The organism is Phytohabitans kaempferiae (assembly GCF_042433955.1).
Taxonomy (GTDB): Bacteria; Actinomycetota; Actinomycetes; order Mycobacteriales; family Micromonosporaceae; genus Phytohabitans; species Phytohabitans kaempferiae.
Map to the genome: position 1 here is coordinate 111692 of NZ_JBHLUH010000089.1, position 47897 is coordinate 159588.

The 47897-nt window shown below is 73.6% G+C and carries 43 protein-coding genes and 3 pseudogenes (1 of these 46 cut by a window edge); 19 read left to right on the top strand and 27 right to left on the bottom strand.

The genetic code is table 11. The features are described from left to right. Positions 1-393 carry the final stretch of an ArsR/SmtB family transcription factor gene (locus tag ACFFIA_RS39705; protein ID WP_377261753.1) on the top strand. Its footprint begins 393 nt before the window's first position, so the window shows 393 of its 786 coding nt (coding positions 394-786); its start codon lies beyond the left edge, outside the window; the stop codon is at positions 391-393. 270 nt (positions 394-663) lie between these two features. Here ACFFIA_RS39705 and ACFFIA_RS39710 read toward each other — a convergent pair whose 3' ends face one another. Beyond that, positions 664-1482, bottom strand: a complete 819-nt coding sequence (locus tag ACFFIA_RS39710; RefSeq protein WP_377261755.1) for a Rossmann-fold NAD(P)-binding domain-containing protein — start codon at positions 1480-1482, stop codon at positions 664-666. Positions 1483-1562: 80 nt separating this feature from the next. On the opposite strand from ACFFIA_RS39710, the gene ACFFIA_RS39715 reads away from it, so the two are divergent. Then, the gene (locus ACFFIA_RS39715) at positions 1563-2498 is read left to right on the top strand and encodes an AraC family transcriptional regulator (protein WP_377261757.1); all 936 of its coding nucleotides are present in this window, start codon (positions 1563-1565) and stop codon (positions 2496-2498) included. 241 nt (positions 2499-2739) lie between these two features. On the opposite strand, the gene ACFFIA_RS39720 is transcribed toward ACFFIA_RS39715, so the two are convergent. From ACFFIA_RS39720 to ACFFIA_RS39730, 3 genes are all read right to left on the bottom strand, one after another. After that, the gene (locus ACFFIA_RS39720) at positions 2740-3240 is read right to left on the bottom strand and encodes a DUF2231 domain-containing protein (RefSeq protein ID WP_377261759.1); all 501 of its coding nucleotides are present in this window, start codon (positions 3238-3240) and stop codon (positions 2740-2742) included. A gap of 429 nt (positions 3241-3669) precedes the next feature. Beyond that, positions 3670-4710, bottom strand: a complete 1041-nt coding sequence (locus ACFFIA_RS39725; RefSeq protein WP_377261761.1) for a hypothetical protein — start codon at positions 4708-4710, stop codon at positions 3670-3672. A 202-nt stretch (positions 4711-4912) separates the two neighbouring features. Beyond that, on the bottom strand, positions 4913-5830 hold the full coding sequence (locus ACFFIA_RS39730; protein ID WP_377261764.1) for an ArsR/SmtB family transcription factor: 918 nt from the start codon (positions 5828-5830) through the stop codon (positions 4913-4915). 97 nt (positions 5831-5927) lie between these two features. On the opposite strand from ACFFIA_RS39730, the gene ACFFIA_RS39735 reads away from it, so the two are divergent. Then, positions 5928-6830: an extracellular catalytic domain type 1 short-chain-length polyhydroxyalkanoate depolymerase gene (locus tag ACFFIA_RS39735; protein ID WP_377261767.1), complete on the top strand. Its 903-nt coding sequence runs from the start codon at positions 5928-5930 to the stop codon at positions 6828-6830. Between the two features lie 150 nt (positions 6831-6980). Here the strand turns inward: ACFFIA_RS39735 and ACFFIA_RS39740 are convergent, their stop codons facing one another. Further along, entirely contained in the window at positions 6981-8906 is a 1926-nt protein-coding gene (locus ACFFIA_RS39740; RefSeq protein WP_377261769.1) for an alkaline phosphatase family protein, read from the bottom strand. 161 nt (positions 8907-9067) lie between these two features. Here ACFFIA_RS39740 and ACFFIA_RS39745 point away from each other — a divergent pair, with 161 nt between their 5' ends. Next, positions 9068-9790 (top strand): TetR/AcrR family transcriptional regulator, encoded by a 723-nt coding sequence (locus tag ACFFIA_RS39745; protein ID WP_377261771.1) that lies wholly within the window; start codon positions 9068-9070, stop codon positions 9788-9790. A 179-nt stretch (positions 9791-9969) separates the two neighbouring features. Here the strand turns inward: ACFFIA_RS39745 and ACFFIA_RS39750 are convergent, their stop codons facing one another. The 3 genes from ACFFIA_RS39750 to ACFFIA_RS39760 all read right to left on the bottom strand — a co-directional run bounded on the left by ACFFIA_RS39750 (position 9970) and on the right by ACFFIA_RS39760 (position 11616). Further along, positions 9970-10431, bottom strand: coding sequence for a hypothetical protein (locus ACFFIA_RS39750; RefSeq protein ID WP_377261773.1), 462 nt, complete (start codon positions 10429-10431; stop codon positions 9970-9972). A gap of 95 nt (positions 10432-10526) precedes the next feature. After that, complete coding sequence (locus ACFFIA_RS39755; protein ID WP_377261775.1) at positions 10527-11015, bottom strand: pyridoxamine 5'-phosphate oxidase family protein; 489 nt, start codon at positions 11013-11015, stop codon at positions 10527-10529. Between the two features lie 10 nt (positions 11016-11025). Further along, positions 11026-11616: a helix-turn-helix domain-containing protein gene (locus ACFFIA_RS39760; protein ID WP_377261778.1), complete on the bottom strand. Its 591-nt coding sequence runs from the start codon at positions 11614-11616 to the stop codon at positions 11026-11028. A 65-nt stretch (positions 11617-11681) separates the two neighbouring features. Here ACFFIA_RS39760 and ACFFIA_RS39765 point away from each other — a divergent pair, with 65 nt between their 5' ends. From ACFFIA_RS39765 to ACFFIA_RS39775, 3 genes are all read left to right on the top strand, one after another. Next, positions 11682-12617, top strand: a complete 936-nt coding sequence (locus ACFFIA_RS39765) for an NAD(P)/FAD-dependent oxidoreductase (protein ID WP_377261780.1) — start codon at positions 11682-11684, stop codon at positions 12615-12617. Between the two features lie 214 nt (positions 12618-12831). Continuing rightward, positions 12832-15777: a glycosyl hydrolase gene (locus ACFFIA_RS39770; RefSeq protein WP_377261782.1), complete on the top strand. Its 2946-nt coding sequence runs from the start codon at positions 12832-12834 to the stop codon at positions 15775-15777. Positions 15778-15864: 87 nt separating this feature from the next. Further along, the gene (locus ACFFIA_RS39775) at positions 15865-16056 is read left to right on the top strand and encodes a hypothetical protein (protein WP_377261785.1); all 192 of its coding nucleotides are present in this window, start codon (positions 15865-15867) and stop codon (positions 16054-16056) included. 279 nt (positions 16057-16335) lie between these two features. On the opposite strand, the gene ACFFIA_RS39780 is transcribed toward ACFFIA_RS39775, so the two are convergent. Beyond that, on the bottom strand, positions 16336-17268 hold the full coding sequence (locus tag ACFFIA_RS39780) for a hypothetical protein (RefSeq protein ID WP_377261787.1): 933 nt from the start codon (positions 17266-17268) through the stop codon (positions 16336-16338). Positions 17269-17332: 64 nt separating this feature from the next. Between ACFFIA_RS39780 and ACFFIA_RS39785 the strand changes: the two genes are divergently transcribed. Continuing rightward, positions 17333-18028: a SanA/YdcF family protein gene (locus ACFFIA_RS39785; protein WP_377261789.1), complete on the top strand. Its 696-nt coding sequence runs from the start codon at positions 17333-17335 to the stop codon at positions 18026-18028. Positions 18029-18044: 16 nt separating this feature from the next. On the opposite strand, the gene ACFFIA_RS39790 is transcribed toward ACFFIA_RS39785, so the two are convergent. Next, positions 18045-20948: an NACHT domain-containing protein gene (locus ACFFIA_RS39790; RefSeq protein WP_377261792.1), complete on the bottom strand. Its 2904-nt coding sequence runs from the start codon at positions 20946-20948 to the stop codon at positions 18045-18047. On the opposite strand from ACFFIA_RS39790, the pseudogene ACFFIA_RS39795 reads away from it, so the two are divergent. Continuing rightward, a pseudogene (locus tag ACFFIA_RS39795) lies at positions 20947-21054 on the top strand (hypothetical protein); the annotation flags it as partial. The gene ACFFIA_RS39790 and the pseudogene ACFFIA_RS39795 sit on opposite strands and share 2 nt — an antisense overlap. Positions 21055-21192: 138 nt before the next feature. On the opposite strand, the gene ACFFIA_RS39800 reads toward ACFFIA_RS39795, so the two are convergent. The 6 genes from ACFFIA_RS39800 to uvrA form a co-directional block, all read right to left on the bottom strand. Further along, entirely contained in the window at positions 21193-21858 is a 666-nt protein-coding gene (locus tag ACFFIA_RS39800) for a response regulator (protein WP_377261794.1), read from the bottom strand. Beyond that, on the bottom strand, positions 21855-23087 hold the full coding sequence (locus ACFFIA_RS39805; protein ID WP_377261796.1) for a sensor histidine kinase: 1233 nt from the start codon (positions 23085-23087) through the stop codon (positions 21855-21857). Before ACFFIA_RS39805 ends, ACFFIA_RS39800 begins: the two co-directional genes overlap by 4 nt. A 24-nt stretch (positions 23088-23111) precedes the next feature. Next, positions 23112-23852, bottom strand: a complete 741-nt coding sequence (locus ACFFIA_RS39810) for an ABC transporter permease (RefSeq protein WP_377261798.1) — start codon at positions 23850-23852, stop codon at positions 23112-23114. Positions 23853-23875: 23 nt separating this feature from the next. After that, positions 23876-24796: an ABC transporter ATP-binding protein gene (locus tag ACFFIA_RS39815; RefSeq protein ID WP_377261800.1), complete on the bottom strand. Its 921-nt coding sequence runs from the start codon at positions 24794-24796 to the stop codon at positions 23876-23878. Positions 24797-25529: 733 nt separating this feature from the next. After that, a complete protein-coding gene (locus ACFFIA_RS39820; RefSeq protein WP_377261802.1) occupies positions 25530-26429 on the bottom strand; it encodes an SMP-30/gluconolactonase/LRE family protein in 900 nt (299 codons plus the stop codon). Positions 26430-26475: 46 nt separating this feature from the next. Beyond that, positions 26476-28989, bottom strand: coding sequence for an excinuclease ABC subunit UvrA (gene uvrA, locus ACFFIA_RS39825; RefSeq protein WP_377261804.1), 2514 nt, complete (start codon positions 28987-28989; stop codon positions 26476-26478). 100 nt (positions 28990-29089) lie between these two features. On the opposite strand from uvrA, the gene ACFFIA_RS39830 reads away from it, so the two are divergent. The 4 genes from ACFFIA_RS39830 (at position 29090) to ACFFIA_RS39845 (ending at position 33230) form a co-directional block, all read left to right on the top strand. Next, entirely contained in the window at positions 29090-30076 is a 987-nt protein-coding gene (locus ACFFIA_RS39830) for a MerR family transcriptional regulator (RefSeq protein WP_377261806.1), read from the top strand. A 357-nt stretch (positions 30077-30433) separates the two neighbouring features. Further along, a complete protein-coding gene (locus ACFFIA_RS39835) occupies positions 30434-30955 on the top strand; it encodes a hemerythrin domain-containing protein (protein WP_377261808.1) in 522 nt (173 codons plus the stop codon). Between the two features lie 708 nt (positions 30956-31663). Beyond that, positions 31664-32407, top strand: coding sequence for a RibD family protein (locus ACFFIA_RS39840; protein WP_377261810.1), 744 nt, complete (start codon positions 31664-31666; stop codon positions 32405-32407). Between the two features lie 121 nt (positions 32408-32528). After that, positions 32529-33230, top strand: a complete 702-nt coding sequence (locus tag ACFFIA_RS39845) for a sulfotransferase-like domain-containing protein (RefSeq protein ID WP_377261812.1) — start codon at positions 32529-32531, stop codon at positions 33228-33230. A gap of 49 nt (positions 33231-33279) precedes the next feature. Here ACFFIA_RS39845 and ACFFIA_RS39850 read toward each other — a convergent pair whose 3' ends face one another. Further along, a complete protein-coding gene (locus ACFFIA_RS39850; protein WP_377261814.1) occupies positions 33280-34179 on the bottom strand; it encodes an aminotransferase class IV in 900 nt (299 codons plus the stop codon). A 229-nt stretch (positions 34180-34408) separates the two neighbouring features. Between ACFFIA_RS39850 and ACFFIA_RS39855 the strand changes: the two genes are divergently transcribed. Then, a complete protein-coding gene (locus tag ACFFIA_RS39855; protein WP_377261816.1) occupies positions 34409-35071 on the top strand; it encodes a hypothetical protein in 663 nt (220 codons plus the stop codon). Positions 35072-35393: 322 nt separating this feature from the next. Here the strand turns inward: ACFFIA_RS39855 and ACFFIA_RS39860 are convergent. The 5 genes and pseudogenes from ACFFIA_RS39860 to ACFFIA_RS39880 all read right to left on the bottom strand — a co-directional run. Beyond that, positions 35394-36305 (bottom strand): annotated as a pseudogene (locus ACFFIA_RS39860) (lysylphosphatidylglycerol synthase transmembrane domain-containing protein); the annotation flags it as partial. 58 nt (positions 36306-36363) lie between these two features. Continuing rightward, positions 36364-37191: a class I SAM-dependent methyltransferase gene (locus ACFFIA_RS39865; RefSeq protein ID WP_377261818.1), complete on the bottom strand. Its 828-nt coding sequence runs from the start codon at positions 37189-37191 to the stop codon at positions 36364-36366. A gap of 174 nt (positions 37192-37365) precedes the next feature. Continuing rightward, positions 37366-38490, bottom strand: a complete 1125-nt coding sequence (locus tag ACFFIA_RS39870; RefSeq protein ID WP_377261820.1) for a glycosyltransferase family 4 protein — start codon at positions 38488-38490, stop codon at positions 37366-37368. Then, on the bottom strand, positions 38487-38885 hold the full coding sequence (locus ACFFIA_RS39875) for a 6-pyruvoyl trahydropterin synthase family protein (protein WP_377261822.1): 399 nt from the start codon (positions 38883-38885) through the stop codon (positions 38487-38489). Before ACFFIA_RS39875 ends, ACFFIA_RS39870 begins: the two co-directional genes overlap by 4 nt. Before the next feature lie 4 nt (positions 38886-38889). Then, complete coding sequence (locus ACFFIA_RS39880) at positions 38890-39876, bottom strand: zinc-dependent alcohol dehydrogenase (protein ID WP_377261824.1); 987 nt, start codon at positions 39874-39876, stop codon at positions 38890-38892. Positions 39877-39991: 115 nt separating this feature from the next. Here ACFFIA_RS39880 and ACFFIA_RS39885 point away from each other — a divergent pair, with 115 nt between their 5' ends. Next, positions 39992-40735: a CDP-alcohol phosphatidyltransferase family protein gene (locus ACFFIA_RS39885; protein ID WP_377261826.1), complete on the top strand. Its 744-nt coding sequence runs from the start codon at positions 39992-39994 to the stop codon at positions 40733-40735. A gap of 207 nt (positions 40736-40942) precedes the next feature. Here the strand turns inward: ACFFIA_RS39885 and ACFFIA_RS39890 are convergent, their stop codons facing one another. Beyond that, a complete protein-coding gene (locus ACFFIA_RS39890; protein ID WP_377261829.1) occupies positions 40943-42637 on the bottom strand; it encodes a glycoside hydrolase family 99 protein in 1695 nt (564 codons plus the stop codon). Between the two features lie 364 nt (positions 42638-43001). On the opposite strand from ACFFIA_RS39890, the gene ACFFIA_RS39895 reads away from it, so the two are divergent. The 3 genes from ACFFIA_RS39895 to ACFFIA_RS39905 all read left to right on the top strand — a co-directional run bounded on the left by ACFFIA_RS39895 (position 43002) and on the right by ACFFIA_RS39905 (position 44971). Next, positions 43002-43124, top strand: a complete 123-nt coding sequence (locus ACFFIA_RS39895) for a 50S ribosomal protein L36 (protein ID WP_377261831.1) — start codon at positions 43002-43004, stop codon at positions 43122-43124. Positions 43125-43151: 27 nt separating this feature from the next. Beyond that, positions 43152-44054 (top strand): ketopantoate reductase family protein, encoded by a 903-nt coding sequence (locus ACFFIA_RS39900; RefSeq protein WP_377261833.1) that lies wholly within the window; start codon positions 43152-43154, stop codon positions 44052-44054. 257 nt (positions 44055-44311) lie between these two features. Then, on the top strand, positions 44312-44971 hold the full coding sequence (locus ACFFIA_RS39905; protein ID WP_377261835.1) for a DUF998 domain-containing protein: 660 nt from the start codon (positions 44312-44314) through the stop codon (positions 44969-44971). Between the two features lie 136 nt (positions 44972-45107). Here the strand turns inward: ACFFIA_RS39905 and ACFFIA_RS39910 are convergent, their stop codons facing one another. Together ACFFIA_RS39910 and ACFFIA_RS39915 are read right to left on the bottom strand one after the other, a co-directional pair. Further along, the gene (locus tag ACFFIA_RS39910; protein ID WP_377261838.1) at positions 45108-45899 is read right to left on the bottom strand and encodes a class I SAM-dependent methyltransferase; all 792 of its coding nucleotides are present in this window, start codon (positions 45897-45899) and stop codon (positions 45108-45110) included. 9 nt (positions 45900-45908) lie between these two features. Beyond that, positions 45909-46412, bottom strand: a complete 504-nt coding sequence (locus ACFFIA_RS39915) for a GNAT family N-acetyltransferase (RefSeq protein ID WP_377261840.1) — start codon at positions 46410-46412, stop codon at positions 45909-45911. A 61-nt stretch (positions 46413-46473) separates the two neighbouring features. Here ACFFIA_RS39915 and ACFFIA_RS39920 point away from each other — a divergent pair, with 61 nt between their 5' ends. Then, positions 46474-46803, top strand: coding sequence for a cupin domain-containing protein (locus ACFFIA_RS39920; protein WP_377261842.1), 330 nt, complete (start codon positions 46474-46476; stop codon positions 46801-46803). An 8-nt stretch (positions 46804-46811) separates the two neighbouring features. Here the strand turns inward: ACFFIA_RS39920 and ACFFIA_RS39925 are convergent, their stop codons facing one another. Together ACFFIA_RS39925 and ACFFIA_RS39930 are read right to left on the bottom strand one after the other, a co-directional pair. After that, a complete protein-coding gene (locus ACFFIA_RS39925; RefSeq protein WP_377261845.1) occupies positions 46812-47354 on the bottom strand; it encodes an anthrone oxygenase family protein in 543 nt (180 codons plus the stop codon). A gap of 40 nt (positions 47355-47394) precedes the next feature. Next, positions 47395-47742, bottom strand: a pseudogene (locus ACFFIA_RS39930) (PadR family transcriptional regulator); the annotation flags it as partial. Between the last annotated feature and the right edge of the window lie 155 nt (positions 47743-47897).

The window sequence follows — 47897 nt, forward strand, 5'->3', positions numbered from 1 at the left end:
AAGCGTTACTGGGGTCTGGCGCTCAGGTCCGACTGGCAGGTGGGCAGCCCGGTCACCTGGGAGATGGAGGAGGTGACGGTGGCCGACGGCGGTTCCGTGGTGCTCGTCGCCGACCCGCCGCGCCGGCTCAGCTACACCTGGCACACGATCACGCCGGAGTTCGTGGCGGCGTTCGGCGACGACCACGACTTCCTCAGGAAGGCATCGGCGGAGCGGCGGTCGAAGGTGACGTTCGACATCGAGCCCGCCGGCGACCTGGTCAAGCTGACCGTCACGCACGACGACTTCGACCCCGGCAGCCTCATCCTCGGCGGCGTCTCCGAGGGCTGGCCGCCGATCCTCTCCAGCCTCAAGACGCTGCTGGAGACCGGCGAGCCGCTGGCGGTGGACTGACCCGGCTCACGGCCACCGATCGACCACGGCGGCGTGACCGCCGAGCGTGCTGAGGTGGCGCAACGGCAGCCCGGGCGGGCGGCTCCAGGTGCACGGCTGGTTGGGCGGGGCGTGGGGACGCGGAGGGTGAGGCCGCGGGAGCGGCGGTATCGACCACGGCGGACAGAGCGGTAGCTCGGATCCGTCTCTGGAATGGACCGGGGCGACGCGGGGCGTGGGAGGGCGTGGTCCACAGGGCCGCGCCCTCCCACCGCGAAGTTGAGGGGTGCCTCAACTGGGCGACCAGACGCCCGTCGCGGCCGCCTCCCGCACGAAGTCGCGGAAGTCGCGCGCCTCGTGCCCGGTGACCCGCTTCACGTCGTCGGTCACGTGCGCGTTGCGGCCGTCGAGGATGCGGGCGAACAGGTCGGTCAGCGCCTCGGCCTCCTCCCGCGACACGCCCTCGGCGACCATCCGCGCGGCGCACTCCTCGGGCGTCACCTTCCGGAAGCGCACCGGCCGCCCCGACGCCGCCTGGATCTCCGCCGCCGCCTCCGCGAACGTCACCAGCCGGGGGCCGGTCAACTCGTACGTCCGGCCGTTGTGCCCCTCGCCGGTCAGCGCCGCCACCACCACGTCCGCCACGTCCTCGACGTCGACGAAGGGCTCCGGCACGTCGGTGGGCAGCGCGATCTCACCGGCCAGCACCGGCGGCAGCAGGAAGTGTTCGTTGAAGTCCTGGGCGAACCAGGTCGCGCGCACCACCGTCCACTCCGGACCGGCCTCCCGTACCCCGCGCTCGCTGATCTCGGCCTCCTCCTCGCCGCGGCCGGACAGGAGCACGAGGCGGCGTACACCGGCGGCCGTCGCCCGTTCCGCGAATGCCCGGATCGACTCCGCGGCGCCGGGGAAGGCGAGGTCGGGGTGGTAGGTGATGTAGGCGGCGGTGACGCCGTCGAGGAGCGGGAGCCAGGTGTCGGGGTCGGCGTTCCAGTCGAACGAAGGCCGCCCCGAACGCGAGCCGACGCGGACCGGAAGGCCGCGGGCGGTGAGACGATCGTTGACCCGGCGGCCGGTCTTGCCGGTGCCGCCAATCAGCAGGTAAGTCATGTGTCCAGTTCAGCGTGACCGGTGGAGTGGGGCCATGGGCGACGAGCGCACCGGCATACGCGATCGTCTACGCTGGGCGCGTGGACGCACTCGCCGGCCTGCTCGGCGGCCCCCGCGCCCGGGGCGCCTTCCTGCTCCGCGTCGTGCTCGATCCGCCGTGGTCGGTGCGGGTGCAGGACCGCGCGGCGCTCGCGGTGGTCGCCGTCGCGCGCGGCGCCGCGTGGGCGATCCCGGAGGGCGCAGACCCCGTTGAGGTACGGGCTGGGGACGTCCTCGTGGTGCGCGGGCCGGAGGCGTACACGGTGGCCGACGCGCCGACCACGCCGCCGCAGGTGATCATCCATCCGGACGAGCGCTGCACCACGCTGTACGGCGAGGATCTGAGCGTCGCGATGGACCGCGGCGTGCGCACGTGGGGCAACACCGCCGAGGGCGAGTCGGTGATGCTCGTGGGCACCTACCAGAGCGCCGGTGAGATCAGCGAACGCCTGCTGCGCGCCCTGCCTCCGCTGCTCGTGCTCCGCCGCGACGAGTGGGACAGCCCGCTCGTGCCGCTGCTCGCCACCGAGATCAGCAAGGACGACCAGGGGCAGTCGGCAGTCCTCGACCGGCTGCTCGACCTGCTGCTCATCGCGTTGCTGCGGGCGTGGTTCGCGCGGGCCGAGTCGACGCCGGGGTGGTTTCGCGCGCAGGCCGATCCGGTCGTGGGACGGGCGCTGCGGATGCTGCACAACCATCCGGCCCATCCCTGGACGGTCGCCGCGCTCGCCGGGCGGGTGGGCGTTTCGCGGGCCGCGTTCGCCCGCCGCTTCACCGAACTGGTCGGCGAGCCCCCGATGGCCTACCTGACGTCGTGGCGCCTCGCGCTCGCCGCCGACCTGCTCCGCGAGCCGGAGGCCACGCTGGGCGCGGTGGCGCGGCAGGTGGGATACGGCAGCCCGTTCGCGCTGAGCGCCGCGTTTAAGCGGGTGCGCGGGGTGAGCCCGCAGGAGTACCGAGCGGCCGTCTCGGCCTGAGCCGCGGGGGATGGGGCTCAGGTGCCGCTCGGGGCTGAGCGACCGGTTGGTGGGGTGAGGATTCCACGGGTTTGGTGTCCGCGCTTTCGCGGCTGAGCCGCCGGTCAGAGATGGGGCTGAGCCGCCGGTCAGTGGTCGGGCTGAGCCGGCGGTCAGCGTGCGCGACCGAGCCGTGCGGTGGCTGAGCCGGCGGGCAGCGGGCGGGGCCGGTCCGCCCTGAGCCGCCGGTCAGCCGCGTGGCTCACTGCCCTTCCCAGACCGCCTTCGCGCCGGAGTCGCCGGTGCGGACGACGTAGTAGAGCGCGGCCGCGGCCGCGAGCACCGACAACACGGCCAGCGCCACCGACAGGACGCGCGTGCCGCCCGGCCCGCCGGCGGTGCGGGCCGCGGCGCCGCCCGGACCGACGAAGGACACCAGCGCGAGCGTCACCACGCCAAGCGCGATCGCCGCCCACATCGTCATCGTGCCGAGGTCCTGGTGCTGCTCGATCACCGGCACGAACTCCTCCGTCACGCGGTCCCGCTCCCGCATCCGCTCGAAGAACGCGTCGCCGGAGAGCTTCGCCAGCAGTGCGGAGATCGGCCCGACCACCGCGAGACCGGCCAGGACGAGCCGGATGTGCGGGCGGAGGAAGGGCAGTATCGCGTACGCCACCGCCGCCAGTGCGAGCAGCGGTACGAACACCACCGCCGCGTGGATCAGCAGGGGGTGGGCGGGAATCCCCATTAACTCCTCGAACACGGTCTCTCCTCGGTCGTGGGCTGCGCGTTGGCGTACGGATACCACGCGCCCAGGCGGTAGGTGGTTCAATCCTCAATCAAAAAGAAACAGGGAACGTGCGTCGCCGCCCGTGGCGGTCGCGTTCGTGCTGGCGGGCCGGCTCCCGGCTGTCATCGGTGGAGCGGGACCTGTGGACCGGCGTGGCACGGCTCTGCGGGGCGAGGCGCGGGGGCGGCGTTCTCGATCGAGACACCTGCCGACCGTACATCGAACGCCGCTGAAGTGGTTGGACGTCCGACCTGCTCGTGGGCGGCCGGGCCGGCCGGTGCACGTGGACGGTGCACAGTGGACCCGGCTCCGGACGCGTGTCCTTTCCCGGCCGCGGCGACCTCCTCGACGACGCGAAAGCCGGCGCGGCCGGGCGCCTGCCCCGACCGCACCGGTGCCCGCTCAGTCGACCACGCGCGGCGCGGTCCTGGCGGCGGCGTTCAGGGCGGCGGCCTCGCTGGCGTACGGGTTGTAGGTGTACGCGCGGGAAAGGCCGCCCGGGATCGTGAAGTACTCGGCGGAGAGCTTCGCCGGGTCGGTCGCGATCTGACCTCGGCCGGGCAGGTCGTCGCCGTCGTCCCAGCCCCACGGGGCGTTCGCCGAGTTGACGCCGCAGGCGAACGTCCCCACGCCGCATCCGCCGGACGCGTCGCCCGCGAACGTGCCCAGGTGGGCGAAGAGGTCCGGGTTGTTGCGCTGTGCCCACAGGCCGCCGGGAGCGAAGATGTCGACCAGCTGGTACCGCACGTCGCGGTCGTTGCCGCTGCTCGGCGTCTCCGCCACCGTCGACGGGTAGTAGACGATGCCGTCGCCGTTGATGGCGTACTGCGGGTGGGCCTTGAGCCCGTGGCCCTGCGCCTGCTGCGCCGTCACCGGATGCTGGAACGAGTCGTGCGGCGACGCGGCCAGGTTGAGCGTGCCGTCAACATTCTCCCGGCCGCTCGACCAACTGCTGCCCGCCGGCATGTACGAGTAGAAGTTGGTGTGCGCCACGGTCACGGCGGCGCGCAGCACGCCGTACTCGGAGCCGTCCCGCTCGACGGCGAGCATGAGCCCCTCACCGTCGTTCTCGTGCTCGGTCTCGAAGAACGGGTGGTCGGTCCAGTCGCGCGGATGGAAGAAGAGGTACGTGATGTACCAGTGCGTGCTCGTCTCGGCGACGGAGTAGTACGCGTGCGCGGCCAGCGAGGTACCGGACGCGCCGGCCCGGTCCCAGTTGTTGCGCCCGTTGAAGTCGCCGTCGAAGTCGACCCGGGTGATGTAGTCGGCGCGTCCACCGAGGGCGTGGCTGCCGGTGGCGTCCACGTCCTGGTGGTGGATGGGCGCCCAGCGCAGCGCGAGGTCGGCTCGGCTGGGCGCCGCGACGGCCGGCGCGGGCACCGCGAGCCCCACGGCGGTGAGCGCCGCCACGGCCACGGCCGCCACGACGGATCTGTTGCGCATGTGTCCTCCCCACAATCCGGATGGATCGATTGTGAGGAATCTTCGCGCTTCTCGATACCGGCTGTGTGACCGAGGGGCGAAGTCCGGATAGATGGTGGTCGACGGCGAGGCTCCCGGCTCCCGGTGGACGGCCGTCCTGCTGTGGATGCGCGCCGGGCCGTGGCGCGGCCGTGCGGCCGTGCGGCCTGGCCGCCGTGTGGCCTCAGTGGTCGCCGGGCGCGCCTCCGGTGTCACCGAGCAGGTCCACACCGAGCGGGGTGAGCCGGTGCACGACCGCGCCGCCCTCGCGTTCGCTGGTGAGGAGGCCGGCGGCGCGGAGGGCGGTGGCGTGTTCGGAGACCGACGGCAGGCTTACGCCGGCAGCGCGGGCGAGCGCCGTCGTCGTGTGCCGCCCGGGCTCACCGAGCCGGCGGAGCACCGCGGCACGGGTCCGGCCGAGGAGGCGGGGGAGCGGGTCGCCGGGCGGCGCCGTGGGCGGGGCGGGGACCGGATACACCAGCAGCACCGGTCGCCCCGGCTCGACCAGCAGGCGCGGACGCGGGCCGGCGTAACGGCTGGGCGCCAGCAGCAGCCCTTCGCCGGTGCCATGCAGCTCGCCGCTCCACCACGTGTCGACCTGGAGCACCGGCGGTCGCCACCGCACCGAGGGATGCAGCCCGCCGAGTATGCCGTCCACACCGGACACCGCCCACCGGTGTGCCGCCCGGTCGACCGACCGGCGGTGCGCCAGCGCCAGCTCGCCCCACTGTGGACGAAGAGTGGCGTCGAACCATTCGCCGAGCGCCGCCGCCAGCAGTTCGACGGCGTCCCGGTCACCAGCGGCGAGGCGCCGTCGCCACGGTGTCGCCGGCAGGTGCGCGTACGCCCGCGCCACGTCGGCCCGTACGCGCCGGCGGGGTGTGGAGCGGATCGCGTCGAGGCCGGCCTCCACCGAGTCGAGCCCCTGGTAGGGCGTGACGAAGTCGGGCACCAGCCCGCGCGCCGGCAGCAGGTGGCGGAGAGGGCCGGCGGCCGCGCCGGGCAACACCTGGCTGGCGAGCACCGCCGTGCCGACCGGGTGCGGGCGCCGCACGAGCCGTACCCGCCCCAGGTCGGCCGGCCCGAGACGCAACGAGATCACCCAAGCAGCTTGCCGGTGTTCGGTCCTCGCCGAAAGGGTTGACCCGCGGGAGCGCCGGCGCGGAGGGTATCCCTACGGGGGCGGAAGGGGCCGGCTGGTGCGACGGACAGCGATGTGGGGCGTTTCGGTCAGCCTGGTGCTCGGCCTCGCCGCGTGCGGCGGCGACGGGTCGGCACCCTCCGCGAGCCAGGGGACGCCCACGAGCGCGGCGCCCGCCGTCGAGCCGGCGCCGGGCCGGCACCAGCTCACCTTCGACCACAATGGAACGACCCGCCGGTACCGCCTCCACGCACCGCCCGGCTACGACGCCACACGGCCGGTGCCGCTGGTGATCGCGCTGCACCCGTTCCCCGGCGACGGGCTGTCGATGAGCGAGATGGTCGGGCTGGACGAGGTGGCGGCGCGGGAGGGCTTCCTGACGGCGTACCCGGACGGGGTCGACGGCGGCTTCAACGCGTTCGTCTGTTGTGGACAGGCGGACGACGTCGGCTTCCTCAGGGCGCTCACCGAGCACCTGGTGGGCGCGTGGCGGGTCGACCCGGACCGGGTGTACCTCACCGGCATTTCCAACGGCGGCGACCTCAGCTTCCGCGCCGCGGTCGACGCGACCGGGGTCTTCGCCGCGATCGGGGCGGTGAGCGGCGGCTTCATCGGCGCGCTACCGGCGAGCCCCGGCTACGCGCCGAAAAGCCCGGTATCGGTGATCACGTTCATCGGTGACCAGGACCGGTACGCGAGCCAGTTTGAGGAAGGCGTCAAGAACTGGCGGGAGCGGCTTGGTTGCACCGAGGTCATGCCGGCGCCGAAGCGGCCCGCGCCGAACGTCGCACTGAGCCGGGCCCGCTGCGCGGACGGGAGCGACGTCGAGGTGTACACGGTCGAGGGGATGGGGCACTCCTGGCCGGGCGCCAAGTCCGGTGCGATGGCGGCGCCGGACGCGGGAGTGGTGGCGACGGACCTCATGTGGCGGTTCTTCGCCGCCCACCCCCGTCCGCGCTGACCCGCGCCGTCGTCGACACCTGCTCGGGCTGTCCACCGGCGGGTCCGTCCACAGGCAGGGCGTGCGGTCGACCTGGCGGCGGGGCGCGGTGACGTTCGCGCCCCGTGGCCAGGTCGACCGCAGGCCGTGGTGTTGACGGCCTGCGGCGGCCTACTGGGCGAAGGCGGTCAGGAAACGGTCGCGGAAGGCGTCCATCCGCCACACCGGGGTCCGTGGTCCGGGCTTGAGCCCCGCCTCCCAACCCCACGCGGTGACCCGGTCGAGCACCGCCGGGTCGCGGGCGACGATCGTGATGGGCACGTCCCGCGTGGCGTCCGCGCCGGTCACGATCCGCGCCGGCTGGTGGTCGCCGAGGAAGACCAGCACGAGGTCGTCGTCGCCGTACTCTTCCACGTACGAGACGAGTGTGTTGAGGGAGTACTCCACGGAGAGGCGGTACTGCGTGCGCACGCGCGCCGGGTCCTTCCACACCTCCTCCGGCGAGTCGCCCACGCGCGCCTCCTCGATGAAGATGGAGCCGTCCCCAACTTCGTCCCAGTCGAGCCACTTGGGCAGCGGCGTCCACGGGCCGTGGCTGGAGACGAGCGGGATCACCGACATCAGCGGCGGATGGTCGGGCTTGCCGTGCTCGAAGCGTTCGAAGGCGAGCATCGTGTACTGGTCGGGCATGGTCGCCCAGCTGAAGCCGACACCTCGGTAGCCGAGGCTGTGCAGGTCGTACACGCGGTCGAACTCGTAGAACCGCCCTTCCGGCCACGCCCGCGTGATGCCCGGCATGACACCGACCGTGTCCCACTCGGCCCTCGCGAACGCACCGGTCAGCGTGAGGCGGTCGCTGGCGGTCACGGTGTGGTACCGCTGCTGGTTGTTCACCCACAGGCCGGACAGGAGTGTGGAGTGGGCGAGCCAACTGCCCCCGCCCGAGGTGGGGGAGGTGAGCCAGCCGCTGCGGGAGGCGTAGCCGGCGGCGGTGAGGCGACGGTCGCCGTCCGCGAGCACCGCGCCGATCTGGGACGCGAACTCCGGGTCCTCGACCGCGTCCCGCCCGTAGCTCTCCACGAACGCGAGCACCACGTCCTTCCCCCGTAGCCCGCCGAGCAGCTGCTCCGGCGGCGTGTCGCGGAACGCGTCCATCGCCGCCTCCTCCCGGAACGCCTGCTGGTCGCGGATGCTGGCCACCACGCGGCGGCCGTGGTCGTACGCGAGCGTGGCGGTGTCCCGGGCGGCGACCGGCTCGCCGGGCACGATCTCCACGCCGACGACCGCGCAGGCGACCCATCCGGCCGTGAGCGCGGCCACGGTGCGGGCGGAGGCGGTGCGGTGTCTCGCGGCCACAGTTGACAGTCGCAGGAGGGAGAGCGCCGCGAGTACGGGCAGGGCGATGGCGAGCACCACCGCGCCGACCACCGCGCCGACCGCGCCCGCCTGGCCCACCGAGTCGCGGAGCACGACCAGCGCGTCGTCGAGAAGGACCCAGTCGAGTACGAGGTCGAAGGGGCGGTCCAGCACCGAGAGGAAGCCCATGTCCAGAAGGCGCACGACCGCGAGCACACCGAGGAGCGCGCCGACCACCACGGCCACCGGGCGGCGCGGCGCCGCCGGAAGCAGGAGCAGGACGGCGATGCCGACAAGAGCTTCCAGGGGTACGCGGGCGAAGACGCCCGGCCGCAGCAGCTCCAGGTCGCCCGGTGCGACGAGCGCGGCGAGCACGAGGAGGCCGGCGAGCACGGTGACGGCGACCGAGGCGGCTCGCCGGAGGTGCGTGGCTTTCGGGCGAGCGGTCGGCGCCGGTGTTTCCGGCTCGTCCGGTGCCCGGTCGTCGGGCACCCGCGCCGCGGGCGCGCCGGCCGGTGGCTGCTCGGGGCGAGGCTGCTGGCTGTTCGGTGGCTGCTTGGGGCGAGGCTGCCCGTCCCCGACCTCGTCGGGCGCCCCCACCGGTGACGGCTTCCCGTCCCGTATCCGCCCGGCCGGCGGCTGCGCGGGCGCTCGATCCTCCGGCGCCCGTTCCTGCGGTCCGTGGCTGTCCGGCACCTGATCGTCTGGTACCCGCGTGTCACGCACCTGCTTCTTCGGCACCCCAAAATCCTTCTGTGTGGCCCGGTGAGGCGGCCGATCGTACGCGGCCCGGTGAGGCGGTGATCGTGCGGGCACCCCGAAGAACTGTGTCTACCAGACATCTTGTGTCCACCGTATACTGGTGCGGATCGGTGCGAACGATGGACGCGGAGGTCGCGAGGATGGCGACACCGGAAGGTGACACGACGGCCCCCAGCGCCGCTGGCGTGGAGCTGCTCTGGGGGCACCAGGGCCGGCGGACCCGGGGGCCGCGACCGGCGCTCACGCTCGCCAGCATCGCCGACGCGGCGATCCGGGTCGCCGACGAGGAGGGCCTCGACGCGGTCTCGATGCAGCGGGTTGCCGCCGCGCTCGGCGTCACGAAGATGGCGCTGTACCGCTACGTCCCCAGCAAGGCCGAGCTCCTGGCCGTGATGACCGAGGTCGCGGTGGGCGAGCCTCCCGCCATCTACAACGTTCCCGGTGGCTGGCGGCGCAAGATCGAGGAGTGGGCCGAGATGCTGCGGGCCACCTGGCAGGAGCATCCATGGCTCCCCACCGCGACACTTGGCGAGCGTCTGATGGGGCCACGCGAGACGGGCTGGGCCGAGGTCGCGGTCTCGGCGCTGGAGGGCACCGGCCTGAGCGGCGCCGAGCGGATGAACGCGGTGTTCCTCGTCAGCGGTCACGTGCGCAACACTCAGTCGCAGCCGTGGATCGCTGACCCGCGGCTCAGCCCGCTGCTCACCGACCTCGTGCGCCGGGAGAAGGAGCGCTTTTCGGCCCTGGTCGCGGCCATCGACGACACGGGTCCGGACGCCGGTGACAACGGCTGGTCGTTCGGGCTCAACCGCATCCTCGACGGCCTGGAGCAGCTGATCGAGTCACGTGCCGCGTTCGCCTGACCCGCGTCCGCACCGCCGGGCGCCGGGCCGCGTAGCCGTCACGTCGGGCTCCCCGCCACAGATCGCGGCAGCGGTGGGGATGGACCCTGGGGTCTGTTTCGTAAGGGCATGGCCTGCGGCGGTACCGGACGCCGCCTGGACTCCGCCTCGGCTCGAACCGACCCCTTGTGAAACAGACGCTAGCCGCCGCGGCGGTAGGTGAGCCCGAAGTCGACGTGCCACTGCTCGCCGTCTCGCGACATCTCCCACTGCCCGTCGATGACCTGGCCGTCGTCGCTGAGCGTGCCCGTGTACCGCTGGTTGAAGCCGGGCGCGTGGCGCCAGACCGCCCACACTCCGCCGTCGAACGTCATCTGGTAGACGCGGTACACACCGCGCGCGTCCGCGTACATCATCGTGAACTGCTCGGTGGCGTCGTCGAGCCCGATGAGCGCGGTGGGGGGCATCGGGTTGTCCTCCCGCCACACCGCCGGCGTCGACTCCGGCAGCGGATGGCTGTCGGCGAACTGCCGCAGGAACTTGCCGTCCTCGACCCAGGTGAACTCGCACCAACCCGAGCCCACGCCCTCCACGCTCGGCTGCACGATCCACCGGCCGACCAGCGCGTCGAGCCGGACCAGGTCCGGATGTCTGGCGCCCATGCCGTCGCCTTCCGTGTGGGGTGATCACTCGTCACGGTACCGGCGGACACAGAAACGCGCGTGTCAGCGACCGGGCGCCGGACAGCGGCGAGGGGTCAGATGGCCACGGCGAGGCGGCGGTCGATGCCGGTGCCATAGTGCGGGTCGCGGCCGCGGATGTGCACCTCGTGCGAGGTGGCGCGGGCCACGTACAGCCGGAGGGGCGAGTCGCCGCTCAGCTCCTCGGGCGTGAACGCGTGCGCGCCGGGCTTGACCCGCGCGAACGCCGCGGCGCAGCGCTCCGCCAGGTCCTCGTCGGGTACGGCGGCCGCGTCGGCCTCCAGATAGACCGCGCGACCGTCGCCGACCGGTGCGGTCGAGTCGAAGATGACGATGGCCACGGCCGGGCGGGCGGCGAGGTTGGCCGAGTGGCGGGCGGCGGGGGAGGAGACCCAGTGGAAGTCGCGGTAGTCGGCGTGTGTGAAGTAGACCGGCGACAGCCGCGGCCGGCCGTCCGGCTCGCTCGTGCCCAGTGTCATGTAGCTGTTGGCGTCGATCACGCGCCGGGCCATGCCGGCCAGGTCGTCGTCGGATGCGGGCCCCATGCGCCCCACGCTACGACGCGCGCCGCGTCCGCGTGGCCCCCACCCGGAGGTGGGCCCGCTCGCCCTGCGGGCCGAAGAGGCTCAGCACCTCCACCGGCGTGCCGCCGACGCTGCCGAACCAGTGTGGCACCCGCGTGTCGAACTCCGCCGCCTCACCCGGCTCCAGCACCAGGTCGTGGTCGCCGAGGACGACTCGGAGACGTCCATTGAGGACATACATCCACTCGTAGCCCTCGTGGGTCTGCGGGTCGGGAGTGGACCGTCCACTGGAGATGATCAGCTTGTATGCCTGGACGCCGCCCGCGCGGCGGGTCAGCGGCACCATCGTCATGCCGTTGCGCCGGATGGGGCGCAGGTGCACGCGAGGGTCGCCGGTGGGCGGCGCGCCCACCAGCTCGTCGATCTGCACGCCGTGCGCGCGGGCGAGCGGCAGCAGCAGCTCGAGCGTCGGGCGGCGCTGGCCGGACTCCAGCCGGGAGAGCGTGGAGACCGAGATGCCGGTCGTGGCGGAGAGGTCGTTGAGCGTGGTCTGCCGCCGCCGGCGCAGCTCCCGCAGCCGGGGGCCGACCGTGGCGAGCACGTCCTCCAGGTCACCGTCCACCTGCCCAGTTTGCCACAACGGCAAGATTCTTTGCGGACTCCTGGGAGGCGGGGGACCGTCGAGGCATGGAACTGTACGACGTGATCGTGATCGGCGGCGGCGCCGCGGGGCTCAGCGCCGCACTGACCCTCGCCCGGGCCCGGCGCTCGGTGGTCGTGGTGGACGCCGGCACGCCCCGCAACGCGCCCGCCAGCGGCGTGCACGGCTTCCTGTCCCGCGACGGGATGAGCCCGGCCGCGTTGCTGGCGGAAGGGCGGGCCGAGCTCGCCCGCTACGGCGGCACCATTGTGGACGGTGTGGCGCGCGCCGCCAGCCGTACCGGAGAAGGGATCCAGATCGACCTCGACGGCGGTGGCCGTCTCGTGGGGCGCCGGCTGCTGGTGGCGAGCGGGCTCGTGGACGAGCTGCCCGACGTGGCCGGGCTGCGCGAGCGGTGGGGGCGGGACGTGGTGCACTGCCCCTACTGCCACGGCTGGGAGGTCCGGGACCGGGCGATCGGCGTGCTCGGCAGCGGGCCGATGTCGGCCGACAAGGCGCTGCTCTTCCGGCAGTGGTCGGCGGACGTGGTGCTCCTCACCCACACCGCCGAGCCGCTCACCGGTGAGCAGGCCGAGCGGCTCGCGGCGCGGGGCGTACGGGTCGTCGACGGACCGGTGGCCGCCGTGGAGGTGGCGGACGACCGGGTCGCGGGGTTGCGTCTCGCGGACGGCACGTTCGTGCCCCGCGATGTGGTGGCGGTCTCGCCGCGGCCGGCCGCGTCCTCGCCGGTCCTCGCCGACCTGGGGCTGGCGCCGGTCGAGCATCCGATGGGGATGGGCGCGGCGTACCCCGCCGGGCCGGCCGGGAAGACCGACCTGCCCGGCGTCTGGGTCGCCGGGAACGTCACCGACGTGATGGCGCAGGTCGTTGCCGCCGCCGCGCAGGGCGTACAGGCCGGTGCCGCGATCAACATGGACCTCGTGGTCGAGGACGCCGACCGGGCGGTGTCCGCCGGACACTAATCCACGCTGGCTGCCAGACACGGGCCCGTGAGGTGCCTGGCCCGTGTCTGGCAGCCGCAATAATCCGGCAACCTCCCGACAACAATCGCTTGACACCAGGCAACGACACCGGTCACTCTGGTCCCGCTGGGAGAGCGCTCTCACGTCGGCGGGTCGGAGCGCGTCCCAGCTTCCGTCCTGTGACGCGAACCGTCCCGACCTGAAGGGGTCATTGATGAGAGCCGGACCGTCGACAACGACTCAGCGACCCCGAAGGCGGCAGCGGCTCCGGCTGCTGGCGACCGGTGCGGTGGTGATCCTCGCCAGTGGGCTGATCACCATCGCCGCCGGCCGGGCGGCGGACGCCGCGCCGGTGGGCGCGGGCAGCTACACGGAGACGCTGCCCGCCGGGCGAGCGCTCCCCTCGGGGTGCGGGAACATCTCCACCAACCCGCGCCAGTTCCTCACCGCCAACGCGCCGGCCGGCGCCGTGCCCACGAACGACTGGTGGTCGTCGCTGGTCTTCAAGCGCACCGACTGCGCGTACAGCCTGCCGCTGCACGCGCACCCGATCTCGTACGGCACGTTCGGCAACGGGCTCGGCTTCTCGTACACGACGACCGCGGCCATCAGCGGCACCGCGACCGGGGTCGGGGAGTACCACTACCCGTACCAGCAGGACATCCTGGTCGGCGTCGCCGGGCTGAACGCGCCGGTCGTGCGGGTCGACGGCTGGAGCGACTGGACCGTCACGCCGTACTGGAGCGACGGCACGCGCACGCTCCGCGCGACGATCGGGCACGGGCTGCCGTTCGCGTACTTCCAGGCGACCGGCGGCAACGCGCAGATCACCACCGCCGGCACGCCGACCGTGTGGCTCAACAGTGGCGCCACGCTCGGCTTCACCGCGGGCGGGAGCGACTACGTGGCATACGCGCCGAGCGGTGCGACGTGGACGGTCAGCGGCGGCACCATCACGTCCACACTGGCCGGTCGCGGCTACTTCTCGGTGGCGGTGCTGCCGAACACGGGCTCGGCCGCCGCGCGCACGACCCTCGCCAACCGGTACGGGCAGTACGCCCACGCGCACGTGACCGGTACCCGCGTCTCGTACGCGTACAACCCGGCGAGCAACGGCCTCAACACCACGTACGCGTTCACCACCACCGCCCGTGAGGGGAGCGCCACCGGCACGGTGGTCAGCCTGTACCCGCACCAGTGGCGGTACCTGAGCGGCGGCTCAACCATCGCCGAGACGTACACGTCGGCGCGGGGCGCGATGCGGACGCTGGTCGGCGTGCCCAGCTTCCAGACCGCGATGACCTTCCGTGGCGTGCTGCCCGAGGTGCCCGCCGTCGCGGACAGCGCGGGCGCGGACCTGAACACGCTCAACTCGTACCTCGCGGCCGTGCAGGCGAACCCGGAGGGGCCATCCGGCGGCGACACCTACTGGGCCGGCAAGGGTCTGGGCCGGGCGGCCCGGATCGCCGAGATCGCCGACCAGGTGGGCAACACCGCCGTGCGCAACAGCGCGCTCACCGCGATCCGCAACCGGCTCAACAACTGGCTCACCGCCTCGGCCGGCGAGACCGGCCAGCTCTTCTACTACGACCGCAACTGGGGCACGCTCATTGGCTACCCCGCGTCGTACGGCTCCGACCAGGAGCTCAACGACCACCACTTCCACTATGGATACTTCATCGCGGCGGCGGCGACGCTCGCCAAGTTCGACCCGGCGTGGGCGACCACGGGCCAGTACGGCGGGATGATCGACCTGCTGATCCGGGACGCCAACAACTACGACCGCAACGACACGCGCTTCCCGTACCTGCGGGACTTCGACATCTACGCCGGGCACGACTGGGCCTCCGGGCACGGCTCGTTCGGCGCCGGCAACAACCAGGAGTCCTCTTCGGAGGGGCAGAACTTCGCCAACGCGCTCATCCAGTGGGGCCAGGCGACCGGCAACGCGGCCGTGCGCGACGCCGGCATCTTCCTCTACACCACGCAGGCGGCGGCGATCCAGGAGTACTGGTTCGACTCGGCGAACGAGAACTTCCCGGCCGCCTTCGGGCACTCGACGGTCGGCATGGTGTGGGGCGACGGCGGCGCGTACGCGACCTGGTTCAGCGCCGAGCCGGAGATGATCCAGGGCATCAACATGCTCCCCATCACCGGCGGCCACCTCTACCTCGGCTACGACCCGGCGTACGTCAACACCAACTACGCCGAGCTGGTCCGCAACAACGGCGGGCCGCCGACCGTGTGGCAGGACATCCTGTGGCAGTTCCAGGCGCTGGGCAACGGTGACGCGGCGCTCGCCAACTTCCGGGCCAACAGCGGCTTCACCTCTGAGGAGGGGGAGAGCAAGGCGCACACCTTCCACTGGATCCGCAACCTCGCCGCGCTGGGCACAGTGGACACCTCGGTCTCCGCCAACCATCCGCTCACCGCCACGTTCGTGAAGAACGGCGCCCGCACGTACGTCGCCGCGAACATCGGCAACGCGCCCATCACGGTGCGGTTCTCCACCGGTACCACGTTGAACGTCCCGGCCGGCCGGACGGTGACCTCCGGGGCGTACAACTGGAGCGGTGGCAGCGCCGGTGGGGGTACCAATCCCACGAACCCGCCCACCACCGCACCACCGACGACCGCCCCGCCCACGACCGCGCCGCCGACCACCGCACCGCCCACCACGCCGCCACCGTCCGGGTCGCCGGTCCGGTACCTGCTCGCCGGCGGCGGGCTGGCCGGCGCGGGCACCGCGGGCACGGTCCAGGTGCCCTCGGCGGGCGGCACCAACCACGACGGCACGCCGTTCAACCCGGTGACGTTCACGGCGACCGGCCTCACGCTGGCGTACAACGGCGGGACGACCGCGTTCGACCTCTTCCTCGACGCGGGCGGCGCGGTCGGCAACGGCACGCAGTTGCGCGTCTCGTACGACCTGACCGGCAACGGCGGCTTCGAACGGGTCGAGACGTACCGCTACTTCGCCACCGACCCGGTCACCGGCTACGAGCGGTACACGCAGGCGGCGGGGCTGGCCTCGGCCACCGGCACGCTCGGTAACCTGAGCAACGGTACGGTACGGGTCGAGGTGTGGAGCGCGATCGGCAACGCGCCCACCACGCTCGGTGTCGGCAACCAGTCGGTCGTCCGGCTTCCGTACGCCTGAGCGTCCCGAGGGGTGTCCGACCGACCGGTGGGGCACCCCTCGAAAGGGGACGGTTGGCGTTCACGCGCGCCGGGTATGGCAGGGCCCATGAACGAACCTGAGCGCGTGCGGCGACGGTCCGAGCACCTGCTGCCGGAGGAGCGGGTGGCCGGCAGCGACGACCCCGAGGCGCAGGCCGAGGCGATCCTCTCGGACTCCGACGCCCGCGAGCGGTACGCCGAGCCGGCGCCCGGACTCCGGATCGACCACCGCCGCTCGGAGGAGACCGTCGAGCCCTGATCGGACGCTCCACTCCGGGATGCGGCGCCTACGTCCCGGCCGGTTGCGCGTAGTGCGGTGGCCACTGACGTTCACCGGCTGACCGGCGGCGTTCTGGGCCGCCGCGCCGGGCTGCGCGTCTCCCCAGTCGCTCTCCAGAATGTACTGCCGGGCATCGATCAGCTGCCGGGCCCGGGCCACCGCCTCAGGATTGACCGTGTAGGACGCCATGCCTGAGTCTTCCCGGTCCGCCCCGCCGCCATGCGTCTTTCCCGGCACGACGCGCGGTGGATTCCCGCACTACGGCATCGGGTGCGACCGGCTCCGCTGTGGACGGTGCGGGGCGGCCGCGGCGGCGAAGTCGGCGAGCACACCGGCCGTGAAGGGCGCATCGGCGATCGCGGTGAGGCAGCCGGTCCAGCCGGCGACGAAGTAGTCCCAGCCGTCCATCGTGCGGGCGCCCCGCCGCGCCGCCTGCCGCAGGAACGTCAGCTCGCCCCGGTAGTTGAAGTCCCAGGCGAGCGTGGACGGGCCGAACGGCGCGCGGTCGGTGACCGGGCTGCCCGGCGCGTCCTTGCCCAGCCCGGTCGCGTTGACCACGAGCCCGGGGGCGGGCGGCCCGGCCACGAGCGCGTCGACGTCGCGCGCCCCGCCGACCGGCACGTACTCCAGGCGTATCCCCTCGACGCCGGCGTGGCCGGCCACCGCGCGCAGGTCGGCGAGGGCGGCGGGGGAGGTGTCCGCGAAGACCGCGCGCTCCGCGCCCCGCCCGGCCAGGGCGAGCAGCAGCGCGGTACCGGCACCGCCGGCGCCGAGGCAGAGCACGTCCGCCTCGGGCGGCAGCACGTGCGCGAGGGCGAGCGCGTCGCGGGCGTACCCCCGGACGAGCCCGTCCCCGGCGGCGAGCGTGTTGACCTCGCGGGTGACCTCGACGAGCTCGTCGCCGGGGGTGAGGTCGGCGGCGCAGGCGCGGTACAGGCGGAGCTTGTGCGCGGTCACGACGGCGCCCTCGACGGCCGCGTTGCCGCGCACGGCGGCGAGCAGCCGCCGGTACGTCGCCGGTGGAGTGTCGGCGGGCAGGTCCAGGCCACGCAGCTCCCACGGCCGGTCCAGCGCCGCCGCCCACCGGCCGAACACGGCGTGCGCGAGCGAGCCGCCCGTGGTGACGCCGACGAACACCACGAGCGGCCGGCCGGCCCAGCGCTCGATCCCGTCCAGCGTGATCGTGTGCATGCTCCCTGCCTACGCCGGTGGGTCGCCGCTTCGCCAGTTGACCCGCGCTGGCAAGGTGAGATCCATGCGACTTCGCGCTCCCGCCCCGGCCACTGTCCGGCGCTGGCTCCGCCGCGGCATGCTGCTCGCCGTTCTGGGCGCGTCCGCCCTGGCCGTCACCGTCGCGGCCAGCGTGACCTGGGTGCGAACCACGTCCGACGGACACATCTACAGCGCGGAGAGCGTGCCGCCGGCGCCGGTCGCGCTGGTGCTCGGCGCGAAGGTGGACCCGGACGGCAGGCCGGCGCCGTTCCTCGCCGCCCGGCTCGACGTCGCGCGGCACCTGCTGGAGACCGGCAAGGTGCGCGCGATCCTGGTCTCCGGTGACCACATGCGGTGGGAGTACGACGAGCCGGGCGCGATGCTGCGCTACCTCACCGCCGCCGGCGTGCCGAGTGAGAAGGTGGTGCTCGACCACGCCGGCTTCGACACGTACGACTCGTGCGCCCGGGCCAGCCGCGTCTTCGGCGTGCGCGAGGCGATCGTCGTCACGCAGTCGTTCCACCTGCCGCGCGCGGTCGCGCTCTGCCGCCGCCTCGGCGTGACGGCGACCGGTGTCGGCGACGAGACGGTCAAGCGCTACGCGCGGACCTGGCGGGTCGGCTCCGCACGCGAGCACGGCGCCAGCGTGAAGGCGGTGTTCGACGTGCTCTCCGGCCGCGACCCGGTGCACCTCGGTCCCCGCGAGACCGGCGTGGACGACGCGCTGCGGCAGCCCTGAGCCCGAGCCGTCCCGGCTACGGCTCGACCATCCGCTCCCAGCCCTCCAGTCCGGGCGTCCGCCGCACCAGCTCGGTGAAGTGGCGCAGGGCCCGCTCCCGCTCCTCCGCCGTGGCGCCGTCCGCCTTGAGCAGCCACACCTCCAGCAGCGCGTGGGCGACCGACCGGAGCGGCAGGCCCTCGCGGTCCGCCATCGTGCGGCTCGCCGCCGGAAGCGACCGCTCCAGCGGCTCCAGGCTGTGGACGGCCGCGTCGTCGCTGGTACGGCAGAGGAAGTTGGTGCGGCGGCGCAGGTACTCGTTGTCCCGGGAGACGGCGAGCGTCAGCGTGCCCCGGCGCGGGTCCGAGGGCGGGATCTCGTACGTCCAGTACAGGTCGACCGGCGGCGTCCGGAAGGTGCCGTCGTCGACGCCCAGCACGATGTCCCGGGCGTCGCCGACCCAGACCCGTTCCAGCGTCAGCAGCTCCACCAGGCTCTGCCACTCGTCCCAGTGGAGCTGGGAGCGCCACAGCATCGACTGCCGCTTCCAGCCGGCGACCGCCTCCTCGTCGACGATCTCGCTGACCCGCAGCGTGCCGGCGGCGTGCACGGCGAGCAGCGTCAGGTTGGCGCTGTACGCGGCGTACCGGGCCGGCACCGGCAGCGTCCGGGGCTGGTACGCCGCCAGCCGCCTCGGCGCCGGCGCGTGGTGGACGCGGCGGAGCAGCCGCACCAGCAGGCCGGCGAGCGCGGCCCGCTCGGGGGCGTCCAGCCGCGACAGCATGCCGCGCAGGAAGCCCGCGATCGGCGTGCGCACGCTCAGCACCGAGAAGGAGAGCAGCGCGTGCAGCAGGTCGTCGTCGGCGGGCGCGGCACCGAACGAGAGCGTGGCGGCGGCGTCCCGGGCGGCGAGGTCGCGCAGCGCCTGGAACGCCATCCGCGCGACCAGGAACTCGCCGAACGTGGCGTGCAGGAACTCGTACGTGCCGAGCTGGCTCCCGTCCCGCACGGCCCGCGCGCGGTGCACGAAGAAGAACCGCCCCAGCACGATCTCCGCCCGGCCGAGCGGTGCGCGCAGGCCGGCGGCGGGCGGCGGCGGGTCGCCGGTGAGGGCGGCCAGGTCGGCGCCGAGGTCGGCCTCGGTGACCCACTGCGTGTTGCGGTTGAACATCGCGAACGCCACCAGCGACAGCCGCCGCAGCTCCTCCTCGACGGCCCGGTCGAGGTCGCGTTCGGGGAGGCCGGGGCGGTGCCTGGTGACCTCGCGGCGGGCGAAGCTGCGCAGCAGCCGCTCGTACAGCTCGTCCTGGTCGAGCCCGGTGGAGAGGCGCTGGAGGGCGTTGCCGTCGGCGTCGTACAGGGCGAGCATGAGCAGCAGCAGCGGCTGCCCGGCCAGCTCGCGGTGGGGGAGCACGGCCGCCGGGGTGAGCGGGGCGAGACCGCGGGCGGCGAGGTGGCCGGCGTTGACCCGGTGCCACACGCGCAGCCAGGCGGCGATCCTCGGCTCGTCGAACGGCTCCAGCCACACCGCCACCGTCCCCTCCGGCGCCCGCGCCCGGTCGGCGACGCTCGTGCGGCTCGTCACCACCACCACGACCGGGCGTCCCTGGTCGGCCTCGCGGCGCTGGAACGCGGCGACCCGGCCCAGGTAGTCGGACTGGCTCACGCCGGTCGCCTGGAGCAGCTCGTCGAAGCCGTCGAGCACGACGACCGGCAGCGCGTCGCCGGCCGACCGGGCCAGCGCCGGCCAGTCCAGCCGCTCGCCGGTCTCCGCGCGGATGGCGTACTCGATCTGGTCCTGGAGGTCGGCGGCCGCCGGTACGTCGCGGAGCACGACCCGCACGGGCAGGAAGTCGGCCGCCGGCAGCCGGGCCGCGAGCACCTTGGTGAGCACCGACTTGCCCGAGCCCGGCTGGCCGAGCACGAGCAGTGGCGCCTCCACCGCCCGCGGCGAGGTGAGGAACGCGGCGAGGAACTCCTGCAGGTCGTCCCGGACCTCCACATCGGACCACCAGGTCTCGTCGCTGATCCGCCCGCCGGCCCTGGCGACCCGGTAGAGCGGGGTCACGTACGCCTCGCCGAGCGCGGGGACGCGCAGCCCCGGCGGTACGTCGCCGGCCTCGACGATCGGGCGGTCGAGCGCGGCCTCGTTGGCCCGGGCGAGGGCGGCCCGCCGCTCGTCCGGCACGCGGCCGGTGGAGATGCCGTCGAGGACCCGGCCGAGCCCGGTGAGCGCGACGCCGAGACCGCGCAGCTCGGCCCGGGTCGCGGCGTGCTCGCGCAGGCCGGACCAGAACGCGACCTCGGGGAAGTCGGCGCCGAGCTGGCGGAACAGCTCCGCGTACCGGGCGCAGGCGGCCGGCGGGAGCGCCTCCAGTGTCCGCCGGAAACTGTTTCGGGCGGTCTCCGGCAGCCGCTCCCACACCGCGAGGCCGCCGACGAAGCGGGCCAGCCCGGTGGAGACGCCGCGGTAGTGCTCGCGCAGTGTCTCCAGCAGACGGTCGTGCGGCTCCTGCGGCCCGGGCAGCAGCGGGGCGAGCGCGAAGATGGCCTCGGGGAGGCCGGTGCCGACCCCGCCGCCACCGGCCACCGCCAGCTGCTCCTCCCCGGTCAGCTCCAGGTCGGCGACGGCGATGGGCAGGTCGGCCTCGGCCAGCGCCTCGAAGTACGCGGTCACGACGAGCACCGCGTGCGCCGCCTCGAGCCGCTGTGTCCGCCCGTACCGGGAGAGCCCGCCCCGCCGCTCGGCGAGCCCGCGCACGAGCTGGTGGCCGAGCCGCGCGAGCTCCGACTTGGCGTCGAACCAGCCGAGCACCACCGGAAACGGCACGGCTGCCCCGAGCAGCGCGCCGCTGGTCAGCGACTCCAGGGCGGCGACAACCCTGCTGTCCCGGCCACCGAGCAGGCGTACCGCGTCCGCGTAGCTGAGTACCTGGGGCATGCGCCAGACGGTACAAGTCTGGAACACGGGGCCGGTCGTGTACCCGGGCGAGGTCGAGCGGCTGTTCCAGCCGTTCCAGCGCCTGGGCCGCGACCGCCTCGGCGGGGACGCCGCCGATGGGCACGGGCTTGGCCTGGCCATCGTGCGCGCGATCGCCCGCGCAGGGCGCGGCGGTCAGCGCCACGGCCCGTCCCCGAGGGCGGCCTGGACGTCGAGGTGGCCTTCCCCCGAGGTGCGTGACCGGTCAGGGCGACTCCGGCGCCCCGGGCGTGAGCAGCCGCTGGTTGTACGCCTCGGCCACGGCGGCGGCGCGGTCGCGGACGCCGAGCTTGGCGTAGATGTTGAGCAGGTGGCTCTTGATCGTGGCCTCGGTGATGAACAGCCGGGCGGCCGCCTGCCGGTTGGTGTTGCCGGCCGCCACGAGCGCGAGCACCTCCAGCTCCCGCTGGCTGAGCAGCTGCGGTGCGGGGGTGCGGACCCGGTTGACCAGCCACGCTGCCACCGAGGGGGAGAGCACGGTCTCGCGCCGGGCGGCGGCCCGCGCGCCACGCAGCAGGTCCTCGCGGGGCGAGTCCTTGAGCAGGTAGCCGGTCGCGCCCGCCTCGATCGCCGGCAGCACGTGCGCGTCGGTGTCGTAGGTGGTCAGCACCAGCACGCGCGCGGTGACGCCGAGCCGGGCCAGCTCGGTGATCGCGGTCAGGCCGTCCATGCCCGGCATGCGCAGGTCCATCAGGATCACGTCGGGCCGCAGCTCCCGCGCGAGTCGTACGGCCGTGGCGCCGTCGGCCGCCTCGCCCACCACCTCGAAGCCGGGCGCGGCGGCGAACATGCTGCTCAGCCCGTCTCTGACCACGGGGTGGTCGTCGGCGATCAGCAGGCGTACCGGGGCCTCGGCCGGGCGGTCGGTCACGCGTGGCTCCCGGCCGGCAGCGTGGGGACGCAGGCGGAGATTCCGGTGCCGGCGCCCGGCTCCGACTCGATCTGGAGCGTCCCGGAGAGCCCTTCGACCCGCTGCCGCATGATCGTGAGGCCGAAGCCGCCGCCGACCCCCGCCGGATCGAAGCCCCGCCCGTCGTCGCGCACGTCCAGCGCCACCTCGTGCTCCAGATAGGACAGTGTCACCCCGACCCGGGTCGCGTGCGCGTGCTTGGCCACGTTGGCCAGCGCCTCCTGGGCCGTGCGCAACAGCGCGAACTCGGTCTCCCGCGACATCGGCCGCGCCGTGCCGGTCGTGGTGACCTGGACGGCCGGCCCGTGCAGCCGCGACCACCGCCCGGCCACCTCGGCGAGCGCGTCGCTCAGCCGCCCGGTCTCCAGCGGCTCGGGCCGGAGCGCGTCGACCGAGCGCCGCGCCTCCGACAGGCTCTCCCGCGCCAGCCGCTTCACCGACTCCAACGGCCGGCGCCACTGCTCCGGCGCCTCGTGCCGCTGCTCGGCGGCCTGGAGCTGCGTGATGATCCCGGTGAGCCCTTGCGCCAGCGTGTCGTGGATCTCGCGGGCCATCCGCTGCCGCTCGTCGCGGACCCCCGCCTCCCTGGCCTGGGCGAGCAGCCGCGAGTGCAGTCCGGCGTTCTCGGCGAGGGTCGCCTCCAGCAACTGGTTGGCCCGCCGCAGCTCGGCGACGGTCCTGCCGCGCTCGGCCTGCACCTTCTCGTCGAGCCACAGGACCCAGGCGGTGCCGCACAGGATGACGATGTTGAATACCACGATGGTCAGGTAGAGGCCCACGCCCATCGGGGTCGTCGCCGCCACGCCCGAGGCCTGCGCGGTGCCGGCCACCACCGCCGTGGCCGCCACCGCCGGCAGACGCCACGGCCAGGGGACGACGGTGAACGCGTAGATGAAGGGCGCCGGGGTGAAGAGCCCGAACAAGGGGTTTCGGAGCACCAGGACCGTGGTGACCACCAGCAGCCCGGTGAAGAACACGCCCATGAGCCGGGGCCGCTGCCACCAGCCGGGCCGCAGCGTGAACATGACGAGCATCCACACGGCGGCCAGCCCGCAGAGAGCGAGGTCGATGAGCAGGGCGCCGCCGGCCGGGCTCGTCCCGACCACCGTGAGCACGACGAGGACCGCCAGCAACGTGTACGGCACCACGGTCACCAGCACACGCGGTGGCCCCGCATCCTCTCTGTCCAACGCCCCCTCCTCTCAGCGGCGAGTCTATTGCCAGCGAAACCAGCGGACGGCGATCGCCGAGCAGCAGGCCATGTAGAGCGCCAGGACCAGCAGGGGGTGCGCCGACGGGAAGTCGCCCGCCAGCGCGTCCTGGAACGCCCGCATGCCGGCGCCGAGCGGGGTCAGGTGGCTGATGTCCCGCAGCAGCGGGGGCATCTGCGTGATCGGCAGCCAGAGCCCGGCGAAGAACATCAGTGGGAAGTACACCACCGTGCCGATCGCCGCGGCCGCCGCACGCCCGGGCGCCAGCGCGGTGATCATCAGCCCGATCGACAGCAGCGCGGCGGTCGCGAGGAGCCAGCCGGCGACGAAGCCGGCGGGGTGCGCCGGGAGGCGGACGCCGAAGCCGAGCCGCGCCACCGCGAGAAACAGGACCAGCGAGACGAACGCGATGGCGAGGTTGGCCACGAGCTGGGCGGCGAGCACGCGTACCGGGCCGACGGGCGTGGTCCGCATCCGCCGCAGCACGCCGCCCTCGCGGTATCCGGCGAGCGTCGAGGGGAGTGCGATCAGGGCCAGTATCGCCACGTTGAACAGCACGATGACCGGCACGTAGATCTCGAACGTGGAGATGCCGCCGTTGACGTCCTGAGGCTTGCGCAGCGAGGGCACGTTGCCCAGGATGATCAGCAGGACCAGCGGGAAGCCGACGCCCCACAGCGGCCCGACCTTGTCGCGTACGGACAGCGTGGTCTCGACCGTGACGAGCCGCCAGGTGCCAGACATGGTTTTCCTCTCTCGTGGTGGGTCTACTTGGTGTCGCGAACCGGGCCTCTGCCGGTCAGCGCCACGAACGCGTCCTCCAGGCTCGCCGGCTCCACGCGGAGCCGTTCGGCGACGACCTGGTCGCGGGCCAGCGCGGCGGTGACCGTGTTGAGCGCGTCGCTGTCGCCGGTGACGACGACCCATTCGCCACGGCGGGTAACGGCGGAGACGCCGGGAAGTCCGGCCAGCAGCCGGTCGTCGACCGGCCGGGACGGGCGAAACTGGATCCGCTGGCCGACGCCCGCCCGATCGGTCAGGCCGGCCGGCGTGTCCACCGTGACCACCCGGCCCGCGTCGATCAGCGCCACCCGGTCGCAGAGCCGCTCGGCCTCCTCCATGAAGTGGGTGACCAGCACGATCGTCACTCCGCTGGAGCGCACGCTCTCGATCAGGTCCCAGGTGTCGCGCCGGGCCTGCGGGTCAAGGCCGGTGGTGAGCTCGTCGAGGATCGCCACGCGCGGGGCGCCGACGAGCGCCAGCGCGATCGAGAGCCGCTGCTTCTGGCCACCGGAGAGCTTGCCGAACGGGGTCTCGGCCTTGTCGCCCAGCGCGAGCCCGTCGAGCAGCTCGCGCCAGTCGGCCGGCTCAGGGTAGAAGGAGCTGTAGAGCCGCAGCGCCTCGGCGACGCGCAGCCGCGGCGGCAACTGGCTCTCCTGGAGCTGGACGCCGAGCCGCCGGGTCAGCGCGGCGTGGTCGCGGCGCGGGTCGAGCCCGAGCACCGTGATCTCGCCCCGGTCCGGCGCCCGGAGGCCGGCGACGCACTCCACGGTCGTGGTCTTGCCGGCGCCGTTCGGGCCGAGGACACCGAGGATCTCGCCCTCCTCGACGGTGAACGAGACGTCCTCGACGGCGACCTTGTCCCTGTAACGCTTGTGGAGGTTGCGTACCTCGATCACGGGCGGCATGCGGGCGTCCTCTCCGGCCTGGCCCCAGCGGCGGCTGGGCTGCCTCCAGCCTTCCGCGACCGGCGCCGCCCGGACACCGACCAGTGGACCGGACCCGCACTCCCGGCCGGCGGGGACGCCGACCCCACCACGTGATGGCCCGCGACCCACCGATTGGTTGATCCCGCGGGTCGCGCTCAGGTCGTGGCATGGCCGCGACCTCACAGATCTATTGAGCTACCGCGATGTCCGTCGCGGTCCGGGCCGCTGCTCCCGCGGCCTCACCCTCCACGTCCCCAACCCCCGCCCGTCAGCACCGTGCCGCCGGACCCGCGCGTACGTTCACGGCCGCCGTCGTTCGCTGGCGGCGCGGCGCAGCTGATTCTGCTGCTAGCCCGACGCGCAGAGCTTTTGTGGTCAGGGTTCGCGTTCGCGGACAGGTCCGCACTCGCGTGTGGTGGCCCCCCGGATGCCGGTGAGCCGAGGGGAGTGTGCCGGCGATGCGGCGTGAGCTGGATGATCTGTGCAAGCCTGCCGTGGCTTTCGCCGGAAATGTTGCGGCGTGTCCTGGCCGTCACAGGGCTCTTTCGGGGAAGGAGCCCTATGCGGGCGGCGCGAGAGGGCTGTTTCCCGGAATTAGCCCTTTCGGTGCCGCGGAGTGAGGGCAGGTCTGGTTGTGGATCGCGCAGGGTGAGGCTGCGGGAGCGGCGGTCTGGACCTGGCCTGGACCGCGACGGACGTCGCGGCAGCCCTCCTAGGGGTAGCGGCCGGCGGTCGCGTTGAGCCGGAGCGTGTAGACGGTGCTCGTCGCGGTGATGAACATGTCGTTGCGACGTGGCCCACCGAACGTCAGGTTGGAAACCACCTCGGGCACGCGCAGCTTGCCGATGAGCGTGCCGTCCGGGGCGAAGCAGTGCACGCCGTCGTGCGCGGCGATCCACACGTTGCCCCGGTGGTCCAGGCGCATGCCGTCGAAGCTCCCGGCGCCGCAGGTCGCGAAGACGTCGCCGCCGGTGAGTGTCCCGCCGTCGGTGACCTCGAAGAGCCGGACGTGCTCGCGCCGCGTGTCCACGATGTACAGCCGCCGCTCGTCCAATGTGAACGCCAGCCCGTTCGGCCGCACGAAGTCGTCGGCCACGAGGCGCACCTCGCCGCTGCCCGGGTCGATCCGGTACACGTTGCAGGCGCCGATCTCGCTCTCCGAGTGGTAGCCCTCGTAGTCGCTGTCGATGCCGTAGCTCGGGTCGGTGAACCAGATCGAGCCGTCCGAGCGCTCCACCACGTCGTTCGGGCTGTTGAGACGCTTGCCCTCGTATCGGTCGGCGAGCACCGTGACCGAGCCGTCCGGCTCGGTGCGGGTGACCCTGCGGTTGCCGTGCTCGCAGGTGACCAGCCGGCCGCGCCGGTCGACCGTGTTGCCGTTGGAGTAGCCGGAGGGCGCGCGGAAGACGCCGACCGCGCCGGTGGTCTCGTCCCACCGGAGCATCTGGTTGTTGGGGATGTCGCTGAAGACGAGGTAGCGTCCGGCGGCGAAGTAGGCCGGCCCCTCCAGCCACCGGCCGCCGGTGTGCAGCCGGGTCAGGTACGCGTCGCCGCCGTACCCCGCGAAGCGCTCGTCCAGCACCTCGAATCGGGCCTCGATCACCTCCCGCACGCCCGTCCTCGTTTCGCCGGCCGGATCCGTGGCACACTGCGCTCGGTCATGGGGCTGAGCCTGCCAGGTCAAGATGCCGGCCGGTCCGCGACCCACTGGCGGCGACCTGCTCGGGCGTACCCTCGGCGACCACCTCGCCGCCCGCGGACCCACCGCCGGGGCCGAGGTCGACGACCCAGTCGGCGGCCCGCACCACGTCCACGTCGTGCTCGATCGCCAGCACGGTGTTGCCGGCGTCGACCAGCCGCTGGAGCACACCGAGCAGCCGCACTGTGTCCGCCGGATGCAGTCCGGTCGTCGGCTCGTCCAGCAGGTACAGCGTCCGGCCGGTGGAGCGCCGGGCCAGCTCCTTGGCGAGCTTGATGCGCTGCGCCTCGCCGCCGGAGAGCGTGGTCGCCGGCTGCCCGAGCGGCAGGTAACCGAGCCCGACGTCGTCGAGCAGCCGCAGTCGGGTCGCGGCGCCGGCGACGTCGGCGAAAGCGGTCAGCGCGTCGGCCACGGTCATGTCCAGCACCTCGGCGATGTCGTGGCCCTGGTACCGCACCGCGAGCACCTCCCGGTTGAAGCGGCGCCCCCGGCACGACGGGCAGCGCACCTCCACCGCGGGCAGGAAGTGCATCGACACGCTCAGCACGCCCGCGCCGGTGCACCGCTCGCAGCGTCCGCCCGGCACGTTGAACGAGAAGTGTCCGGCAGAGAGAGATCGTTTCCGGGCGTCGTCGGTCGCCGCGAACGCCTCCCGGATCGGCGTGAACAGGTCCGAGTACGTCGCCGCGTTGGACCGCGGGATACGCCCGATCGCCTGCTGGTCGATGGTCACCACCTTGTCCAGGTGCGCCCAGCCGTCGATCCCGTCGTGCGGGCCGGGCGGGTCGCCCGCCCCGTGGAAGTGCCGCCGGGCCGCCCGGTCGAGGATGTCGAGCAGCAGCGACGACTTGCCCGAGCCGGAGGGGCCGGTGACCGCGACGAGGAGGCCGAGTGGCAGCCGTACCGTGACGTCCTTGAGGTTGTGCGCCCGGGCGCCGCGGATGACCAGGGCGCGGTCGCCGGGCGGCCGCCGGGCCGCGGGCGCCGTCACTCCACGCCGGCCCGCGAGGTGGTCGCCGGTCACCGAGCCCGCGGTGGCGGCGACCTCGTCCGGGGTACCGGCGGCCACGATCCGCCCGCCGTCCCGCCCGGCGCCGGGTCCGACGTCGATCACGTGGTCGGCCGCGCGCAGCACGTCGAGGTCGTGCTCGATCACGAGTACGGTGTTGCCGAGGTCGCGCAGCTGCCGCAGCACCTCGACCAGCCGCACTGTGTCCGACGGATGCAGCCCGATGGTGGGCTCGTCGAGCACGTAGAGCACGCCGGTGAGGCCGGAGCCGAGCAGCGCGGCGAGCCGGAGCCGCTGGGCCTCGCCGGCCGAGAGCGTCGGCGTGGCGCGTTCGAGCGTGAGGTACTCCACGCCGACGTCGACCAGCCGGCGTACCCGCTCCCGCAGGTCGACCACGACCGGCTCGGCGAAGAGCCACTCCTCGGCGGTGACCAGCTCCGGTATCCGGGCGACCTGCTCGGCGAGCCGGTCCAGCGGCATCCGGGCGGCGTCCACGATGGAGAGTCCGGCCACGGTTACCCGGCGGCTCTCCGACCTGAGGCGCGTACCCTCGCAGTCCGGGCACGTCTCGGTGGTGAGGAACTGCTCCATCTTCTCGCGGTAGGCGGTGTCCTCGACTCGCTCGGCGTACCTGCGCAGCACGTTGGTGAGCACGCCCTCGAAGCGTCCACGCCCGACGGTGGTGGGCGGTGCGGTGTCCGGAAAGTGCCGGCCGAACTCGGCGCTCCCCACGCCGTGCAGCAGCAGGTCGCGGGCGGGCGGGTCGAGGTCCTTCACCGGAGTGGCCGGGTCGAACGCGAGGCCGTAGTGGCGGGCCGCCGCCGCCAGCACGCGGACGTTGTGCTCCACGGCCGCGCGTGGCCAGCCGAGGACGGCACCGCCGTCGACGCTCCGCTCCTCGTCCACGAGGCGGGCGGCGTCGGCGCGGTGGACGGTGCCGATGCCGGTGCAGGTGGGGCAGGCGCCGGCCGGCTTGTTGAAGGAGAAGTGGCCCATCACGAGGTTGGGCACGGGGGCGCCGCAGTGCGGGCAGGGGAGCGCGTCGGTGGCCGCCTCGTCCCAGTCGTCCTCGGTCGCGAGGTCGTAGGCGGGCGGCACGCCGGCGCCGCAGGCCGGACAGGGGCGGTGGCCGATGCGGGCCCAGAGCAGCCGCAGGTACGTGAAGACCTCGGTCGCCGTGCCCACCGTCGACCGGGGGCTGCGGTTGGTGAGGTGCTGGTCGATGCTGATCGAGGGGGAGAGGCCGGTGATCGAGTCGACGGCCGGCTTGCTCACGAAGGCCGTGACGATCCCGAGCGACTCCATGTACTGGCGCTGCCCCTCCCGGTGCAGCGTGTCGAACGCGAGCGTCGACTTGCCCGACCCGGACAGCCCGGTCAGCACGACGAGCTTTCGCTTGGGGACGGCGAGCGTCACGTTCTTGAGGTTGTGCAGCCGCGCCCCGGTGACCGTGATCCATTCCATGCTTAAAGTTTCTCATTGAAGCTCCTGTGGAGACTTTCTCGCGCATTTCACCCGTAAGCTGGGCGGCAACCCTCAACACGGGGGCGAAGGAGGCGGTGGAGTGCGGACGGTGGACCTGGCCCGCGCGGCGGGCGTCTCGACCCAGCAGATCCGCAACTACGAGGACGCGGGCGTGCTGCCCCCGGTGCCGCGCACCGCGAGCGGCTACCGCACCTTCGACGAGCGGCACCTGAGCGCCGTGCTCACCTACCGCGCGCTCGCCGCCGGCCACGGCCCGGAGCCCGCCCGCGCCATCATGCGCACGGTGCTGGCCGGCGACGTCGCGGGCGCGCTGGCCCTGGTCGACGCCGGCCACGCCGGGCTGCACGAGGAGCGCGCCGCGCTGCGCGCGACGGCGTCAGCCCTGGAGGCGGTGGCCGCCCTGGTCCCCCCGCCCGCGCCTCCGGCGGCCGCCCCTGCCGTGGACAGCCCTGGCCCTGTGGAGCGCGTCGCTGTGGGCGGCGCTGGCCTTGTGGGCGGCGCCGTTGTGGACGGGCCGGGTCCTGTGGGCGGCGTTGCTGTGGAGGGCGTTGGTCTTCTGGGCCGCGTCGCTGTGGACGGCGCTGGCCCTGTGGATGCGGCTGCTGTGGACAGGCCCGGTCCTGTGGATGGCGCCGCTGTGGATCGGGCGGGCTCTGTGGGCGGTCTCGGTGGGGGACAACCCTCGGCCCGCGTGGAGGCGGGCCGGGCCGCCGCGAGTGTCGAGCTGAGCGTGGGGGAGCTGGCGGCGAAGCTCGGTGTGCGGCCCTCCGCGCTTCGCGTGTGGGAGGCGGCGGGCCTGCTGGAGCCGCGCCGCGAGCGGGTCACCGGATACCGCCGCTACGGCCCCGCCGACGTCCGCGACGCCCAGATGATCCGGATGCTGCGCCAGAGTGGCTACCTGTTCCCGCAGATCGCGCCGATCCTCGACGGACTGCGCCGCACCGGCAGCAGCGAGGCGTTGCGCGAGGCGGTGGCCCGCCGCCAGGCCGAGCTGACCCGCCGCTCAGCGGCCCTCCTGGACGGCGCCGCTCACCTGAGCCGCCACCTGTCGCTACCGCCCACCTGACCCGCCGTGCGGGGGCCACTGCCGTCCGGTACCCCGCGCCGGGCGAAGCGGACTTCCGCGTGCCGCGCGGGACGGGCGTCGACGTCTCGCTCCAGGTGGCCGAGACGCCGGCGATCGCGCGCAGGCTACGCGATCTCGGCACCACGTTCGTGCGGCACCACGTCCACAGGCGACACCGGCGGCTGGCTCCGGCGTTCCACCAATGTCGCCGAGCTGGACGTCCCCGCCCGGCGCCCTCGGCGTGGACGCGCCAGGTGCATCCCTCTTGTCAAGATCATCCCGCCTGCCGCCAACGTCCTGGCCGGGTCCAGCTAGGGTGGGCCGAGCGCCGCGTGCCGGTGGCGGGCAGCGTCAGGCATGGAGGCGCCGAAACGAAAGGTCGACGTGGTCGTCCCCGACCGTGCCACCGCACTCAGCATCCAGCTCGCGCAGACCCATGACGCCCTCCGGGACCGGATCCGTGCCCTGCGCCGACAGCTCGCCGCCGGAAACCTGAGCGACGACTCAGCCGCGCGGACCGCTCTGCTCGCACATTGCGTCGGCTTCTGCGACGCGTTGGACATCCATCACATCGGCGAGGACGACGGGCTCTTTCCCGCGCTGCGCCGGGAGTTTCCCGAGCTCGCCCCGACCGTCGACAAGCTCGCCGAGGACCACTGGCTCATCGCCGGCCTCCTGCGACGGGTCCGCGACCTGGCCGACCGGGCCGCGGCGGGCGCCGACGCCACGTCGATAGTGGGCGAGCTCGACGGGCTCATGGCCATCATGGACTCCCACTTCGCCTTCGAGGAGCGGCGCGTCAGCGCGGCCATCGACGCGCTGGCGGCGACTCGCGACGCCATCGGCGCGGACCGGTGGCTTGCGGCATGGGAGGCGTAGGCGCGACCCTACGCGGGCCGGTCACCCCACCGGTTGGTGGGGTGACCGGCGTTTCGCAACTCCGGGGCCGTGTCGGATATCCGTCGGGCGGATTGTGGGGAACGCCGGTAGATTCCTTGGCGCGGCGAGCCAGCCGCTTGGGGTCGTGGGGAGATCGTCGGGAACTTGTGATCGCAGCCTGCTCGTGGTGAGCGGACGCCTGGTGCCGGGCCGGGGCTTGCAACGCCCAACGGCGGCACCGCCTCCCTGGCGCGGCCATCACCGGCGGTGAGCGACTCTCGGCGGCGCTTCCCTTGGTGATCGGGGTGCCCCGCTCGGCACTGGGAACCGTGCGGGGCGCCCCGGTCACGCCCTCGGGCCGGTGGCCCCACCCTCACCGAGACGGCCGGTGGCCTCACCCCACCCCTCACCGAGACGGCCGGTGGCCGCCTGGTCACGCGCCCGGCCGATCCCACCGACAACGCCACGCCCGCGGGCCGGTCGGCGCCGCCCGCGGGCCGGGCGCCGAGGCTCGCCGAGACGGCGGCAGGCACGGAGGGTCGCGGCGGCCCGACCGGCGGCACCGTCGAGTGCGCGCCGTCTCGCCTGAGCACCGCACCGGCTCCGGGCGCTCGAAAGCGTCGTGGGGTCTGCCCGGGTAAGTTCGTGATCGGTTAACTTTCCCGTCCGGGTTGATGCTCCGGAGCGTCTGCGAGGAGGGCTCGATCAGTGCGTGAGCGGCCGTACATCCTGCTCAGCTGCGGCATGTCCATCGACGGATACCTGGACAACGCCGGCGGAAAGCGGCTGCTGCTCTCGAACGACGCCGACTTCGACCGGGTCGACGACGTACGGGCGAGCTGCGACGCCATCATGGTCGGCGCGGGCACGGTGCGACTGGACAACCCACGGCTGCTGGTGCGTTCGGCCGAACGTCGTTCGGAGCGTGTCGCTCGCGGGCTTCACCCCACGCCGCTGAAGGTGACGCTGACCGGGCGCGGGGAGCTTGACCCGTCGGCGGACTTCTTCGGCGCGGGGGATGTGGACAAGCTGGTGTACTGCTCCAGCGAGGCTGTGGACAGCACCCGCAAGCGGCTCGGCGACCTGGCGACGGTTGTGGATGTCGGCGAGCCTGTGGACTTCTGCCGCCTCCTCACGGATCTCCACGACCGCGGCGTACGGCGGCTGATGGTCGAGGGTGGGGGACGGGTACACACGCAGTTCCTCACGGCCGGGCTGGTCGACGAGCTCCACCTGGTGATCGCGCCCTTCTTCGTCGGCGACTCGCGGGCGCCCCGGTTCGTGGGCGACGGCGCGTTCCCGTGGGGGCCGGAGCGGCGGGCGGCGCTGGTGGAGGTGCGGCAGATCGGCGACGTGGTGCTCCTCCGGTACGCGCTCTCCGACCGTTTCGAGAAGGAGGCGCTCGCCGAGGACCTGGCTCAGCGGGCGCGTGCCGGCGATACCGCGACGTGAGGCGCACGCAGGCGGTCCCGCCGACCGGGCGGCGGACGGCGGGGACGAGCGGACCGACACGCGTTCCCATCGATGGGATGGACAGGCACACGCGCCGCGGGCCGGGGAGGGTTGAGCCGTGGTGACCAGGGTGGCCATGTGGTCCGGTCCGCGCAACGTCTCGACGGCGTTGATGCGCAGCTTCGGCTCGCGGGCGGACACGCTGGTCGTGGACGAGCCGCTGTACGCGTACTACCTCTCCACAACCGGCATCGACCACCCCGGGCGGGAGGACGTGCTGGCCAGCCAGCCGCGCCGCTGGGCGGACGTCGCCGCCGCGCTGACCGGCCCGCTGCCCGCCGGCGTCAGCGTGTACTACCAGAAGCACATGGCGCACCACCTGCTGCCGGAGGTCGGGCGCGACTGGCTGGCCGGGCTCGCGCACGCGTACCTGATCCGGGACCCGGCCCACGTCGTCGCCTCGTACGCCAAGGTGCGCGGCGCGCCCACGCTCGCCGACCTCGGGTACGCGCAGCAGGTGGAGCTCTTCCGGACCCGCGGAGGGCCGGTGGTCGACGCCGCCGACCTGCTACGCGACCCCGCCGGCGTGCTGAGCCGGCTGTGCGCGGCGCTCGGCATCGCGTTCGACCCGGCGATGCTCGGCTGGGCGCCGGGTCGCCGTGACACCGACGGGGTGTGGGCGCCGCACTGGTACGCCGGAGTTGAGGCGTCCACCAAGTTCGGGTCGTACACACCTCCGTCCGGCCCCGTGCCGGACCGGCTGGCGCCGCTTGTGGACGAGGCGCGACCGTACTACGACGAGTTGTACGCCCACCGGGTCTAGGTGTATCCGGTCGTGCCGTTGGTCGCGGGCGGCTGATCGGGGGTCCTCCCTAGACCACGGGCGTGCCGTTCGCCCGGGCGTGGGCCACGTAGATGTCCGCGATCCGGCGGGTGACCGGGCCGACCCCGCCGGTGCCGATCGCGCGCCCGTCGATCTCCGTCACGCCGGCGACCTCGCCCATCGTGCCGGTGCAGAAGACCTCGTCCGCCGTGTACATCTCGGTGAGGCTGAGGTCGCGCTCAGTCGCCGCGATGCCCACCTCGGCGGCGAGGCGCAGGACCGTGGCGCGCGTGATCCCCTCGGGACAGGCCACCGCCCACGGGGTGGACAACCCTCCATCGTGTACGGCGAACAAGTGCGTCGCGTTCGTCTCCGCGACGAAGCCCCGCCCGTCGAGCATCAGCGCGTCGTCGGCGCCCGCGACGTTCGCCTCCATCTTGGCGAGGATCGAGTTGAGCAGGTTGTTGTGGTGGATCTTCGGGTCGAGCACGTCCGGGCCGGGGCGGCGCACGCTCGACGTCGCCAGCCGCAGGCCGCTCGTGTCGTACACCGGAGGTTTGTGCTCGGCGAGCACGATGAGCGTGCAACCGCTCTGGTTGAGGCGCGGGTCCATGCCGCTGGTCACCTTCACGCCCCGGGTCAGCGTCAGTCTGATGTGGACGCCGTCGCGCATGTCGTTGGCGCGCAGCGTCTCGACCACGGCGGCGGTCACCTCCCGCGGCGAGGGGATGGCGGCGAAGCCGAGCGCGGTGGCCGAGCGCCGCAGCCGGTCGAGGTGGGCGTCGAGGCCGAAGATCCGCCCGTCGTACAGGCGGAGCCCTTCCCACACCGCGTCGCCGCCCTGGACCACTGAGTCGAACGGCGAGACGCCCGGCTCGTCGCGGTGGCGGAGCACGCCGTCGACCCAGTACCTGATGTCGGCGTTCCGCTCGTCGTAGCGCTGCAACATGATGCCGACGCTAGCGCGCGCGGCCCGGCCCGCGGCGGACCCGGTGGCGTCTCGGCCTGCCGCGGGGCCGGCGGCAAGGTGGGCGCCGCGGCGGGCTTCGGTGCAAGGGCGTCCGGGTCCGTCTCCGTGTTACACCTCGCGCGGCGTCTTCGCACCAACCGCGAAACCGGAGATCCACAGGGCGGTCGGCCTGGTGTAGACCCCAGTCGATGGCACTACGGTGTCCGGCATGCGACACCTCTGGACCTTGCTCGCCGCCGTCCTGATCGCGCCGCTCGCCTGGCTGCTGCTCGCCTACGGGCAGGACCGCTCGCTCCAGGCGTTCCTGAACGAGGACGCCACGGGAGTGTTCGATGGCGGGGACTTCCTGCGTCCCGTGCTGTGCCTGGCCGCCGCCGGCCTCCTGCTGGGACTCCTGGGGACGCTCCGCTTCTCGCCCGCCGGCGCGGTGCTCACCGGGCTGGCGTACACGGCGAGCTACCTCGCGCTGCTGTTCGATCCTGACGCCATCCTCAACTTCCTCCCTGGGCAGATCTCCCTCGGCGGGCGGGAGGCCGACGTCACGACGCCGCTGCGTACCGGCTCGGCGATGGTGCTCGGTGTCGCCCTGCTGCTGGCTGTGGCGAGCGCCGGACGGTGGCGCCGGTCCGCCACGGGGGCGGATGTGGACGAGCCACCGGCCACGCCGGACGAACGCCCACTCGGTGCGGAGGGTCTGGACATGACGCCGGCGCCGTACCCCGAGGAGCGGGACTGGGTACCGGTGGGGGCGACGCGGAGCTGGTCGGCCGAGGGCGCGCAGAGCCTGCTGCCGTCGCAGCGGCAGAGCCACTGGCAGGATCTGGCCCAGGACTCGGACCCGGGGGCGAGGCGCTGGCCGACCGCTCAGTAGCGGGGGCGGGGGCTGTGGATTCCGTGGGCGCCCCAGGTGTCCACAGCCTCCGGACGGACCCGGATGGGGCGACCGATCAGGACGAAGCGGTGCCGGCCGTGGCGACCACTGGTGTGTGGCGGCTCCACTCGACGGCCGAGGGAGGCGCGACCTCCACCGGTGCCGGCGACGTGACGACCTGGCGCACCGCCGGCACGACCACCTGCGACGTGACGACCTGGCGCACCGGCGACACGGCCACCTGCGACGTAGCGGCCGGCCGTGCCGGCGGCGTGACGACCTGCGGCGTGGCCGCCTGTGGCGTCACGGCCCGCGGCGCGGGGCGCAACCACCGCACGAGCAGTACCGCGGCGCCGGGCAGGCTGGCGGCGAAGGCGAGCACCCCGTACACGACCGCGACCGTCAGGCCAAGGCTCGGGCTCAGCCCCGCCGCGCCGAACGCCCACGCGGTCACGCCCTCGCGCGGTCCCCAGCCGCCCACGTTGAGAGGGAGCAGCATCGCCAGCAGCGCGAGCAGCATCAGCGGCGCCAGCCGGGCGACCGAGGCCGTGGCGCCGGCGGCGCGGGCGGCCACCAGGAACGTCGCCAGATGCCCCGCCATCACCACCGCCGACGACACCAGGATCCCCGGCCACACACGGCGGGCGAGGAGGCCGCGGCGGACGTCGGCGGCGGCCGTACCCAGGGCTCGGGTGACCAACGACGTGCCCCGCCGGCGGCGGGCCCACGCGACCAGGGCGAGGCCGGCCACGACCGCGAGCACGACGGCGGCCGCCGCCTGGACGAGCCGGTCGCGGGGGACGATCGGCGAGGGGACGACGAGCAGCACCGACACGCCCACCACCACGAAGACGACGGTGCCGGCCGTGCGTTCGAGCACCACCGCGCGCACGCCGCGGCCGACGTCGCCGGTGTCGCGGCCGTTGCGGACCGCGCGGTGCACGTCGCCGAGGATGCCGCCGGGCAGCGCGGCGTTGAGGAAGATCGCGCGGTAGTAGTCGGCGACCGCGCCGCGCAGCGGGAGGCGGATCCCCAGGCCACGGGCCACGAGGCACCACCGCCACGCGCTCAGCACCGTGGTGAGCAGGCCGATCCCGAGGGCGGCGAGGAGCGTGCCGCCGTCGATCACGCGCAGCCCGTCGAGGAACGCGCCCGTCCCGAGCCGCCACACCAGCACGCCCAGGATCGCCAGCCCTCCGAGCACCTTGACCCAGGCCCACACCGATCGCGACACACAGCCCTCCCTCTTCGAGGCGTTCCCCCGCTTGTACGGGAGCGGCCCCGCCGAGGGTTCATCCGGACAACGGCGCAAGTGCCAGCAGGTCGCGGTGGTCGATCGTCGCGCGCAGGTCACCCTCCGCGGTGGCATCCAGGCGCCTCCGCAGATACGACCCGGCGGGTTCGCCCAGCTCAGGCCGTTGCTCGACCGCCGCGCCGACCCAGCCGCGCAGCCACTCGGCGATGAGCGCGGCGTGTTCGGGGCCGAGCCGCCAAGGGCTGGGCTGCTCCATCACCATCGCCCCGCGCCGCTCGAACGCCTCCGCCGCCGCGCCCGGTGCGTCGGGGCCGAGCAGGGCGCGTGTGCCGTGTATCCGACGCTGGTGGTCGTTGAAGGCGTCCTCAAGTTCGCCGTCCAGCGGGTCGGCCGGCGACAGGTCGACCCGGCCGGCGACCGAGAGTGTGAACAGCGCCGAGCTTCCCGCGCCGACGCACGCCTCGGCCAGCCCGTCGACCTCCTCCGCGGTGAGCAGGTCGAGCAGCGCCGACGCGGTGACCAGCGAGGCGCCGGCCAGGTCGGCGGCGGTCAGGCGGGTCACGTCGCCCTGCCGCGTCTCGACCGTGACCAGCGGGAACTGTGCCATCCCGGACGCCGCGAGCGCGAGCAGCGCGGGGTCGCGGTCGTGCATGACCCAGTGCTGTGGACCGCCGAGTCGCGGTGCCAGCCACCGCCCCATCGAGCCGCTGCCGGCGCCGAGGTCGCGGATCACCGGGCGGATGGTGCCGGCCAGGCGGTCGCGCAGGGGGTCGAGCAGCTCGACGGCGCGCGCGTTCGCGTCGGCCGGCTCTCGCAGGGCGAGCCACCCCGGGCTGAACTCACTCACCGGACCTCCTTCATCCATCACCAGGCTGGGACGTAACGGTGCCATTCCTCCGCGCGACGCCGCTGGAGCGTGTGCGGGACGCCGGCGTCGGTGCCGCGTGTGCGGCGACGACCTGCGCCATCAGGTCGGTGACGTTCCCGGCTACCCCGGTATGGGGGCCTCCGGCCCTGCCGTGCCGCTTCCGCAGCCGGCTCACAGTGCCGCCAGGATGCCGGAGAGGGCGCGTGCCGTCGTGTCCCATCCGTCCAGTGTGGATCGACGGGCACGGGCGGCCGTCCGGAGCCGGTCCCGCAGCTCGCCGGACTCCAGCCACCGCCGGAGCGCGTCGCCCAGGGCTTCCGGATCGCCCGGCGGCACGAGGATGCCCGGCCGGACCAGGTCTGCCGCGAGGCCGATCGCGGGCCCGGCGGCCGGCGGCCGCTTTGAGCGGTCGGTGGTCGGGGCGCGACCCGCCATCTCGGGGGCGGGCACCGCGCCGAGTGCCTCCGGTACACCGCCGACCGCCGTCGCGACGACCGGCACGCCGCGGGCGAGCGCCTCGGTCACCACCATGCCGTACGTCTCGGCGTGCGACGGGAGCACCAGCAGGTCCGCCTCCGAGTAGGCGGCGTCCAGCGCGGCCCCCGCCAGCGGCCCGGCGAACGTGACACGGCCGTCGAGTTCGGCCGCGGCGGCCATCACGCGGGAGGCGTACGCGGGGTCGCGGTCGAGCGAGCCGGCGAACGTGCACGACCACGGCAGGTCGCCCACGGTGGCGAGCGCCGCGACCAGCACGTCCTGCGCTTTGCGGGGGGTCACGGCGGCGACGCAGAGCAGGCGGCCACCATCGGCCGTACCGGCGGAGAGGGGTGCGCCGTCCACACCTGGCGCGGCCACGCGTACCCCGTCGAGGTCGTGGAGCGCGGCGAGCCGGCGCGCGGCGCCGCCGCTGGTGGCGATGACCGCGGCGGCGGAGCGGAGCGTCGCGCGCTCGCACGCGTCCAGGTCGGTGTCCCCGCCCTCGTCGACCAGCGGCAGGTGGACCAGCACGGCGACCCGCAACCGGGCGGCGGCGGGCACCACCACCTCGGGCGCCGCGCAGGCGACCAGGCCGTCCAGCAAGGTGAGGGCACCGTCAGGCAGGGCCGACAGCAGCTTCGCCAGGCGGGCGGTCGCGGTGGCGCCGGGGCGGGGCCAGGCGCCGTCCACAGCGTGCTCGACGACGCGCCAGCCGAGCCCGGCCAGGTGCTGGCACGCCCGCCGGTCGTAGAGGTTGCCGCCGCTGGGGGAGACGGGGTTGTCCACACCGCCGGGAAGGACGACGTGCAGGTCCCTCACAGGGTCCGCTCGTAGCTCGCCCACGCCGCGTGCGACTCGTGCAGCGTCACCGTGATGCCGGCCAGGCCGCGGGCGCCCTCGCCCAGGGCGCCCGCGTGTACCCGGTCGGCGAGGCGGTCGGCGATCACCTTGGCGAGGAACTCGGTGGACGTGTTGACGCCGGCGAACGCGGGCTCGTCGTCGAGGTTGCGGTAGTTGAGGTCGCCGAGCACCTCGCCGAGCTGCGTGGTGGCGAGGCCGATGTCCACGACGATGTTGTCGTCGTCCAGCTCGGGCCGGCGGAACGTCGCGTCCACCACGAACGTCGCGCCGTGCAGCCGCTGCGCCGGACCGAACACGTCGCCCCGGAAGCTGTGCGCGACCATGATGTGGTCCCGGACCGTGATGCTGAACAACCCCTCAACCTCCTGCGGTGTCGTAGCGGACGAGGTGGCACAGCGCGGGGATGCCCCCGCCGGCCAGCTTGGGGAGCACCTCGGGCAGCTCCTCGAAGGCTGACTCGCCGGTCAGCAGCGCGTCGAACGCGGGGTCGGTGAGCAGCTCCAGCGCGAGGGCGAGCCGGTCGCCGTACGTGCGCCGCCCTTTCTGTGCCGGCGACACCGTGCCGACCTGGCTGCTGCGCACGGTCAGCCGGCGGGAGTGGAAGTGCTCGCCCAGCGGGATGGTGACCTGGCGGTCGCCGTACCAGCTGAGCTCCAGCACGGTCCCCTCCGGGGCGAGCAGCTCCAGCGAGCGGGCGAGCCCGGCGGCGGTGGCGCTGGCATGGATGACCAGGTCGCGGTCGCCTGCCGCCTCCTCGGGGGTGGCGAACCCGACGCCCAGCGCCGCCGCGGTCTCGGCGCGCGCCGGGTCGGCGTCGACGAGCTGCACACGGGCGCCGGGGAAGCGGGCGAGCACGGCGGCGACCGAGCACCCCACCATGCCCCCGCCGACCACGGCGATCCGGTCGCCGACCAGGGGTGACGCGTCCCAGAGGGCGTTCACGGCGGTCTCCACCGTGCCGGCGAGCACGGCCCGCCGGGGCGGCACCCCGTCCGGTACGGGCGTGACCGCGGACGCCGGCACGACGTAGCGGGTCTGGTGCGGGTACAGGCAGAAGACCGTGCGCCCGACCAGCTCCGGCGGGCCTTCCTCCACAGCTCCGACGTTCAGGTAGCCGTACTTGAGGGGGGCTGGAAAATCGCCCTCCTGGAACGGCGCCCGCATCGCCGCGTGCTGGCTCTCCGGCACGCCGCCCCGGAACACGAGCGTCTCGGTACCCCGGCTCACGCCCGACCACAGCGAGCGGACCAACACCTCGCCCGGACCGGGGGGCTCCAAGGCGACCGGCCGGATCTCACCGTGCCCGGGGGCATCGAGCCAGAACGCTCGACCACGGAGCGTCATGGATCTCCTTCCGCGAGCGGTGAACCAAACCGGCCCGATTCCCGTTTTTCAGACCGTGGGCCCTGGTAACCATACGTGGTGGGGCTCTAGCCGCCCAGACAACTACGGAGGAACGTTGACCGTCAGCGACCGGCCCCTGGAAACCACCCCGTCCGTCGAAGGGCACACGACAGGGCTGGCGGTGCAGTTCCTCCTCCTGGGCATGCTGGCCGCGGGCGTTGGCCTCAACGCCGCGGGCTGGGTCGTCGGCTCGGTGTACGCCTTCGGCACCTGGCTCTTGCTCGGTCGCGCGCTGCGCCGCTCCGGGACCACGTTCCTCGGTCCCGCCAACCAGGTCACCCTGGCCCGCGCCACGCTGGTCGGAGGGGTGGCGGCGCTGGCCGCGGACTGGCTCACCGGCCACGCCGTCCCGGTCGCCGTCTTCGTGACCCTCGCCGCGGTGGCGCTCGCCCTCGACGCCGTGGACGGCCAGGTGGCGCGCCGTACCGGCAGCACCTCAGCCCTCGGCGCCCGCTTCGACATGGAAGTTGACGCCATCCTCATCTTGGTGCTCAGCGCGGTCGTCGCCCAGACGCTGGGCCTGTGGGTACTCGCGATCGGCGTGTTCCGGTACGCCTTCGTGGTGGCGAGTTGGGCACTGCCGTGGCTGCGCGCCGCGCTGCCGCACCGCATGTCCCGCAAGACGGTCGCCGCGATCCAGGGCATCGCGCTGGCGGTGGCGAGCTCGGGCCTGCTGCCGTTCGCGCTGACGCTGGCGGTCGTGGGCACGGCGCTGGCGCTGCTGGTCTGGTCGTTCAGCCGCGACGTGGCGTGGCTCTGGCACGCACACCAGATCCGCCGCTCCGTGGCCGCCGGCTAGCTAGTGCGGTGGCCACTAACGTTCACCGGCTGACCGGCGGCCTTCGGCCGCTGGTCAGCCGGGCCGGCGAAGCCGGCAAGGGTTGGTGGTCGCCGCACCAGCGTCGCGCCCACGTCCGGCGCCCCGCCCAGGGCGCCCCGCCCAGGCCGCGCGGCGGGCCGGGTCCAATGTGGCCGCCCGGCCAGCAGGAGGCCAACCGGGCGGGCGCTACGACGCGTACGCCTCCAGCTCGGAGAGTTGACCCGCGGGCCAGCCCGTGTTGGCGGTGATGTGCACGCGCACGTAGCGCACGCTCGCCGAGGGGAAGGTGAGCGTCACCGCGTTTCCGGTGGCCGGGTTGAAGGTGCGCCCGCCGGAGGCGACCAGTGTCGTGAAGGCGGACCCGTTGGCGCTGCCCTGCACCGAGAGCGTCTGCGTGCGGGTCGCCCACGCGGCGGCCGGCGGGAGCTTCAGCACCACGCGCCCCACCGACAGGGCCGCGCCGAGGTCCACCTGGATCCACTGTGGAAACGCGTTGTTGGCGCTCTCCCAGTAGCTGCCCGCGTTGCCGTCCACCGCGTTGGCCGGGGCGAAGCCGCTGTTCTGGCTGCTGGCCGTCGCCGGCTTCCCAGCCGCCAGGTTGACACCGGGCTGTGGACCGGGTCCGCCCGCGACGACCGGGGGCGTGGGGCGCACCGGGGTGAGCGCGAGCTGGCCCTTCAGCATCCGGCCGCCGTCCGCGGTGATCCGCAGGTAGTAGTCGGCCGAGCAGAACGTGCCGTCCTCGTCCAGCGGCCGGATGCCGGTGCCGGCCGGCACGGTGGCCGCGGTCTCGGCGGTCTTGGCGATCTGGTTGCCCTCGTTGTACTCGTCGAACATCGAGATGTAGATGCCCTGGCAGCCCAGCCGAACCATGTTGTAGAAGTGCCGCCAGTAGAAGTCGCCGTGCGCGCGGGCGCCGGTGGACAGGTCGCCCGGCATCACGCAGGGCTGGTAGTCGATGCCGTGCGCGTCGCAGTCGGCCTGGTCGGGCACGTTGACGTTGGCGTAGAACCAGTCCAGCCCGTCGAGCGTGCCGGTGCGGCCCACCATCCAGGGCGAGATCATGTCGAACGCGTGGTAGACGTCGAGGAAGCCGGGGCGGGAGTCGTTGATGCCCTGCCGCCAGTACGTGGGCACGCCGCCGATCACGTAGCAGCCCTGCGCCTTGAACCAGTTGACCACCTCGAGGCAGGGCGCCGGCGCGAACGGGCGGCCCGGGTCGTTGAAGCCGAAGCCCCAGACGCACACGACCGGCTTGCCGCTCTGCCGCGCGTACGCCGGGGACGCGGTGTGCGCCGACATCTTGGTGGTCCAGTCAACTTTCAGCTCGGACCGCATGCTGGTCCAGCTCGTGACGTCGTACATGATGTAGAACTTGCGGCCGAAGCGCTCCGCCGCGTCGCGGACCTTGAGCGCCATCGCGTCGCGGGTCGGCCCCTCGTCGCCGAACGGGTTGAACCGCTGCAGCGCCGCCGTGTCGCACCCGTGCTCCCGCATCCACCGGAAGTGCGTGTCGACGGTCTGCTGGTCGTACGAGGAGAAGAGCTGGGCCGGCTGCCCGTTGCCGAGGTTGGGGTAGGCGGTGGTGTAGCCGTGCGTGTACTCGCGCATGTCGGGCCAGGAGACGATCGTGGTGTTGCTCGGCGAGGGCGGCTGGAAGCGGTCGCGGCTCCAGTGCCACCAGCCGCCGATCGGCGCGCCGTCGCCGGGGCAGGAGAACCAGCCCTGGTATCCGACGGAGATCTTCCCGACCACGTCGCCGGGCGGGCTGGCGGCGCTCGCGGCGCTGGTGAAGGCCGAGACGATCTCCGAGGCCGACACAGCGGCCAGCGCGGAGCCGGCGGCGACGGACGTGACGAAGCTGCGGCGCGATACCGCCATGGCGGCGCTCCTTCGGGGTCGGCGTACCTGAGGCGGCCATCAACTTTCATGGATCGCCCCGGGAGCGATGGGATTGACGGCCATCGTGCCAGGACCCGACACATCCTCGCAATAGTCGAATCAACACACGAAACGTCCGAACAAGAAGCCCGCAAAATCCGCGTGGCGCAGTGAGCATGTGGGCGACACCTCGGGCGCGGCCCTGCCGCACCGGATGCGTCCCCGGCGGCCGCCCCGGGCGCGGGCCAGGCATCGCGGACCGGTCGGCGCGCTCGCCCGTACCCGGGAATCCTGAGCGTGCGCCCGGCGTTGCGGATGCGGCGTCGGTCGGAGGACTGGACGCGGTGTGGAAGGGAGGACCAAGGTGAAGGTTCGTAGCTCGCTACGTTCGCTGGCCCGCAAGCCGGGCGCGGTGGTGGTCCGCCGCGGTGGCCGGGTGCGCGTGCTCAACCGGCGCGACCCCCGGTGGAACGGCCGCCAGGGCTGACGCCGGACGTGACTTGAGGGAGGGCACGTGACGGAGTCGCCGTGGAGCGTCGCGGTGGTCGGGCCAGGTGGCGTCGGCGGCCTTGTCGGCGCGGTGCTGAGCCGGGCCGGACATCCGGTGGTGTACGTGGCGCGGCCGGACACGGCGGCGGCGCTCACCGCCGGCGGGCTGGCCGTGACCAGCGCGCAGTACGGCGATTTCCACGTGCCCGCCACCGCCGTGCCGCGGCTGACCGCGCCCGTCGACGTCTGCGTGGTCGCGGCCAAGGCGACCGGGCTCGACGCCGCGCTGGAAGGCGCGCCGGCCGAGGCGCTCGGCGCGGGCCTGGTGCTGCCGTTGCTCAACGGCGTCGACCACCTGGCCGCGCTGCGCGAGCGCTTCCCGGCGGCCCAGGTGCTCGCCGGCTCGATCCGGGTCGAGTCGACGCGGGTCGGGCCCGGGCGGATCGCGCACACGAGCCCGTTCTGTGCCGTCGAGGTGGCCGGTGACCTCGCCCCGACCGCCCGGTTGGAAACGCTCGCCGCGCAGCTTCGCACGGCGGGGATCGACGCGGTGGTACGGGATTCCGAGGCGGCGCTGCTCTGGGACAAGCTCGCCTTCCTGGCCCCGCTGGCACTGCTGACGACGGCGTACGCCGGGACCGCCGGCGAGGTGCGGGAGAAGCACCGCGCCGACCTGGAGGCGGTCGCCGGCGAGGTGGTGTCGGTGGCGCGGGCGGCCGGGGCCACAGTGGACACCGCTGCGGTCCTGGGGCTCTTCGACCGCGTGCCGCCTGGGATGAAGTCGTCGATGCAGCGCGACGTCGAGGCCGGCCGCCCGGCCGAGGTCGACGCGATCGGCGGTGCGGTGCTGCGCGCCGCGACCCGGCACGGCGTCGACGCGCCGGTGACCGCCCGCCTCGTCGCCGAACTGCGCGAGCGCGGCATCTGACTCTCCGCCGGGGCGGCGCGGCCCGCGCGCCTGCGGCGTTCGACTCTCCCGCTTTGGGGACGCGGTGCCCGCCTGCGCTGGTTCTCAGATGCCGGTGACCGGCATCTGACCGCCCGACTCGGCCGGCGCAGGCGCCGGAGCCGGGGCACGGCCAGCCAGCCCGCACGGGCCGGGAGCCGTGTCCGTCCGGCCGCGCCGGCTCCGACGTCTCCGTTGGATGGCGACCCGAACGGGGGCCGGAACGGAGAGGAGCGCGGATGTCCACGCGTACGTTGCTGTGGTGCGGGGCGGCGGCGGGTCCGCTGTTCGTGGGTTCGTGGCTGGTGCAGGCGCTGACCCGGGACGGGTACGACCCGACGCGCCATCCGGTCAGCCTGCTGGGCCTCGGCGACCTGGGGTGGGTGCAGATCGCCACGTTCGTCGCCTGCGGCGGGCTGCTGCTGGCCTGCGCGAGCGGGCTGCGGCGGGCGCTGCGCCCCGGGCGGGCCGGCACGTGGGGACCGGTGCTCGTGGCCGCCAACGGGATCGGGCTGATCCTGGCCGGCGTCTTCGTCACGGACCCGGGAGCGGGTTTCCCGCCCGGGGCGCCGGCCGGGGCGCCCGAGCGGATCAGCTGGCATGGGGCGCTGCACGAGCTGGGGTTCGTGGTGGCGGCGGTGTCGTGGCTGGCCGTGTGCTTCGTGCTGCGGCGCCGGTTCGTGGCGGACGGGAGGCGCGGCTGGGCTGTGGCGTGCCTGCTCGCGCCGGTGGTGTACGTCGTCGTGGCCGCCTGGCCGGACCTGGAGAGCCTCAGCCTCCGCCTCGTGCTGGGATCGGCCCTCTCGTTCGCCTTCCTCGGCGCGGTCGCCGTCCGCCTGGCTGCCAGCGGGCGGCCAGGCGCACCGACGGCGCCGATGACGCCGCCGGCCGCCGCCTGACCGGCGCCTCAGTCAGTGGCCGCTCAGCCGAAGCGCGCGCCTGAGCGGCGCCCCCGCCGGCAGCCGCCCCTGACCGACGGCCCAGCCGCCTGACCCGCTGACCGACCGCTCAGCCGCCTGACCGCTGACCGGCGGGTCAGGTGGCGTTGCCGCGGACCGCCCACGCACGGGCGGTGAGCGCGATGGTGCCGTCGGGGTTGGCGGGCAGGCGGTCGCGGAGCAGGTCGCGCAGTGCGGCGCGGCGTTCCTCGCCGAGCGACATCGCGTACGCCGGGGCAGCGCCCTGCCCGCCCAGGAACGGCTCCCAGTAGTCGGCGAAACCGGTGAACACGGTGGGGATGTCGATCGCCTCGACCGAGGCGCCGCGCAGCCCCGCGTCGCTCCACAGTGCACGCAGCGGCCCCGGCCGGCAGATCGGGAAGCGGCGACCCTCGTGATGCTCGGCGCCGTCCGGGTCGAGCGCGACCGCGGCGTCCCAGAAGTGCCGCATCAGCTCCATGCCCTCGGCGTAGTCCCACACGTACGCGGCGACCACCGCGCCCGGGGCGGCCACGCGGGCGAGCTCGGCCGCGGCCACCTCCGGCGCGGGCACGAAGTTGAGCGCCAGGCCGCTCACCACCACGTCGTACCGGGCGGCGGGCAGCGGCAGGGCGCGCGCGTCGCCGGCCAGGAAGCTGACCCGCGGGTCAGCGACCTGCGCGTGCGCCGCGGCGAGGAAGCCGGTGGACGGGTCGACGCCGGTCACCTCGGCCGGCTCGGTGAGGGTCAGCACGGTCGCGCTCAGCGCGCCGGTGCCGCACCCCACGTCGAGCCAGCGCCGCCCGGCCGGCACGTCGAGCCAGCGCACGAACGGCGCCGCGACCCGGCGGCTCCACCGCCCGACGTACGCCTCGTAGGCGTCGCCCTGTGCCCACACCTCGCGTGCCACCGCACCACACTATGCGTTGAGGGGCCGGGCCATGACGAGGTCGCGGCGTACTCCGTCGGGCAGGATGCCGTTCACTTCGCCGGTGTAGCGGAAGCCGTGGCGGGCATAGAGCGCCTCGGCGGTGGCGTTGCCTTCCACGATGCCGAGCCTCATCTCCCGCGCGCCGGTCGCCCGCGCCCAGGCCACGACCGCGCCGACGAGGCGGTCGCCGACGCCCTTGCCGCGCGCCACCGGGTCGACCCACACCGAGTGCAGCCACACCACGTCCGGGTCGTCCTCCGGAAAACCGCTGGCCATGCCCACCGGCCGCCGGTCCAGCAGCGCGACGAGGTTGAGCGAGGTGGGGATCGCCAGGCGCTCGCGCCACCGCTCCTCGCGGTCGCCCTCGCCCTGCCACTCGGCGAGCGTGGTGCGGAACGCGTGCGCCGCCTCGCCCAACGCCCGGTGCCGCAGCTCCCGCCACAGCCGCCAGTCGTCCGGCCCCACCTCGACCAACTCGACCCCCGCGTCCATGCGACCGACACTGCCGCGCCGGGCGATCTTCCGCCACCCGTTTCGGGCTAGCCTCGGTGGCATGGAGGTCCTCTCGAACGCCGGCCGGTACACCCCACCTGACCCGGGTCAGGACGGGCGTTACACCGAGGAGCTGCGCGTGCCGGACCTGAGCGTCGGCACGTACTGCCTCCCGGCCGGTGGCGTGGACACGCAGCGGCCGCACACCGAGGACGAGGTGTACGTGGTCGTCTCCGGCCGCGCCCGGCTGACCGCCGACTCAGGGACGGTGGAGGTGGGCCCGGGCGCGGTGGTGTTCGTGCCGGCGGGCGAGGGGCACCGCTTCACCGACATCGCCGAGGACCTGACGGTGCTGGTGTTCTTCGGCCCCGCGGAGTACACGCGCCGCTGACCTGTGACTCAGCCGCGCTGCAGCAGCAACGAGACGCAGAGCAGCGCGAACGAGCCGGTGGTCAGCACCACGCGGACCCAGTTGAACGCGCGCCAGCGGGCCTCGTCGAACTCGCGCCGCACCTGGGCCAGGTCGCCGATCCGCTCCAGGTCGCCGGCCGCCTTGATCGCGTCGTTGCGGGGCACGTTCACCGCGATCGTGATGACCACCACGGCGAGGTACAGCACGAACGCGACCGCGATCCACGGCAGCGCCCGCCGCCCGGCCGCGCCGAGGTGCAGCGCGCCGGCCAGCCCTGTGAGGACGAGCGCGCCGAAGAAGAACGCCATGAACAGCGGGTTGATGATCGCGCGGTCGATCTGCTGGAACGCCCCGACGAATGTGCGGTCGTCCGTCCTCCCCAGCCCCGGCATGATCGTGTTGGCGAAGAGGCCGAACACGCCGGCCATGACGCCGGTCGTCATGGTCGCCAGGATCAGCACGACCGCGGCGAACAGCGAGCCGCCGGCCGACTGCTCGGCGGCCAGCTGCCACGCGGCGGGAGCGGTCACGCCACCATCCCACCACACCGCCGTGGTCGAGGTGGACACGAGCCGCGGCGGCGCGCGTGGGCGGCAGTCCACCGTGGACGGCCGGGCGCGCCTGGCGGCAGCGGCGGGCCAGCTCAGGCATGGGGCCGCGAAGCGGCACCGCGTCAGTCCAGCCACCAGCCCTCTCGTCGGTCAGGCGGTAGTAGCGGCGCAGCCGGCCGTCGACCGCCCCCTCCCGGTCGACGGTGAGCAGCCCGTCGTCGGTCAGCCGGTCGAGCGCCGCGTAGAGCGTGCCGGCGCGCAGCGCCAGCCGCCCGCCGGAAAGCTCGCCCACCGCCCGCATCACGCCGTATTCGTGCAGCGGGCGCTCGGCCAGCGCGGTGAGTATGAAGAACGTCGGCTCCCGCATCGCCATGGCGGGCGACGTGCCGTCGATCGGCATGTGCCGTCAATCGGTACTAGACGAGTGATGCGGGGAGGGGGCTGCGGAAACAGGCAAGGGCCTCGATGATCGACGTTGCTGAGCAACGATGACCTTGGAGGCCACGTGCACGTCGATCTGGA

What these genes read in the sequence shown, in the direction of transcription:
- ACFFIA_RS39710 (WP_377261755.1), bottom strand. Translation starts at nt 1,482, where the DNA reads ATGACTTACCTGCTGATTGGCGGCACCGGCAAGACCGGCCGCCGGGTC.
- ACFFIA_RS39725 (WP_377261761.1), bottom strand. Translation starts at nt 4,710, where the DNA reads ATGCGCAACAGATCCGTCGTGGCGGCCGTGGCCGTGGCGGCGCTCACC.
- ACFFIA_RS39745 (WP_377261771.1), top strand. Translation starts at nt 9,068, where the DNA reads ATGGCGACACCGGAAGGTGACACGACGGCCCCCAGCGCCGCTGGCGTG.
- ACFFIA_RS39750 (WP_377261773.1), bottom strand. Translation starts at nt 10,431, where the DNA reads ATGGGCGCCAGACATCCGGACCTGGTCCGGCTCGACGCGCTGGTCGGC.
- ACFFIA_RS39755 (WP_377261775.1), bottom strand. Translation starts at nt 11,015, where the DNA reads ATGGGGCCCGCATCCGACGACGACCTGGCCGGCATGGCCCGGCGCGTG.
- ACFFIA_RS39765 (WP_377261780.1), top strand. Translation starts at nt 11,682, where the DNA reads ATGGAACTGTACGACGTGATCGTGATCGGCGGCGGCGCCGCGGGGCTC.
- ACFFIA_RS39770 (WP_377261782.1), top strand. Translation starts at nt 12,832, where the DNA reads ATGAGAGCCGGACCGTCGACAACGACTCAGCGACCCCGAAGGCGGCAG.
- ACFFIA_RS39775 (WP_377261785.1), top strand. Translation starts at nt 15,865, where the DNA reads ATGAACGAACCTGAGCGCGTGCGGCGACGGTCCGAGCACCTGCTGCCG.
- ACFFIA_RS39780 (WP_377261787.1), bottom strand. Translation starts at nt 17,268, where the DNA reads ATGCACACGATCACGCTGGACGGGATCGAGCGCTGGGCCGGCCGGCCG.
- ACFFIA_RS39785 (WP_377261789.1), top strand. Translation starts at nt 17,333, where the DNA reads ATGCGACTTCGCGCTCCCGCCCCGGCCACTGTCCGGCGCTGGCTCCGC.
- ACFFIA_RS39790 (WP_377261792.1), bottom strand. Translation starts at nt 20,948, where the DNA reads ATGCCCCAGGTACTCAGCTACGCGGACGCGGTACGCCTGCTCGGTGGC.
- ACFFIA_RS39810 (WP_377261798.1), bottom strand. Translation starts at nt 23,852, where the DNA reads ATGTCTGGCACCTGGCGGCTCGTCACGGTCGAGACCACGCTGTCCGTA.
- ACFFIA_RS39815 (WP_377261800.1), bottom strand. Translation starts at nt 24,796, where the DNA reads ATGCCGCCCGTGATCGAGGTACGCAACCTCCACAAGCGTTACAGGGAC.
- uvrA (WP_377261804.1), bottom strand. Translation starts at nt 28,989, where the DNA reads ATGGAATGGATCACGGTCACCGGGGCGCGGCTGCACAACCTCAAGAAC.
- ACFFIA_RS39835 (WP_377261808.1), top strand. Translation starts at nt 30,434, where the DNA reads ATGGAGGCGCCGAAACGAAAGGTCGACGTGGTCGTCCCCGACCGTGCC.
- ACFFIA_RS39850 (WP_377261814.1), bottom strand. Translation starts at nt 34,179, where the DNA reads ATGTTGCAGCGCTACGACGAGCGGAACGCCGACATCAGGTACTGGGTC.
- ACFFIA_RS39855 (WP_377261816.1), top strand. Translation starts at nt 34,409, where the DNA reads ATGCGACACCTCTGGACCTTGCTCGCCGCCGTCCTGATCGCGCCGCTC.
- ACFFIA_RS39865 (WP_377261818.1), bottom strand. Translation starts at nt 37,191, where the DNA reads ATGGATGAAGGAGGTCCGGTGAGTGAGTTCAGCCCGGGGTGGCTCGCC.
- ACFFIA_RS39880 (WP_377261824.1), bottom strand. Translation starts at nt 39,876, where the DNA reads ATGACGCTCCGTGGTCGAGCGTTCTGGCTCGATGCCCCCGGGCACGGT.
- ACFFIA_RS39890 (WP_377261829.1), bottom strand. Translation starts at nt 42,637, where the DNA reads ATGGCGGTATCGCGCCGCAGCTTCGTCACGTCCGTCGCCGCCGGCTCC.
- ACFFIA_RS39905 (WP_377261835.1), top strand. Translation starts at nt 44,312, where the DNA reads ATGTCCACGCGTACGTTGCTGTGGTGCGGGGCGGCGGCGGGTCCGCTG.
- ACFFIA_RS39915 (WP_377261840.1), bottom strand. Translation starts at nt 46,412, where the DNA reads ATGGACGCGGGGGTCGAGTTGGTCGAGGTGGGGCCGGACGACTGGCGG.
- ACFFIA_RS39920 (WP_377261842.1), top strand. Translation starts at nt 46,474, where the DNA reads ATGGAGGTCCTCTCGAACGCCGGCCGGTACACCCCACCTGACCCGGGT.